This window comes from Bacillus infantis (assembly GCF_020171945.1).
Taxonomy (GTDB): domain Bacteria; phylum Bacillota; class Bacilli; order Bacillales; family Cytobacillaceae; genus Bacillus_AB; species Bacillus_AB infantis_A.
Window position 1 is genome coordinate 1 of sequence record NZ_JAIVAP010000010.1, and the last position, 57,671, is coordinate 57,671.

Below are 57,671 nucleotides of genomic sequence, written 5' to 3' on the forward strand. Positions count from 1 at the left end.
GATTATGTTAAAAACCCAGGACTGCACAGGTCGATTCTCGGAGACGGTATGGCCACCATCATATCCGCGCTGATCGGCGGACCTCCTAAGACGACTTACGGTGAAAATATCGGCGTCCTTGCGATCACCAGAGTGTACAGTGTATATGTGCTGGCAGGTGCCGCTGTAGTTGCAACTGTGTTCGGCTTCATCGGAAAAATCACTGCGCTGATCGCTTCCATCCCGACACCGGTGATGGGAGGGGTTTCCATCCTGCTGTTCGGCATCATCGCATCATCAGGTCTGAGAATGCTGGTTGACAGCAAGGTGGACTTTGGGGACAAACGCAATCTGGTCATCTCATCTGTCATCCTGGTCATTGGGATTGGCGGAGCCCATGTAACGCTTGGCGGATTAAATCTGGAAGGCATGGCGCTGGCAGCAATCTGCGGCGTAGTGCTCAACCTGATCCTGCCGGGCAAACCGCAAATTGAAGAAGATATGTTTGAAGCGGAAACCGAAAAAAAAAGTAATGTTGCATAGATAAGACACTTTTTAAAAAAGTCCAGAGAGGCTTGCAAGGGTGTTGATGTGCTGCGGGAGGAAGCTCGGCTGCTTTTTCCCGTGCAGTATGGCATGTTGACTTTTCAGCACCCTGAACCTTGTTCAGGGTGCTTTTTTTACAGCCTTGCCCGCCTCCGTTAAGGGGGAAGCAAAGATGAAAGATCTGCTTACGATGAATGAGCTGAGCATAACGGAAATCGGGGAGATTCTGAAACAGGCCCAGGAGTTTGCTGAAGGAGCAGTCTGGAGGCCTACTTCACAGTCCTTCGTTGCCAATCTCTTCTTTGAGGCAAGCACAAGGACCAAGTGCAGCTTCGAAGTTGCCGAGAGGAAGCTTGGCCTTGATGTGATCCCTTTTGAAGCAGGGACTTCAAGCGTCCAGAAGGGCGAATCGCTTTATGACACGGTGAGGACACTTGAATCCATCGGTGTCGATGCGGTGGTCATCCGCCATCAGGAGGAAGATTATTTCAGCGCACTTTCCGGCAGGATAGGCATCCCGGTCCTGAATGCAGGTGACGGCTGCGGCCACCATCCAACCCAGTCACTGCTGGATCTGCTGACGATCCGGCAGGAGTTCGGCCGCTTTGAAGGCTTGAAGGTGGCCATCATCGGAGACATCCTTCACAGCAGGGTGGCAAGGTCCAATGCTGAAGCACTGGCAAGGCTGGGGGCAGAAGTTGTATTTTCGGGGCCCGAGGAATGGTTTGATCCTTCCTTCAGCCATTCTGGAAGCTTTGAAGAAATCGATGAAGCGGCTGCAACTGCGGATGTGGTCATGCTGCTAAGGATACAGCATGAGCGGCATCAGGAAGGCACCGTGCAGTCAGCTGCAGAGTACCACGAAAACTACGGTCTCACAGAAGACCGGGAAAAGCGGATGAAGCAGGGAAGCATCATCATGCATCCCGCCCCGGTCAATAGAGGGGTCGAGATAGCAGACAGCCTGGTGGAATGCAGCAGGTCAAGGATTTTTAAACAGATGGAAAATGGTGTATTTGTCCGCATGGCAGTTCTGAAAAGGGCACTTGAACATAAAGAGGGGAGCGGTAAACATGAAGAAGCTGATCAAAAATGGCAGATTGCTTACTGAAAACGGAGAGCTGGTACAAAAGGATATCCTGATCGAGGAAGGAAAAATCGCAAAGGTCGGAGCTGGAATCTCCAGTCCGGATGCTGAAGTGATAGATGCAGGCGGGCTGCTGGCAGTCCCGGGCTTCGTTGACCTCCATGTACACCTGAGGGAACCGGGGGGAGAAAAAAAAGAAACGATCGAAACGGGTACCAGGGCTGCAGCACGCGGAGGCTTTACAACCATCGCCCCAATGCCGAATACAAGGCCGGTGCCTGACACGGTGGAGCAGATGGAATGGCTGAACAACAGGATTGCGGAAACGGCTCATGTAAGAGTCCTTCCTTATGCCTCGATCACGGTCAGGCAGCTTGGCAGTGAGCTGACCGATTTTGAAGGTCTGAAGCAGGCCGGCGCCTTTGCTTTTACTGATGACGGCGTGGGAGTGCAGTCTGCCGGGATGATGCTTTCTGCAATGAAAGAGGCTGCGGCCGTTGGCATGCCTGTTGTTGCGCACTGCGAAGAAAATACACTAATCAATAAAGGCTCTGTCCATGAAGGGGAGTTTTCAAGAAAGCATGCAATCAATGGGATCCCATCTGTATGCGAATCTGTACATATTGCAAGAGATGTGCTGCTGGCTGAAGCGGCTGGCTGCCACTATCATGTATGCCACATCTCTACTAAAGAATCTGTCAGGGTTGTCAGGGACAGCAAAAGGGCAGGGATTAAGGTAACTGCTGAGGTAACTCCTCACCATCTACTATTATGCGAAGACGATATCCCTGGACTTGATCCAAACTTTAAGATGAACCCGCCGCTGAGGAGCGCCAGTGACCGTGATGCACTGATAGCGGGACTTTTGGACGGTACGATCGATTTTATAGCAACCGATCACGCCCCGCATACTGCGGAAGAAAAAGGCGAAGGAATGGAGCTGGCCCCATTTGGGATCACCGGGCTTGAAACTGCCTTTCCTCTTCTCTACACACACCTGGTGCTGAAAGGAATCCTCACTTTAAAACAGCTGGCCGATTTTATGACAATCAAGCCTTCGGAAGCTTTCGGCCTGCCATACGGAAAACTGGAAGAAGGTTCTTTTGCCGACCTGGTGCTGGTTAATCTGGATCTTGAGCAGAACATCGATCCGCAGGAATTTTTATCAAAAGGAAAAAATACCCCGTTTTCAGGCTGGAGCTGCAAAGGATGGCCGGTTCTGACAATAGCCGGCGGAAGAACGGTATGGGCGAAGGAGAGTGTCAACGCATGAAGAAACAGCTGATCTTGGAAGATGGAACCATTTTTATCGGAGATGGATTCGGGAGCGATTCAGCCGCTTTTGGCGAGGTGGTATTCAATACAGGTATGACAGGATATCAGGAAATCCTCTCTGACCCTTCATACTGCAGCCAGATCGTGGTGCTGACTTACCCCTTGATCGGGAATTATGGCATCAACAGGGATGATTTTGAAAGCATTCTGCCGGCGATTCACGGATTCATAGTCAAAGAAGCCGCTGAATTTCCTTCTAACTGGAGGAACGAGCACTCTTTAGGAGATTATCTTGAAGCGAAAGGCATTCCTGGAATAGCAGGGATCGACACAAGGAAACTGACAAGAATCATCCGGAAGCACGGGACTTTAAAAGGGAGCATATGCCCGATTGAACAGGATCCTTCCGAAGTGATTGAAAAGCTGAGATATGCTGTCCTTCCCCGCGACCAGGTGAAAAGGGTATCAACGAAGACAGCCTACCCTTCCCCGGGCCGCGGCCGCAGGGTCGTGCTTGTGGATTATGGGATGAAGCATGGAATTCTCAGGGAGCTGAACAGGCGCGGCTGTGATGTGATCGTTGTGCCATACCACACAACAAGCGAGGAGATCCTCAGCCTGAGCCCTGACGGGGTTATGCTCTCAAATGGGCCTGGGGACCCGAAAGATGTAAAGGAAGCCATCCCGATGATCCAGGGGCTGCTCGGGAAGGTCCCATTGTTTGGAATCTGCCTCGGCCACCAGCTGTTTGCCCTTGCTTGCGGCGCTGATACAGAGAAACTGAAGTTCGGCCACAGAGGGTCCAATCATCCTGTAAAAGAACTTAAAACCGGGAAAGTGGCGCTGACTTCACAAAACCACGGATACTCAGTCAATGAAGAGTCCATTGCGGGAACACCACTTGAAGTGACGCATATCGCGCTTAATGACGGAACAGTTGAAGGGCTGAAGCATAAATATGTGCCGGCATTCACGGTCCAGTATCATCCTGAAGCCTCTCCAGGGCCTGAGGATGCCAATAATCTCTTTGAACAATTTCTGCAAATGATCGAATCTGAGAAACGGGAAGGTGCTGCAGCATGCCAAAGCGTACAGATATAAAAAGCATTCTAGTAATCGGGTCGGGGCCCATTGTCATCGGGCAGGCGGCGGAATTCGACTATGCCGGGACACAGGCCTGCATAGCGCTGAAAGAAGAAGGATATAGGGTCATCCTTGTCAACTCGAATCCGGCTACCATCATGACAGATACTGAGATAGCCGATGCAGTCTATATTGAACCCCTGACGCTTGAGTTTGTCAGCAGGATCATCCGCAAAGAGCGCCCTGATGCGATCGTTCCAACCCTGGGAGGGCAGACCGGCTTGAACCTGGCAGTCGAGCTGTCTAAAGCAGGCGTGCTTGAAGAGTGCGGTGTGGAAGTGCTCGGCACAAAGCTGTCAGCCATTGAAAAAGCGGAAGACCGCGATTTGTTCCGGAATTTAATGAATGAATTGGGCGAGCCGGTCCCTGAAAGTGAAATCATCCATAGCATTGATGAAGCCCTTGAATTTGCCGGGCAGATCGGCTATCCGGTGATCGTCCGCCCTGCTTTTACACTTGGCGGAACAGGCGGAGGCATCTGCCACGATGAAGAAGAGCTGCTGGAAACTACGGCGAGCGGCCTGAAAAACAGCCCTGTCACCCAGTGCCTTCTGGAGAAGAGCATTGCCGGCTTCAAGGAAATAGAATACGAGGTTATGAGAGATTCCAACGATAATGCAATCGTTGTCTGCAATATGGAAAACATCGATCCGGTAGGCGTCCATACAGGGGATTCCATCGTTGTCGCCCCGAGCCAGACCTTAAGCGACCGTGAATACCAGCTGCTCCGCAATGTATCGCTGAAAATCATCCGCGCCCTTGAAATCGAGGGAGGCTGCAATGTTCAGCTTGCACTGGATCCATACAGTTTTGACTACTATATTATTGAAGTGAATCCTCGTGTGAGCCGCTCTTCTGCGCTGGCTTCCAAGGCAACAGGCTATCCGATTGCCAAGCTGGCTGCGAAGATTGCCGTTGGCCTGACGCTTGATGAAATGATGAACCCGGTCACCGGAAAAACGTATGCGTGCTTTGAGCCTGCCCTTGATTATATTGTCACAAAGATCCCGCGCTGGCCTTTTGATAAATTTGAGTCAGCCAATCGCTCGCTCGGCACGCAGATGAAAGCAACCGGTGAAGTAATGGCCATCGGGCGGACATTTGAAGAGTCACTGCTTAAGGCCATCAGGTCGCTGGAAGCCAATGTATACCATTTTGCTTTGAATAATCCTGAGGAAATCGATGATGCTCTTATGGAAAAGCGGATCCGCAAAGCAGGCGATGAGAGGCTGTTCTATATCTCTGAAGCTCTGCGGCGGGGAGTAACGATCGAAACCATCCATGAGTGGAGCCAGATCGACTTATTCTTCCTTTATAAAATGAACAAAATCGTTTCCTTTGAACAGATTCTCTCTGACAAACGGTTTGATCTGGAGACCGCGAAAAAAGCAAAGGAAATGGGCTTTTCTGACCTGGTGATTGCCGGGCTTTGGGATGCCTCAGAGCAGGAGGTCTACAGCTGGCGGAAGGAAAATGGCATCGTACCGGTATATAAGATGGTCGATACTTGTGCAGCTGAGTTCGAATCAGAAACACCTTATTATTACGGAACCTATGAAGAAGAAAACGAGTCTATCGTTACAGACAGGAAAAGCATTGTCGTGCTCGGGTCCGGACCCATCCGCATCGGGCAGGGAATAGAGTTCGACTATGCAACCGTGCACTCTGTATGGGCAATTAAAGAAGCAGGCTATGAAGCAATCATCATCAATAATAACCCGGAAACCGTTTCTACAGACTTCAGTATCTCTGACAAACTTTATTTTGAACCCCTGACGATTGAGGATGTTATGCATATCATTGATCTGGAAAAACCAGAGGGGGCAGTTGTCCAATTCGGGGGCCAGACAGCGATCAATCTTGCAGCAGAGCTTGTGAAGCGCGGGGTGAAAATCCTCGGGACATCACTTGAAAACCTTGACCGTGCTGAGGACAGGGACAAATTTGAAATGGCGCTGACAGACCTGGGGATTCCCCAGCCGCAGGGGAAGACAGCTTTCTCTGCAGAAGATGCGGCCGTGATTGCTGCTGAAATCGGCTATCCTGTCCTAGTCCGCCCTTCGTATGTCCTGGGAGGCAGGGCGATGGAGATTGTCTATAAAGAAGAAGAACTGCTTCATTATATGAGAAATGCGGTCAGAGTGAATCCGGATCATCCTGTCCTGATCGACCGCTACCTGACAGGCAAGGAAATTGAAGTTGATGCGATCTCTGACGGGGAAAGAGTCGTCATCCCGGGCATCATGGAGCATATCGAGCGGGCAGGCGTCCACTCGGGCGACAGCATCGCCGTATACCCGCCTCAAAATCTGACAGATGAAGTGAAAGCCAAACTGGCCGAATATACAGAAAAGCTGGCAAAGGGCCTCGGCATCATCGGTCTCCTGAATATCCAGTATGTGGTGGCAAAGGGAGAGGTGTTTGTCCTGGAAGTGAATCCGCGGTCCAGCCGGACAGTTCCATTCCTGTCTAAAATCACCAATGTCCCGATGGCTAATATAGCAACAAAGGTAATCCTTGGCCAGTCGCTTGAAAGCCAGGGGTATGAGTCAGGTCTTGTACCGGAAAAGCAGGGCGTATATGTAAAGGTGCCGGTGTTCTCCTTTGCAAAGCTGAGGCGGGTAGACATCACGCTCGGCCCTGAGATGAAGTCGACAGGCGAAGTTATGGGGAAAGATCATACCCTTGAAAAAGCTTTATATAAAGGTCTTGTCGCATCAGGGATGAAAATCAGCGGGTACGGAAATGTCCTGATGACAGTGGCCGATAAAGATAAAGAAGAAGCGCTGGCACTTGCCAGGAGGTTTGCCGAAATCGGCTATCAGGTAATGGCGACAAGCGGTACAGCAGGGTATTTCTCTGCTGCAGGCATTCCAGTGAAAGTTGTCGACAAAATCGGGGCAGAAGGCCCTGACCTGCTGGATGTCATCCGCAATGGAGAGGCACAGCTGGTCATCAATACGCTGACAAAAGGAAAGCAGCCGGCGCGCGACGGCTTCCGGATCCGCAGGGAATCAGTAGAAAACGGCATCGCATGCCTGACATCCCTGGATACGGCTGAAGCGATTCTCCAGGTAATTGAATCAATGAACTTCTCAGCAGAGGCGATGATGCCAGGCAGCCATGAGAAGAAGGCGGTCCTTCTATGATCAGAAAGGAACTCTGCACGATTGTTTCACATAAAGAAATCAGCAAAGATATTTATGAGCTCACCTTAAAAGGTGAGCTTGTCAATGAGATGGAGACTGCTGGCCAGTTCGTCCATCTAAAGGTATCAAACGGATATGATCCGCTTTTAAGAAGGCCGATTTCAATTGCAGAAATCAATAAAAGCAGCCAGACCTTTACAATGATATACAGGGCAGAAGGCAGGGGCACTATTCTGCTGGCTTCAAAGCAGACAGGCGAAAAGGTCGATGTCCTTGGTCCGCTGGGCAATGGCTTTCCTGATGAGGAAGCCCGCACTGGCCAGACAGCCCTCCTTGCAGGCGGGGGGATTGGTGTGCCGCCCTTATATGAGTTGTCGCAAAGGCTGAAGGCGCGGGGCGTCAAGGCGGTACATGTGCTTGGATTTCAATCGGCTGAACAAGTGTTTTATGAAAAGGAATTTTCAGTGCTGGGACAAACGTTTATTGCAACCGCGGATGGAACATACGGATCAAGGGGATTTGTGACCGACGTCATTGTTCGGGAAGAATTGGAATTTGATGTGCTGTATGCCTGCGGGCCGACACCAATGCTGAAGGCGCTGGAACATGCCTATCAGGACAAAAAGGTCTTTTTATCGCTGGAAGAGCGGATGGGCTGCGGCCTTGGGGCATGCTTTGCCTGTGTCTGCCATACGGCTGACGATCCCGAAGGCTGCAGCTATAAAAAAGTCTGCACAGACGGGCCTGTATTCAGGGCAGGGGAGGTTGTGCTATGAGTATGCTGAATGTTGACTTGCCGGGATTAACCCTTAAGAATCCGGTAATGCCCGCTTCCGGCTGCTTTGGATTCGGTAAGGAATACAGCGGGTTGTATGATTTAAGCCTGCTGGGAGCCATTATGATCAAAGCAACCACTCTTGAGCCGAGATTCGGGAATCCGACTCCGAGGGTCGCGGAAACACCTGCCGGGATGCTGAATGCAATCGGCCTTCAAAACCCGGGGCTTGATAATGTGCTTATGGAGGAGCTTCCAAGACTGGAGCAATATGATGTTCCGATTATCGCCAATATAGCAGGCAGCACGGAAGAAGATTATATAGAAGTGGCCAGTGAGCTGTCAAAAGCGTCAAACGTTAAGGCTTTGGAGCTTAATATCTCGTGTCCGAATGTCAAGACGGGGGGCATTGCTTTCGGGACCATCCCGGAAGTTGCAAAGAACCTGACAAAGAAAGTGAAAGCTGTTTCTTCTGTACCTGTGTATGTAAAACTGTCCCCTAATGTCACAAATATTACAGAGATGGCTAAAGCCGTTGAAGAAGGCGGTGCAGATGGTCTTACCATGATCAATACGCTTCTTGGCATGAGGATGGATCTGAACACTGGCCGCCCTATCCTTGCCAACCGGACGGGAGGCCTTTCTGGGCCATCAATAAAGCCTGTGGCGTTAAGGATGATCTATGAAGTGAGCCAGCAGGTGGATCTGCCCATCATCGGAATGGGCGGAGTGGAAACAGCGGAGGATGTGATCGAGTTCTTTTATGCAGGAGCTTCAGCTGTTGCGGTCGGAACGGCCAATTTCGTCGATCCTTTTGTCTGTCCAAACATTATAGATGAGCTTCCAGGACTGCTGGAGAAGCTTGGTTTCGAGCATATTAGCGAATGTACGGGAAGGAGCTGGGGCAAGCATGAAAAATCCGCTTATCATCGCGCTTGATTTTGCCGGAAAGGAAGAAGTTCGATCGTTCATCGGTAAATTTCCGGAAGAAAAATTATATGTAAAAGTGGGCATGGAGCTTTTTTACCAGGAGGGACCTGATATGGTCCGGGAACTGAAGGCGGAAGGGCATGAAGTGTTCCTGGATTTGAAGCTCCATGATATTCCTAATACAGTCGGCAGCGCCATGCGCAGGATTGCCGGCCTTGGCTGCGACCTGGTCAATGTTCATGCAGCCGGCGGCAGCGAAATGATGAAAGCCGCTCTTGAAGGGCTTGAAGAAGGGACAGCAGCCGGCAAAAAAAGGCCGCTTTGCATAGCGGTGACACAGCTAACCAGCACTTCAGAGAAACAGATGCGGGCAGAGCAGCTGATCCCGGTTCCCCTCAATGATTCTGTTATTCATTATGCTGGGCTTGCCAGACAGTCCGGGCTTGATGGCGTCGTCTGCTCCCCGCATGAAGCAAAGCTCCTGAACAGCCGTTTTGGAGAAGAGTTCCTGACAGTGACGCCCGGCATCCGTCTGGCAGAAGAGTCGGCAGGGGATCAAAAGAGGATCAGCACACCGGTATTTGCAAGGCAGGAAGGAGTCTCGGCCATTGTGGTAGGCCGTTCCATCACAAGAGCAGCTGATCCGTATGAAGCTTATCTGTCATTTAAAAATCAATGGGAGGGCGTTTTGTCATGAAAAAAACAATTGCTGAAAGACTGCTGGAAATAGGAGCGGTTGCTCTGCAGCCTTCCGAGCCTTTTACCTGGTCATCGGGCCTGCTTTCGCCCATCTACTGCGATAACCGCCTGACGATGTCATATCCTGAGGTGCGCAGGGAGATTGCTGAAGGGCTCAAAGTGCTTATAGAAAAGCATTTTCCGGAAGCTGAGATTATAGCCGGAACCGCGACAGCAGGCATCCCTCATGCTGCCTGGGCAAGCGATTTGCTGGAGCTGCCGATGTGCTATGTGCGTTCAAAAGCGAAGGAGCATGGAAAAGGAAAGCAAATTGAAGGAAAGGCGGAAAAAGGGCAGAAAGTGGTTGTTGTTGAAGATCTTATTTCAACTGGAGGCAGCGTCATCACAGCTGTTGAAGCTCTTCGTGAAGCAGGCTGTGAAGTGCTTGGGGCTGTATCTATCTTTACATATGAACTGAAGCAGGGTGATCAGAAGCTTGCTGAAGCAGGGATAAAGTCGTATTCCCTGGCAACTTTTACAGAGCTTGCGGAGACAGCAAGGGAGAAAGGCTATATCACATCCGGCGAAATCTCTGCCCTTTCGGAATGGAGAGAGAATCCAGCCGAATGGGGTGCGGTCAGGAAATAATAAAAAGGAAGCAGAATCTTAGGACTCTGCTTCCTTTTCATTTTGCCAGCTTTACTGCATTTTCTTTAGAGCCAAAACAGTTTCCTCGTCAGGTGTTACATATACTGTCTGCTGATTGTCGTAGATGACAAATCCGGGCTTTGCACCGCTTGGCTTTTTGACATGGCGCACCTGGGTATAGTCAACCGGCACCGAGCCAGAGCTGCGGGCCTTGCTGAAATAGGCAGCCAGCTTTGCGGCTTCAAGTATCGTTTCATCGGAAGGAGTTTTATCCCTGATGACGACATGGGAGCCTGGAATATCCTTTGTATGAAGCCAGATTTCATCTCTGGCAGCAAGCTTATTGGTCAGATAGTCATTTTGCTTGTTATTCTTTCCGACATAAATTTCTGTGCCGTCCGTTGCGGTATATCTGTCCAGGACAGGCTTTGCATTGGCTGTTTTTTTGTTCTGTTTTTTCTGGCGGATGCGTATATATCCGCCCTCTGCCAGCTCTTCTCGTATTTCTTCGATATCCTTAGTGGATGCTGCTTCAACCTGCTGCATGAGCGATTCGAAGTATGCGGCCTCTTCCTTCGCTTTATCGATCTGCTCTTTTACGATGCCTGCGGCTGTTTTAGCTTTCTGATATCTTGTGAAAAATTTCTGCGCATTCTCTGAAGGGGTTTTTTGCGGATTGAGCGGGATGACAATCGTCGCGCCGTTTTCATCATAATAGTTGATGACCTCGATTTCCTTCATGCCTTTTTCAGCTGCATACAGATTGGCTGTGAGCAGTTCCCCGGACAGCTGGTACTGATCGGCGTTCCTGGCTTCCTCCAGCGTTTTTTCAAGCTTCTCAATCTTTTTCTCGTTTTTCTCTTTTTCATTAATAATGAAGCGCTCAAGGTCATTTCCCTGCTGCTTGACGCGGTCCCTTTCGGCTTTACCGAAATAAAACCGGTCCAGCATCCCGCTCAAGGTCTCGAAAGTCCTGCTCTCGCCGCCTGTGTGCTCCAGGGGGAACAGATAGAAGTTTTCTTTTTGCCCTGCCGTAATGGCTGGTGTATATTCATGATCTTTGATTGGGCCGAGCAATTCCATAAATGCCTTTGGGATTGTATTCCGGTTGCTCATCCCTGCACGCTTGACAGCTTCTTTCGCAAAAAGAGGAGAAATACCCGCAAATTGTTCAACAAGCTGCTTATCCATTTTCCCGGCATTAAAATCAAGCCTTCTGAGTATATCTTCTTCCCCGAGCTCCAGCGGATTGATTTTATTCTGCTCCGGCGGGCTTACATACTCCTGGCCCGGCAGTATGGCCCTGTGGCTGTTCAGTGCATATGAAACATGCTTGATGCTGTCAAGGATCATATTGCGGCCTTTATCTACAAGTACGATATTGCTGTGGCGCCCCATGATTTCCACAATCAGCTGTTTGTATGAGATATCGCCGATCTCATTCCGCCCTTTTACATCAAGGATGAGAATTCTGTCCAGGCCTGCCTGGCGGATATCCTCGAGTATGTAGCCTTCCAGATGCTTGCGGAGCAGCATGCAGAACATAGGGGGCTCACTCGGGTTGTCGTAAGCCTCATTTGTAAGCTGGGCCCGCGCATAGCTTGGATGGGCGGAGAGCAGCAGCTTATGGTTTTTTCCATTCGCCCTGATGACGAGTACAATTTCGTTTTTGAACGGCTGGTGGATTTTATTGATCCGCCCGCCCTGCAATGTATCTGAGAGCTCATGTGCCATGGCTCTTGTAAACAATCCATCAAATGACATAAGGAACATCCTTTTCTTTTGTCCGGCTGGGAATGGTCCCAATCCGGGTAAGTATTTTCAGCGCCAGTTTGATGCAGCGCTTTTTTGTTTCTAATATCTTATTTTATCAAAAATCCCGCAAGATTGCTCATTCTTCCCCTGGCTTCTGGCATTTTTTTGGACAGGTCTGAATAAGATTTCTTAGAGCGGAGTGGGACAGCTTTGCGCCAGTAACTGCCGCAGGGCTGGAAGACGGGGGAATTCATTCAGATCGAGCAGGATTTCTGTCATGGCCTGCTTCAAGGAGGCAGGCTCCCATAGAATTTTAAAGGAGGAAGAGTGATGGCCGGATGAAGTTCCATGAGATGAATGAAAGAGAAGTGGAAGAAGCATTAAATACGAATTTTTCGGCTGGGCTGACCGATGAAGATGTGAAAAAACGGAGGAATCAGCATGGCTTCAATGAACTGGCAGAAGGGGAAAAGCAGTCGGCCCTGCTGCTGTTTTTCAGCCAGTTCAAAGATTTCATGGTGCTGGTCCTGCTTGCGGCCACTCTTGTTTCAGGGCTGTTGGGAGAATATATTGATGCGATTGCCATTATTGCAATTGTCATCATTAATGGTTTGCTGGGCTTTTTCCAGGAAAGGAAAGCAGAGAAATCACTTTCTGCTTTAAAGGAATTGTCCGCACCGCAGGTACAGGTTCTCCGCGGCGGCAAGTGGGTCAGGGTACCCTCCAAGGAGGTAGTGCCAGGTGACCTGCTGAAGTTTTCGAGCGGCGACCGGATTGGTGCAGACATCAGGCTGATTGAATCCAAAAGCCTTGAAATTGAAGAGTCGGCTTTGACGGGTGAGTCGGTTCCTGTCCAAAAGACAACTGCCTCTTTAAAGGCCGATAACCCGGGGCTTGGCGATATGGAAAATATGGCTTTTATGGGCACGATGATTACCAGGGGCAGCGGTGTTGGAGTGGTCGTCGCTACTGGCATGAAGACAGCGATGGGCCAGATAGCCGATTTGCTTCAGAATGCCGAAACGATGGAAACGCCCCTTCAGCGCAGGCTGGAGCAGCTTGGTAAAATTCTGATTACTGCCGCTCTCCTACTGACAGTCCTGGTCGTCCTGGTCGGCGTCATACAGGGCCACGAACTGTACACGATGTTCCTCGCAGGCGTTTCACTTGCGGTCGCAGCCATTCCTGAGGGACTGCCTGCCATTGTAACGGTTGCCTTATCGCTTGGCGTCCAGCGGATGATCAAGAAAAATGCCATTGTGAGGAAACTTCCTGCTGTAGAAACGCTGGGATGCGCTTCTGTCATCTGCTCCGATAAAACTGGAACGATGACGCAGAACCAAATGACGGTCACCCATCTTTGGAGCGGAGGGAAACAGTGGACGGTGGACGGAATCGGCTATGAGCCTTCAGGAAACTTTTATTGTGATGATAAGCGGGTGGATGTGAAGGCCCAGAAGTCGCTCCAGCAGATGCTGATGTTCGGGCTGCTTTGCAATCATGCGGAGCTTGCAGAGAAAAAAGGGGAATACAGCATCGATGGAGACCCTACAGAAGGAGCTCTCCTCGTAGCTGCTATGAAGGCTGGCTACAGGAGGGAAAGCCTGATGGACCAGTACCAGGTCCTCAATGAGTTTCCTTTTGATTCGGCCAGGAAAATGATGAGCATCATCGTTAAAGACAGGAACGGCAGGCAGTTCATTGTGACAAAGGGTGCCCCGGATGTTCTGGCCGGCATCAGCGATTCTATCCTCTGGAATGATAAGCGCCAGCTGATGACAGGCGAAATGAAAAAAGTGGTGCAGGAGGCGATCGACGGACTGGCTTCCCAGGCGCTGAGGACTATTGCCATCGGATTTAAGGAGCTTCCGGCAAACCAGGTGGTCCTGGATGAAAAAGAAGCAGAAAAAAACCTGACACTGATCGGCCTCCAGGGCATGATCGATCCTCCCCGCCCCGAAGTGAGGACAGCGGTGAAGGAGTGCAGGGAAGCAGGCATTAAAACGGTGATGATTACGGGCGACCATGTGATCACTGCCAAGGCGATTGCCAAACAGCTGGGCATCCTGACAGGCAGCAGCAAGGTTCTGGACGGCAAGGCGCTCTCTGAAATGTCCGTAGGGCAGCTCGAGGATGTGGTTGATGAGGTTTCCGTTTTTGCAAGGGTGTCGCCAGAGCATAAGCTTAAAATAGTCAAAGCCCTGCAAAATAAAGGTCATATCGTTGCAATGACAGGCGATGGGGTCAATGATGCGCCTGCCATCAAAGCGGCAGATATCGGAGTGGCCATGGGCATTACAGGAACAGATGTGGCGAAGGAAGCCTCGGCCCTTGTCCTCCTGGACGATAACTTCGCCACGATTAAGGCAGCAATCAAGGAAGGGCGGAATATCTATGAAAATATCCGCAAGTTCATCAGATATCTCCTTGCCTCTAACGTGGGTGAAATACTGGTGATGCTCTTTGCAATGCTTCTTGCCTTGCCGCTGCCGCTTGTTCCTATCCAGATTCTCTGGGTCAATCTTGTTACAGACGGGCTCCCGGCAATGGCCCTCGGACTTGACCAGCCGGAGGATGATGTGATGAAAAGGAAGCCGCGCAGCCCGAAGGAAGGCGTTTTTGCAAGGGGGCTCGGCTGGAAGGTGGTCTCCAGGGGCTTCCTGATAGGGATTGTAACACTTGCAGCATTCATGCTCGCATATAAGAACAATCCGGATCAGCTCGGATATGCCCAGACAGTGGCATTTGCCACCCTCGTCCTTGCACAGCTCATCCATGTTTTCGACTGCCGGAGCGAGAAATCAGTTCTGGCCAGGAATCCGTTCGGCAATAAATATCTGGTTTGGGCCGTAATTTCTTCGCTTCTGCTGATGATTATCGTTATCTACTACCCGCCGCTGCAGCCGATTTTCCACACGATGGCTATACAGCCTGGAGACTGGATTATGATCACAGCGCTTGCTTCCGTTCCAACTTTTTTGCTTGCCGGAACGTTTTTATTAAGAAAAACAAAATAAATTATGGTATAATCCTAAAGGTAGTAGAGAAGCCTCTATTACCTTTTCTTTTGTCTTGAAACGCCGGCAAGCTTAGCTTGCTGCTCAGCATACATAAATTTTGAGCAAGATCTGAAAGCCTCATAGCAGCTCCAGCTTTTGGGGACAGGGAAGAAAGTTGCTGTCTGCCGGGGGTGGCCCCGAAAAAAGAATGGATGTGATTTTGTGGTTTCAAGTATGACCGGCTACGGCCGGAGCAATAAAAGCACAGATGGCCTTTCGGTCACTATCGAACTGAAAACAGTGAACCACCGGTTTTCCGAGCACCAGCTCCGGATACCGAGGCAAATGATCAGACTTGAGGATAAAATCAAGAAGGTTCTAGCCTCAAGGATTAAGCGGGGCAGAGTCGAATTATTTGCCGGCATTGAAGGAGAAGGGGCCGTCAGCAGGAAAGTTAATGTTGACTGGGACCTCCTGGATGAATATTATCAATACATAATGCAGATTAAAGAAAGATATCATCTGAGCGATGGTCCGTCCATCACAGATCTGGCCAGCCGGGAGGATATGCTATCCATCCAGGAAGAGGATGCCGCGGATGGAAAGCTTGAAGCTATGGTCATCGAAGCGGTCGAGGAAGCTGCAGAGCGGCTGACTTCCATGCGGAAAGCTGAAGGAGCAGAGCTGGAAAAAGATATCCGGATCCAGCTGGATAAGCTGCAGGCCTGCCTTGCGCAGCTTAAGAACCTTGCGCCGCTGGTTATCAAGCAATATGGCGACCGGCTTGAGAAGAAAATGACTGAGTTCCTTGGCGAGCAGATTGATCAAAACCGCATCTTGGCCGAAGTGGCTGTGTTCTCTGATAAAGCCGATATCAATGAGGAAATAACGAGGCTCGAAAGCCATATCGGCCAGTTTGGAAGCACTCTTTTGCTGGATGAGCCTGTCGGCAGGAAGCTGGACTTCCTTCTCCAGGAAATGAACAGGGAAGCCAATACTATTGGATCTAAGGCCAATGATTCCTCGATTGCCAGAGAAGTGGTTGAGATAAAAAGCCTTCTGGAAAAGATGAAAGAGCAGGTCCAGAATATAGAATAAACGTTTAAAAGACTTCAATAACGGCCAAAATAAGTAACTGACGATTGGAGGACCACCATGCCGATTAAACTGATTAATATCGGGTTTGGCAATATCGTGTCAGCAAACCGGATTATTTCGATCGTAAGCCCTGAATCAGCACCGATCAAGAGAATTATCCAGGATGCCCGTGACCGGGGCTCTCTCATAGATGCGACATATGGCAGGCGGACAAGGGCTGTCATTGTGATGGACAGCGACCATGTTATTTTGTCGGCTGTCCAGCCGGAGACGGTCGCCCACCGATTAAATGACCGTGATGAAATTATTGATGAAGGGTAGGATCTGATAAATGCAGGAAAAGGGTTTACTAATCGTTCTTTCTGGTCCTTCAGGGGTAGGTAAAGGAACTGTACGAAAACAGATTTTTTCACAGCCGGATACTTCTTTTGAGTATTCGATTTCTATGACTACCAGGCTTCCGCGTGATGGCGAAGTCCATGGAGTCGATTACTTTTTTTCAAAAAGGGAAGAGTTTGAAGAGCTGATCAAACAGGAGAAGCTCCTGGAATATGCCGAGTTCGTCGGCAACTATTACGGAACTCCTGTTGATTATGTAAGGGAAACGCTGGATAAAGGAAGAGATGTGTTCCTTGAGATCGAAGTCCAGGGCGCACGGCAGGTCCGTGAAAAATTCCCTGACGGCCTGTTCATTTTCCTTATGCCGCCAAGCCTTACAGAGCTGAAAAACCGGATAACAACAAGGGGAACTGAGACAGAGGATGTTATCAAAAATCGTCTGACAGCAGCCAAAGAAGAAATTGAAATGATGAACCTGTATGATTATGTAGTTGAGAATGACCAGGTGGAACTGGCAAGCGAAAGGATCAAATCCATTGTTGTGGCTGAACATTGCCGCAGGGAACGGGTCGAGCCGCGCTATAAAAAAATGCTGGAGGTTGAATGAACATATGCTATATCCTTCTATTGACTCTTTAATGACTAAAATTGACTCTAAATATTCCCTTGTATCTGTGGCGGCAAAACGTGCCCGCAAGCTTCAGATTGATGCGAAGCCTCAGCTTGACAAATATGTGTCACATAAAAATGTCGGCAAGGCGCTTGAAGAAATTCATGCCGACGAGCTTCACTACAGACTAGGAGAAGTTCCACAGGGTGAAGAGCTGGAATAAACGTTAAAATAACAACCTGGCATGCGGGGTTGTTATTTTTTTTGCTGCTTGGACACTGGTCATGCAGGCGTTGCCACTGGACGCGGCGTTCTTAGCCTGCGCCTTTATTGGGCAAGCCGCTTCCGCATTTCGATTTGTCCAGCTCCAGCGGCTAGAGCCTCGAGTCATAAGCCACGGCAGAATTAAAGGCAAAGAACGCCTTTTATTCTGCCGCGTCTTATGCTTGTCGGCTCTGAGCAAGCCGCTTCCACATTTCGATTTGTCCAGCTCTAGGCGCTAGCCCCTCGAGTCATAAGCCAATCAGGCCAGAAGGTCAAAGAACGACCTTCCGTCCTGCTCGTCTTATGCTTGTCGGGGCTGAACAAGCGCCTTCCGCATTTCGATTTGTCCAGCTCCAGCGGCTAGAGCCTCGAGTCATAAGCCACGGCAGAATTAAAGGCAAAGGACGCCTTTTATTCTGCCGCGTCTTACTTGTCGGCTCTGAGCAAGCCGCTTCCGCATTTCAGGATAAAATAGATGAAATATATGTTCGTTTGAAGCATAATGGAGTTTAGAATATTGGGTTTGGATGGGGGTTTGGTTTATGCTGAATGGAAAAAGAATTCTCTTGTGTGTTACAGGCGGGATTGCTGTATACAAGGCGGCAGCACTGACGAGCAAGCTGACTCAGGCCGGTGCGGAGGTTAAGGTCATGATGAGTGAGTCTGCAGTGAAATTTGTGGCGCCGCTGACCTTTCAGGCGCTTTCCCGCCATGACGTATATATAGATACTTTTGATGAAAAAGACTCCAGGGTGATTGCCCATATTGACCTGGCTGATTGGGCTGACCTAATTCTGGTTGCACCGGCGACTGCCAATGTAATCGGCAAGCTGGCTAATGGGATTGCGGATAATATGATCACAACAACGCTCCTGGCTGCGACTGCGCCTGTTTGGATCGCCCCGGCAATGAATGTGCATATGTATGATCATCCGGCAGTACAGAAAAATATCAAGCTGCTTTATGAATACGGCTGCCGGTTCATTGAACCGGGTGAAGGCTATCTGGCTTGCGGATATGTCGGGAAAGGCCGCCTTGAAGAGCCGGAAAAGATCGTCAGCAATATAGAAGGATTTTTCAGGAACAGCAGAAGCCTTTCAGGAAAAAAAGTCGTGGTGACAGCAGGGCCGACAAGGGAAAAAATCGATCCTGTCCGCTATATCACCAACCATTCTTCTGGAAAGATGGGCTATGCATTGGCAGAAGAAGCCTTGAAGGCCGGTGCTGAGGTTACGCTGATTACAGGGCCGACTTCGCTGGCGAAGCCTGCCGGAGCCGCTGTCATTGATGTGGAAAGTGCAGAAGAAATGTATCAGGCTGTTGATCGTGTATTTGATGGAGCCGATATTGTCATTAAAACGGCGGCAGTTTCTGACTACCGCCCTAAAGTGGTGCGTGAAAGCAAGGTGAAGAAGCAGGATGGCGACCAGGTTCTTGAGCTTGAGAGGACTAAGGACATCCTGCTGGACCTTGGCCGCAGAAAAAAACAGCAGATTCTCATTGGATTTGCTGCTGAAACGGACCATGTTGAAGAATATGCCAGAAAAAAACTGGCCAAAAAGAATGCTGATATGATCGTTGCCAATAACGTAAAATCTGAAGGCGCAGGATTCGGCACAGATACGAATATTGTCACCATATTTAAAAAAGATGGCGGGGAAATAGCGCTGCCCCTCATGAGCAAGCACGAAGCGGCTGCAAAAATTCTGGAAGAAGCCTCAGCTCTCCTAAAGGATGAGGACCGATGAATGTTGCGAGTGTTATAGTCGATGTGCCGGCCAAGCAGACGGACAGGGCCTTTGATTATAAAATTCCTGACAGCCTTATCGGGGCGATTAAGCCGGGGATGCGTGTGATAGTACCTTTTGGACCGAGAAAAATACAGGGATTTGTCATTGGCTTAAAGGACAGCTCTGATTTCGGCAAGCTGAAGGAGCTCATTGAGCCGATGGACCTGACGCCTGTTCTGAATGCAGAGCTTCTTTCTCTTGGCAATTGGCTGACCACCCATACACTCAGCTATAAAATATCCGCCTTCCAGGCGATGCTTCCTGCAGCACTTAAGGCGAAATATACGAAAAAGATAAGGCCAGCAGGCGGCTTGGAAATAGGTTCTTTGCCGGAGACTGTGCAGCAGGCTTTTGGGAGCCGGGAAGAGGTGCCCTGGGAAGATGCTTCCAAAGAGGGGCTCCTGCCGCTTTTGCAGAAGGAAGCGGATAAGGGGAACCTGGAGGTCATCTATGAAGTGAAGGCAAAGGTAAGGAAGAAGAAGCTGAAGCATATCATACCGGCTGCTCCGGAAAAGCTGATCAGCTTCAAAGAGGATCTGCCAGTCCAGGCTTCCAGGCAGAAAGAGGTTATCGATTATTTTATAGATAACAATGGACCTGTTGAATTGCGCGGGCTCCTCCCCGCTCTGGGTGTTTCCGCCTCTACCATCAAAGGGCTTGTACAAAAGGGCATACTTGCTGAAAAAGAAATGGAAGTCTACCGGGATCCATATGAAGACCGGAGCTTTGAGGCAACATCTCCCCTTACACTGACCGCTGAGCAGGATGCGGCCATCAGGCCGATCCTTTCGTCCATCAATGAAAATGAGCACCATGTCTTTCTGCTGTACGGAGTAACAGGCAGCGGGAAAACCGAGGTTTACCTTCAGTCCATTCAGCGCGTACTTGAGCAGGGACGGGAAGCGATTGTGCTGGTACCTGAAATTTCCCTGACACCGCAAATGGTGACCAGGTTTAAGGGCAGGTTCGGGAATCAGGTTGCCGTACTCCACAGCGGGCTTTCTGCAGGCGAAAAATATGATGAGTGGAGAAAAATTCAGCGCAAGGAAGTAAAGGTCGTTGTCGGTGCCAGGTCAGCCGTTTTTGCCCCCTTTGAGAACCTTGGGATCATCATCATTGATGAAGAGCATGAAAACAGCTATAAACAGGAAGAGAACCCCAGATACCATGCAAGGGACGCTGCGATTGAAAGGGCAAAATACCACAGCTGCCCTGTCGTCCTCGGAAGCGCGACCCCTTCGCTTGAAACCTTTGCAAGGGCACAGAAGGGTGTCTATGAAAAGCTGGAGCTCACCAAAAGAATGAACAGCCAGCCTCTTCCAAAGGTTGAAATCGTAGATATGCGTGAGGAATTAAGGGAAGGAAACCGCTCCATGTTCTCCCGCCAGCTTCTTGATAAATTAAAGGACAGGCTGGAAAAGAAAGAGCAGACGGTACTTTTCCTCAATAAAAGGGGACATTCCTCTTTTGTCATGTGCAGGGACTGCGGATATGTCGTCAATTGCCCCAATTGCGATATCTCCCTCACCTACCACCAATACAGCCAGCAGATGAAATGCCATTACTGCGGCCATGAAGACCATGTTCCCCCTGTATGTCCGGAATGCGGAAGCGAACATATCCGCTATTTTGGGACAGGGACGCAGAAAGTGGAAGAAGAGCTTGGGAAAATCCTGCCTGAAGCCAGGGTCGTCAGGATGGATGTAGATACAACGAGCCGAAAAGGCTCACATGAAAGGCTCCTGAACGAATTCCAGGAGGGGCATGCAGATATCCTCCTTGGAACCCAGATGATCGCCAAGGGCCTGGACTTTCCGAATATCACGCTTGTAGGTGTGCTGTCAGCAGACACAATGCTGCATCTCCCCGATTTCCGGGCGTCTGAAAAAACGTTCCAGCTTCTGACACAGGTCAGCGGAAGGGCAGGGCGCCATGAATTGGAGGGAGAAGTGGTCATACAGACCTACACCCCTGAGCATTACAGCATCGAGCTTGCCGGTGAGCAGGATTTTGAAAGCTTCTACCGGACGGAAATGATGGTCAGGAAGATGCATCAATATCCTCCCTTCTATTATATATCGCTCATCACTGTCAGCCATGAAGATTTAATGAAGGCAGTTTCGGTGACAGAGAAAATAACGCAGTTTGCTGCGGCAAGGCTGAGCCCGGAAGCTAACATCCTCGGCCCCGTTGCATCGCCGATTCCACGGATCAATAATAGATATCGCTATCAATGTCTGATAAAATACAAACGGGAACCAGGATTGGAAAAAGTGTTAAAATCGGTTCTCGACCATTATCAGCAGGAGATATCCGCAGGCCTGCAGATATCGGTTGATCTGAATCCCTATATCATGATGTAGCGGTGGAATAATGGTTATGAGTTTAGGGAATTTGGTTGAAAATAGAGAAAAAGACATTGGAGGCAAGAAATTGGCCGTTAGAAAAATAGTTACTTATCCAGCAGAAATACTTGAAGAGCCGTGCGAGACGGTTTCAGAATTCGATAAGAAGCTTGTGAAGCTTTTGAATGATATGTATGATACGATGATAGAGTTTGACGGTGTCGGCCTTGCAGCACCTCAGATAGGCATCAAGAAAAGAATCGCTGTCGTCGACATTGATGACGAAAATGGCACGATTGAGCTCATCAATCCGGAGATTATTGAAACGGGCGGAGAACAAACAGGCCCGGAAGGATGTCTGAGCTTCCCCGGACTGTATGGAGAAGTGACAAGACCATTCACTGTTAAAATAAAAGCCCAGGACAGAAAAGGAAAAAGCTTCACGCTGGAGGCAGATGATTTTCTGGCAAGGGCGATCCAGCATGAAATCGATCATCTGGACGGTGTCCTGTTTACATCAAAGGTTAACAGATACCTGGAAGAAGAAGAGTTGGAAGGGTTGGAAAGCGAATGACAAAAATCGTATTTATGGGAACGCCGGATTTCTCGGTTCCTATCTTAAAGCAATTAATATCGGAAGGCTATAATGTGATTGCAGCAGTGACGCAGCCGGACAGGCCGGTCGGCAGGAAAAGAATCCTGACCCCTACTCCTGTCAAGGCAGAGGCTGTAAAGCAGGGGATCCCTGTCTACCAGCCGGAAAAGATCCGGGTGAAGGAAGAGCTGGACAAGATCCTGGCCCTTGAGCCTGACCTGATCGTTACAGCGGCATTTGGCCAGATTTTGCCGAAGGAGCTGCTGGAGTACCCTAAATACGGCTGCATCAATGTCCATGCTTCCCTGCTCCCTGAGCTTCGGGGCGGCGCACCGATCCATTATTCAATTATCCAGGGAAAAGAAAAGACGGGCATCACCATTATGTATATGGCTGAAAAGCTGGATGCAGGCGATATTTTGACACAGGCAGAGGTTGTCATCGAGGAGAACGATACGGCAGGCTCTCTCTTTGATAAGCTGAGCGAAGCAGGGGCAGCCCTTCTGTCAGAAACGCTTCCAAAGCTGCTCAAGGGCGAGCTTGAACCGATTCCTCAAAATGATGAAGAGGCGACATTTGCTTATAATATAAAAAGAGAGCAGGAACAGGTTGACTGGACCAGGACAGGTGAAGAAATATATAACCATATCCGCGGCATGAATCCCTGGCCTGTAGCTTTTACCACCCTTGGCGGGTCAGTGCTGAAACTGTGGAGCTCTGAAAAAGTCAGCCTTAAGGAAAAAGCCCTTCCCGGAACGGTTGTCGGGATTGAAAAAGACGGCTTTATCGCGGCAGCCGGGAATATGACCGGCATTAAGATTACCGAGCTGCAGCCGGCTGGAAAGAAAAAAATGTCCGGAGAACAATTTCTCCGCGGTGCGGGCTCTTCCATGAGCATCGGCACTGTGCTGGGAGAACAGCATGGCGAATAAAAATGTGCGCGAGGCAGCGGTAGAGCTGCTGGAAGCTATTGAAAAAAACCAGTCATACAGCAATCTCCTTCTGAACAGCAGCATCAAAAAAAATGATATCAGCAGCAAAGATACCGGGCTCCTGACTGAGCTTGTCTACGGTACGCTGCAAAGGAAAATGACCCTTGATTATCAGATGGAGCCATTCCTTAAGAATCCGAAGAAACTTGAAAGCTGGGTAAGGCAGCTGCTCAGGATCACTTTTTACCAGATGATCTATCTGGATAAAATCCCTGACCGGGCAGCCATCTATGAGGCGGTGGAGATCGCCAAGCGCAAAGGGCATAAAGGAATTTCCGGCATGGTCAATGGCGTGCTGCGGAGCCTGCAAAGGCAGGGCGCCCGCAGCCTTGAAGGCATAAAGGACAGGGCGGAAAGGCTGGCCGTGGAAACGAGCCACCCGCTCTGGCTTGTCAAAAGGTGGGTCGATCAGCTTGGATTTGATCGTGCAAAAGAAATGTGCGAGCTGAATCTGACAGCTCCCCTGCAGACAGGAAGGGTCAATCTGATGAAGGTGAGCATGGATGAATGCCTTGCAATGCTGGAAGAAGAAGGCTACCAGGTTGAAGCCAGCCCTGTCATCCCTGAGGCGGTCAAAAGCAGAAAAGGAAATCTTGCCCATTCACGCGCTTTCAAGGAAGGCTATCTGAGCATCCAGGATGAAAGTTCTATGCTTGCAGCATATGCCCTGGGAGCAGAAAAGGACAATAATATCCTTGATGCCTGTGCCGCTCCGGGCGGGAAAACAACCCATATTGCCGAAAAACTTGAAAATACAGGACAAGTCATTTCACTTGATTTGCATGAACATAAGGTTAAGCTTATTGCTGACAATGCCAGAAGATTGGGGCTGTCAAATATTGAAACAAAGGCGATGGACAGCAGGACTGTACAGGAGCACTTCGATGCGGGTTCTTTCGACCGCATCCTGCTTGACGCCCCATGTTCAGGGCTTGGTGTTATGAGGCGCAAGCCTGATATGAAATACACTAAAAAAGAAGAAGATATCATGCACCTGCAGAAGGTGCAGCTCAAATTGCTGGAAGCAGTCGCCCCTTTGCTGAAAGACGGGGGAACCCTTGTCTACAGCACATGTACAGTGGATCGGGAGGAAAACGAAAACACTGTGAGTCAATTCCTTGATTCACACCCAGAATTCTCCGGCGACCATTCCTTAGCGGAGAGGCTGCCTGAAGCAGTGAGAGCATTGGCAAAAGACTTTGAACTACAAATATTGCCCCAGGACCTGGGGTCGGACGGCTTTTATATAGCCAGCCTGAGAAAGAAGGTGCAATAGTGGAAAACGTTAAAACAGCAGAGAAGAAGCAGACAGCCGAGCAAAAACCATCCATCTATTCATTGCAGCTCGATGAGCTGAAGGATTGGCTCAAGGATAATAACGAGAAGGCATTCCGTGCCGCGCAGATATTCGAATGGCTTTACCAGAAAAGGGTGGCCTCATTCGACGATATGACAAACCTTTCAAAAGCTTTGAGAGATAAACTGAATGAAACTTTTACCTTGACGACATTAAAAACACTCATCCAGCAGACCTCTTCGGATGGAACAATCAAGTTTCTGTTCGAGCTTCATGACGGCTATTCCATCGAAACCGTCTTGATGCGCCATGAATACGGAAATTCCGTCTGTGTGACAACCCAGGTGGGCTGCCGGATAGGCTGTACATTCTGCGCCTCCACACTCGGGGGATTAAAACGCAATTTAGAAGCAGGAGAAATCGTTGCCCAGGTCGTAAAAGTACAACAGGCACTTGATGAAACTGATGAAAGGGTCAGCTCTGTTGTCATCATGGGCATCGGCGAGCCATTTGACAATTATGATCATATGATGTCTTTCCTTAGAATTATCAACCATGATGACGGGCTCAATATCGGGGCGCGCCATATTACGGTTTCAACAAGCGGGATCATTCCGAAAATCTACAAATTTGCAGATGAAAACATGCAGATTAACTTCGCAGTTTCCCTGCATGCGCCAAATACGGAAATCCGCAGCAGGCTGATGCCGATTAACAGGGCATATAAACTGCCGGACCTGATGGAAGCCATCCGCTATTATGTTGATAAAACGGGCAGGCGGGTAAGCTTTGAATATGGCTTGTTCGGAAGCGTGAATGACCAGGTGGAGCATGCTGAGGAGCTTGCATCATTGATAAAAGGGCTGAAATGCCACGTGAACCTGATCCCTGTCAATTATGTGCCTGAAAGGGATTATGTAAGAACACCTAAGGATCAGATCTTTGCTTTTGAAAAAGCGCTGAAGAACAGAGGTGTGAACGTGACCATCCGCCGAGAGCAGGGCCATGATATCGATGCAGCATGCGGCCAGCTCCGCGCGAAGGAGCGCAAAGAAGAGACGAGGTGACAGAATGAAAGCTGTCTTTATGACGGACAGGGGAAAAATCCGTCAGCATAATGAAGATAACGGCGGAATTTTTGTCAACCGCAGCGGTCAGCGCCTTGCCATCGTAGCCGATGGCATGGGCGGCCACCGTGCGGGTGACGTTGCCAGTGAGATGACCCTCCTGAAGCTGAAGGAGCTTTGGGAAGACAATGCAGGTGTTGAGACGCCGGAGCAGGCTGAGGAATGGCTGAGGGCCAATATTGGAGAAGTGAATGCCCTGTTGTTCGAACATTCAAAGAATAACAGTGAATGCGAAGGCATGGGGACGACCATCGTTGCCGCCATTGCGACCGGCCTGTTTGCCACCATTGCCAATATTGGCGACAGCAGGGGTTACATATTGAACGAATCAGGATTCAAGCAGCTGACAGAAGACCATTCCCTTGTGAATGAGCTCCTCCGCTCAGGCCAGATTTCAAAAGAAGATGCAGAGCATCACCCCCGGAAGAATGTTTTGCTGAGGGCGCTTGGAACAGAAGAAAAGGTACAGATGGACACCAGGACCATCGTATTTGAGGAGGAGGATCTGCTGCTTCTCAGTTCGGATGGACTGACAAATAAGGTTTCAGAGCAGGAGATGCATGAAATCCTGGCCGGGGAAAAAGAGCTCGGTGATAAGGCAGCGGATCTGATCCAGCTTGCCAATGACAACGGCGGTGAGGACAATATCACCCTTGTGATTGTCGAGTTTATGGATGCGGGCAGTTCTGGTGATACAGAATGCTGATTGGTAAAAGAATAAGCGGCCGCTATAAGATTTTGGATATGATAGGCGGCGGCGGGATGGCGAATGTTTATCTGGCGCATGATATGATCCTGGACCGTGATGTGGCCGTAAAGATTCTGCGCCTGGATTTTGCTGAAAATGACGAATTCATCAGGAGATTCCACCGTGAAGCGCAATCGGCTACAAGCCTCGCACATCCGAATATAGTGAGCATCTATGATGTTGGCGAAGAAGATTCAATCTATTATATTGTCATGGAATATGTGGAAGGGCAAACCCTCAAACAGTATATCCAGCAGCATTCACCAGTACCCATTGACACGGCACTGGATATTATGAAGCAGCTTCTGTCTGCCATTTCCCATGCCCATCAGCATCATATCGTCCACAGGGACATCAAGCCGCATAATATCCTGGTTGACCGGCTCGGGAATGTGAAAATCACAGATTTCGGGATCGCCATGGCCCTGAGTTCAACGAGCATCACCCAAACAAACTCTGTGCTTGGCTCCGTACATTATCTTTCCCCTGAACAGGCAAGGGGAGGGATGGCCAATAAGAAATCTGATATATACTCCCTCGGAATTGTGATGTTCGAGCTGCTGACCGGCAGGCTGCCTTTTTCAGGTGAGTCTGCAGTTTCCATCGCGCTTAAGCATCTTCAGTCCGAAACCCCTTCATTAAGAAGGTGGAATCCATCTATTCCCCAAAGTGTAGAGAATATCGTATTGAAGGCAACTGCCAAGGATCCTTTCCATCGGTATGAACATGTTGAGGACATGGAGGAAGATATCAGGACTGCCCTCGAACCGGACCGTATAAATGAAGAGAAGTTTTCGGTGCCGGAAGATGATGATGCAACAAAAGCAATTCCGGTCATCACCAGCGACCGTCCTTACCAGAATATGGACGAAACACGCGTACACGAAAAAGATGATAAAGGTTATGCCGCCAATTCGGCTCCAGCTGCCAAGAAGCAAAAGAAAGATAAGAAAAACAAAAAGAAGAAGTGGCCGATTGTCCTTGTTTCTTTTTTCCTTTTCTTTGTTGTACTGGGTGTACTAGCCTTGACGGTTCTTCCTGAGCTGTTCCTGCCAAAGGAACTTGAAGTTCCTGATGTGTCCGGGGAAACGATTGAGGATGCAACCTCCATTTTGACAAAGTCAGGCTTTGAAGTGGGAGACCCCGTCGAGATAAATGATGAAGAAATAGAAGAGGGCCTTGTAATCAGAACCGATCCGAAGGCGGGCAGGATGGCGAAGGAAGAATCCAGTGTAACCATTTATTTGAGCACGGGTAAAGAGAAGTTTGAAATGTCCGACTATACCGGAAGGTCGTTCGAAGAGGTAGAAAGTCTTCTCGGAGAAGAGGGCTTTAAACAAATCAGCCGGGATGACGTGAATAACGAGGAAGAGCCTGAGGGGACAATCCTTGAGCAGTCCATCGATGCAGGAGACGAAGTGATCCCTGAGGAAACTGAAATTGTGTTCACCGTAAGCAAAGGGCCTGCGCCGATTGTGCTGAAGGATCTTACCGGCCTGAACCTGAAGGGTGTCCAGGATTACGCAGAGTCAACGGGCCTGAAAATTGATACCTCGAAAGAAGAATTTCATGACACAGTTGAAAAAGGTCTTGTTATCAGTCAGTCCCAGCCGGCAGGAACAGAGCTTGGCAAGAATTCCAGCCTCTCAGTCACCTTCTCAAAAGGCAAGGAGGAAATTCCGCCAGAAACGGTAACTGAGGAAATCACTATTCCTTATGAGCCTGAGGTAGAAGGGGAGCCGCAGGAAATTCAAATTCTTGTAGAGGATTTAAATAATAGTATGACTGTGCCTTTTGATACATTCTATATTACCGAAGAACGGAAGTATGAGCTGGAGCTGATGATTCTAAAAGGCAGCAAAGCGTATTATAAAGTCCTGAGAAATAATAATCTGATCATTGAAGAAGAAGTCGATTATCCCGGGAACTAAAAAGAATTAGGAGTGTTTGTATGCCTGAAGGCAAAATCATTAAGGCATTAAGCGGATTCTATTATGTGCTTAGCGGCGAAAGAACTGTTCAATGCAGGGGCAGGGGAGTATTCAGGAAAAACAAGATCACTCCCCTTGTCGGAGACAATGTCGTATATCAGGCAGATAACGACAGTGAAGGATATATCCTTGAAGTGAAAGAAAGAAAGAATGAACTGGTCAGGCCTCCGATTGCCAATGTGGACCAGGCAATCCTCGTCTTTTCAGCTTCTGAGCCGGATTTCAGTACAGCTTTGCTGGACCGTTTTCTTGTGCTGGTTGAATTTAACCATATCCAGCCGATTATCTGCATCTCAAAAATGGATCTGGTAAATGAAGAAGAGAGAATGAAGATAGAGGACTATGCAGCTTCTTACAGGCAGGCAGGCTACGATGTGCTGCTGACTTCCTCGGAAAACGGGATCGGGATTGATGAGCTTCTTCCTTTCCTTGAAAGAGGGATTTCAGTCTTTGCCGGGCAGTCGGGAGTAGGGAAATCTTCTCTCCTCAATGCTCTCAGGCCAGAGCTGGAACTAAAAACGGACAACATTTCCTCACATCTGGGAAGAGGGAAGCATACAACCCGGCATGTAGAGCTGATTGAAATCGGACAGGGATTTGTTGCTGATACGCCAGGTTTCAGCTCCCTTGAGTTCACCGATATTGAAGCAGAAGAATTGAATTTCTGCTTCCCGGATATCAGGGAAAAAAGCGAGGCCTGCAAATTCCGTGCCTGCCTGCATATTTCTGAGCCGAAATGTGCGGTGAAAGCAGCCGTCGACAACGGAGAAATTCCGCAATACAGATATGAGCATTACAAAGATTTCCTCCAGGAAATAAAAGATAGAAAGCCGAGGTATTAATATGGTTAAGATTGCACCATCGATATTATCTGCTGATTTTTCCCGGCTGGGAGAAGAAATCAAGGGTGTAGAAAGGGGAGGGGCCGACTATATCCATGTGGATGTAATGGATGGCCATTTTGTCCCGAATATTACGATCGGCCCGCTGATTGTAGAGGCAGTCAGGCCGATTACAAAGCTGCCGCTTGATGTGCATCTGATGATTGAAAATCCAGATCAGTATATCGAAGCCTTCGCCAAGGCAGGCGCCGATTATATTACAGTCCATGCAGAAGCATCCACGCATCTGCACCGGACGATCCATCTTATCAAATCTTATGGTGTAAAAGCAGGCGTCGTCCTGAATCCAGCGACCCCGGCAGAAGCTCTTAAGCATATCATCCAGGATATCGACATGGTCCTTCTGATGACAGTGAATCCTGGTTTTGGAGGCCAGAAATTCATTTCATCGGTGCTGCCGAAAATCAGACAGGTAAAAGAAATGGCTGCAGAGCAGAAGCCGGATCTTGAAATTGAAGTGGATGGCGGTGTGAATGAAGAGACGGCAAAGCTCTGTATAGAGGCAGGCGCAAATGTCCTTGTGGCCGGTTCTGCTGTTTATAATCAGAAAGACCGCGCGAAAGCAATCGCTGCACTTAGGGGATAAAGAAAAAGAAAAGCCAGCTGAATGATTCGGCTGGCTTTTCTTTAAGCAATTACAGAAAAAGGCAGGTGTTACAGCTGATTATTCATATTTTAGCAGGAGGGCCAGTGGATCTACTTCCGGAACTTGAAGCCGGAGGAGAAGGGGAGATCTGGGCAGGAGTGGACCGGGGAGTCTTCACCCTGATTTCAAAAGGAATTGTTCCGCAGGCTGCATTCGGTGATTTTGATTCCGTATCCCTGGAAGAAATGGAGATAATTAAGAAATCAGTAAAGGAAATCAAGCTGTTCAATCCCGAGAAAGATGAAACCGATATGGAGCTTGCCATCATCTGGGCACTGAAGCAGGAACCAGAAGCCATCAAAATATATGGCGGAACCGGCGGGAGGCTCGACCACTTCTTTGCCAATGTACAGCTCCTGATCGGGCCGCACCTGAAAGGGGAAAGCACCCATATCGAGCTGATAGACAGCAGGAATATTATTTATGTCAAAGGCCCTGGGGCTTATTCTGTCCTGCCAATGGAGAATATGAAATATGTTTCCTTTGTCCCTGTGACGAGTCATATAAAGGATCTGACGCTCAAAGGCTTTAAATATCCGCTGAAAGATAAATTTGTACCGCTCGGCTCCACCCTGTGCATTAGTAATGAACTTAATGATGATTATGGTACTTTTTCATTTACCGAAGGCATAATAATGGTGATAAGGAGTCATGATTAAAAGTCATAAAACAAAGTGTACTCATCTTAATCTTTTGAATATGATGTTAAGGGCGCAAAAGAGGACAGAGAGATTTGCGGTTAGATGGCGAGGAGGGACATATCCATGAAGTTTTATACGATTAAATTGCCGAAGTTTTTAGGCGGACTTGTCCGCGCGATGCTAGGAACCTTTAAAAAGGAATAAAAGTGATAGATCCATAGCAGAACGTACAAAAAACAGTACACCTTCATCAGCATCCGGACGCCGGGTGCTGTTTCTTTTTTCAAAAACAAAGCTTGTTAAACACTGATGTTGATTTCAGGCAGAATAAGGCCGAAAAAAACATCATGGAATACTAACAAGAAAAGATGAGCTGGATATCTGGATGCAGTGGCAGTTATATCCCTGTAAATATAAAAAAGGACATCCGCGGGATGTCCTTTTCGAGCTGTTACACTCGTTCTACTTTACCTGATTTAAGCGCTCTTGCAGAAACCCAAACACGTTTAGGCTTACCGTCTACAAGGATGCGAACTTTTTGAAGGTTAGCTCCCCAAGTACGCTTGTTTGCATTCATAGCGTGGGAACGCTTATTGCCTGAAGTTGTTTTTCTACCTGTTACGACACATTTGCGTGGCATGTATATTTCCCTCCTAACTCACAAAGCTTGAAACTATTTTTTCATGCTTTCATTTGCAATGATCATATTGCTCAATCTAAGTAATGGAAAAACAGTAACGAGTATGTTTTTCGGCATTAAAAGATACTTTAATAATTTATCATACAACCCAAATGAATGCAATAGTTGTGATGCAACCTTTCAAGAAAATTTCCTTGACATAGTATACGGGAAGCTGCCCTATAATAAGAAAGGGGAAGTATAGCTTTTAAATTTACCCTTGATATAGTAAAATGACTTTAGTCAAGGAGCAATTTCCAAAGGGGGAACGACTCATGTCCATTGAATTAAAAACGAAATTCGGGCAAATTGATATATCTAATGATGTGATCGCTACTATTGCCGGAGGCGCAGCTGTTGACTGCTACGGCATTGTAGGGATGGCTTCCAAGAATCAGATTAAAGACGGGCTTACGGATATTCTGCGCAAGGAAAACTTTACACGCGGTGTGATTGTGCGCCAGGAAAGCGAAGAAGTACATATCGATATGTATATTATTGTGAGTTATGGAACGAAAATTTCCGAGGTTGCCCACAACGTGCAATCAAAAGTAAAGTACACCCTTGATAAAACTGTTGGACTTGCCGTTGACTCGGTTAATATTTACGTTCAGGGAGTTCGTGTAACGAACCCGTAGTGAGGAGGAAAGATTTGTGTCAATTACAGTTTTAGATGGAAAGCGTTTCGCGGAAATGGTGATGCAGGGTGCAAACCACTTATCCTCTAATGCCAAATATGTAGATGCGCTAAACGTTTTCCCGGTTCCTGATGGAGATACAGGAACCAATATGAATTTATCGATGACTTCCGGAGCGAAGGAAGTCAGGAATAATGTCCAGGCGCATATTGGAAAAGTGGGCACTGCCCTTTCAAAAGGATTATTGATGGGTGCCCGCGGGAATTCGGGTGTCATCCTGTCACAGCTGTTCCGCGGCTTCTCTAAAGCAATTGAGCAAAAGTCTGAAATTACAGCAAGCGAGTTTGCAGACGCACTGAATACTGGAGTCGAAACCGCCTATAAAGCTGTCATGAAGCCGGTTGAAGGGACGATCCTGACCGTTGCGAAGGATTCTGCCCGGAGGGGCGTGCAGGCTGCGCAAAATGAGGATGATATTATTAAAGTCCTTGAGGAAGTCCTGAAGGAAGCAAAAGCTTCGCTGAACCGGACGCCTGACCTGCTGCCTGTACTGAAGGAAGTCGGTGTTGTGGACAGCGGCGGGCAAGGCCTTGTATTTGTTTACGAAGGCTTTCTTGCTGAGCTGAAGGGCGAAAAGCTCCCTGACGCACCTGCCTCTCTTCCGAGCATGGATGAAATGGTAAATGCAGAGCATCATAAATCAGTTCAGGGGCATATCAATACGGCAGATATCGAATTCGGCTATTGCACAGAATTCATGGTTAAGCTTGAAGAAGAAAAACTGAACGGAAAAAGATTTTCTGAAGATCTATTCCGTCAGGATCTTAGCCTTTTAGGTGATTCACTTCTCGTCATTGCCGATGAAGAACTGGTGAAGGTACATATTCATTCTGAGCAGCCCGGAGATGTGCTGAGCTATGGCCAGAAATATGGCAGCCTGGTGAATATGAAGATTGAAAATATGCGCCAGCAGCACACAGACATAGTGGGCGAGACACATACCCCGCTAAGGACCGGAGAACCGGCTAAAACAAATGAGAAGCTTGAGTACGGCATTGTAGCTGTGTCAATGGGCAGCGGCATTGCCGACCTCTTCAGAAGCATCGGCGCCCATGTTGTCATTGAAGGCGGCCAGACAATGAATCCGAGCACCGAGGACATTGTGAAGGCAATAAAGGATGCGAACGCCAAAAAGATCATCATCCTGCCAAACAACAAGAACATCATTATGGCTGCCCAGCAGGCTGCCGAGGTAGCGGAGGAAGACGTTATTGTCATTCCATCCAAAACTGTGCCGCAGGGTATGGCTGCACTGCTTGCTTTCAATCCGGGTGCAGGCCTTTCGGACAATGAAAGCGGCATGAGCGAGGCTTTAAGCCATGTCAAGACAGGACAGATCACTTTTGCTGTCCGTGACACAAGCATCGATGGCCTTGAAATTGAAAAAGAAGATTTCATGGGCATCGCTGATGGCAAAATCGTTGTCAAAGACAAGGATAAGAAGGAATCAGCCAAAAAGCTCCTCACCCATATGATTGATGAGGATGCTGAAATCATTACAATCCTTAAGGGCGAGGATGCATCCGAGGAAGATCTGGAAGATATTGCAGACTTCCTGGAAAAAGAGTACGAGGACATCGAAGTTGAAGTGCATGATGGCAAACAGCCATTGTACGCTTTCATCTTTTCAATTGAATAGCAGTCCAAGGAAATAGAAGGGGATGCCCCTTCTATTTCTATCTATGCAGGCAGGCAATGCCCCCGAAACCCGCCGAAGCTTCCAAAAAGAGATCCCCGGATGCATCCTCAGCCATATTCTCCTATAAAGTAAAATCGAAATCAGGTGATTAAAAATATGTTGAACGAACCAGTTACAAATATAAAAGGAATAGGTGCAGAGACCGCTGAAGCACTGGCAGATATGAATATTTCGACTGTCGGCGACCTTTTGGAGCATTTCCCGTTCCGCTATGAGGATTACCGGCTTAAAGACCTGTCTGAAGTCAAGCATGAGGAAAGGGTTACAGTGGAAGGGAAAATTCACAGCGAGCCTTTGCTGACTTATTATGGGAGAAAACGGTCGCGCCTGACGATAAGAGTCCTTGTCGGCCGTTATTTGATCCAGGCGGTATTTTTTAACCAGCCTTATTTAAAAAAGAAATTTGCCATCAATGATTCAGTCACGATAACAGGAAAGTGGGACCAGCACCGCCAGATGATCTCTGCCAGTGAGATTCATCTGGGGGAAAATGCAGCCTCCAAGGATTTTGAACCTGTATACGCTGTGAAAGGGAGCATTACTGTCAAAGGCATACGCAGGTTTATTGGACTGGCGTTCGGCCAGTATGCTGACAGCATTGTGGAGACGCTGCCTGAGCGGCTTCTTGAGCAGTATAAGCTCTTGAACAGGAAAGATGCCCTCAGGGCGATGCATTTTCCGGGCGGGCCCGAGGATTTGAAGCAGGCAAGGCGCAGATTTGTTTATGAAGAATTCTTATATTTCCAGCTCAAAATGCAGGCTCTCAGAAAATTTGAGCGTGAACAGTCAAAAGGGATTGTCCAGACGTATGATTTGAAAAAGCTGAAAGAATTCATCGGCTCGCTTCCATTTCCTTTGACTGGAGCCCAAAAAAGAGTAGTGAACGAAATCCTGTCTGATATGAAATCCCCGCACCGTATGAACAGGCTCCTTCAAGGGGATGTAGGCTCCGGCAAGACGGTCGTAGCCGCAATAGGTTTATATGCAGCCGCAACAGCAGGCTATCAGGGGGCGCTGATGGTCCCTACAGAGATACTGGCAGAGCAGCATGAGAAATCGCTCAAAGAGCTGCTTGAGCCGCATGGCCTGTCGTGTGAGCTGCTGACAAGCTCTGTGAAGGGGAAAAAGAGAAAAGAAATCCTCGCCAGGCTGGCGGAAGGGGAAATCGATGTCCTGGTCGGGACACACGCCCTTATCCAGCAGGAGGTCGAGTTCAAACGGCTCGGATTTGTCATAACAGATGAACAGCACCGGTTTGGCGTAGAGCAGCGCCGGGTGCTCCGTGAAAAGGGTGAAAGCCCTGATGTACTGTTCATGACAGCAACTCCGATCCCAAGAACGCTTGCCATAACGGTGTTCGGGGAAATGGATGTATCTATTATTGATGAAATGCCCGCAGGCAGGAAGACAATCGAAACTTACTGGGCGAAGCAGGAAATGCTCGACCGGATTCTTCAATTCATGGAGAAGGAGCTTTCGAAAGGCAGGCAGGCGTACGTTATTTGCCCGCTGATTGAGGAATCGGACAAGCTTGATGTCCAGAATGCCATCGATGTCCACAGCAATCTGACATTCTATTATCAGGACCGGTATAAGGTAGGGCTGATGCATGGCAGGCTCCATCCGGAGGAAAAGGATGAAGTGATGAAAAGCTTCAGCCGCAATGAGATCCAGGTTCTCGTATCTACAACTGTCGTTGAAGTTGGGGTCAATGTGCCTAATGCTACCATTATGGTAATCTATGATGCTGAGAGATTCGGGCTATCCCAGCTGCACCAGCTGAGGGGAAGGGTCGGAAGGGGGAGCGAACAGTCTTATTGCATCCTCCTTGCCGATCCAAAATCAGAGGTCGGGAAAGAACGGATGAAAATCATGTCTGAGACGAACGATGGCTTTGTTCTCAGTGAAAAGGATTTGGAACTGAGGGGGCCGGGAGACTTTTTCGGCCGCAAGCAAAGCGGTATGCCTGAGTTCAAGGTAGCTGATATGGTCCATGACTACCGTGCTCTTGAAACGGCCCGAAATGATGCTTCGAAGCTGATACAGTCCAGCATCTTCTGGGAAGGGCCGGAATATATGATGCTGAGGGAATATCTTAAAAATACAGGCGTGTTCCAAGGAGAAAAGCTTGATTGAAGTGAGAAGCAGACGGAGACAGAACGGGAAAGTTCTGCCTTGCGCTCTGCTTTTTTTTTATATATACTACTATTAGTACCTAGTCTTAATATCTCGGCGGTGGAGGATATGAGAAAAAACAAAAAAGAACGCCAGCAGCTGCTGGTTGAAACGATAAAGGATAATCCCTTCATAACAGACGAGGATTTGGCCGACCGTTTTTCAGTCAGCGTCCAGACCATCCGGCTCGACCGTCTCGAGCTTTCCATTCCCGAACTGAGGGAAAGGATCAAAAATGTTGCGGAGAAATCCTTCGAGGATGAAGTTAAATCACTTCCCATTGATGAAGTCATTGGAGAAATCATTGACATAGAACTTGATAATACAGCGATTTCCATATTTGACGTAAAAGAAGAGCATGTATTCAAAAGGAACCGGATTGCCCGCGGCCACCACCTTTTTGCACAGGCCAATTCACTGGCTGTCGCTGTCATAAATGACGAGCTGGCACTAACGGCTAAAGCAAGCATACAGTTTACCCGCTCAGTACACCAGAATGAAAGGGTAATCGCAAAAGCAAAAGTCGTTAAGATCGACAACAGCTCTGGCAGGACACTTGTAGAGGTTTCAAGCTTTGCGAACAATGAACTGGTATTCAAAGGCGAGTTCGACATGTTCCGATCCCATAGAGAAGCATGAAAATAATCCGTTAACAAGCAGGGGATGATGCAGAATGATTAAGATTGCGATAGATGCAATGGGCGGGGACAACGCTCCAAAGGAAATTGTACTCGGGGCCATGAAGGCTGCAGCAGAATTCAAGGACATACATATTACACTCGTCGGTGACGAAAAGAGAATCAGGGAGCATCTGGCAGAGAGTGAGAGAATTGAGATCATCCATACAGAAGAGATGATCCTTGGCACCGATGAACCAGTCAGGGCTGTGCGGAGAAAGAAGGATGCTTCAATGGTCCTTGCCGCAAGGCAGGTCGCTGATGGCAATGCGGATGCCTGCATTTCAGCCGGCAATACAGGCGCGCTGATGGCAGCAGGATTATTCGTTGTAGGAAGGATCGAGGGCATTGAAAGGCCGGCATTATCGCCGACTCTGCCGACAATAGATGGCAAAGGTTTTCTGCTCCTTGATGTTGGTGCAAATGTCGATGCGAAACCAGAGCACCTTCTGCAATATGCCGTCATGGGGTCGATATATTGTGAAAAAGTCAGGGGCGTCTCTAACCCCCGCGTAGGCCTTTTAAATATCGGCACAGAAGAGAAAAAAGGAAATGAACTGGCCAAGAATGCATTTGGATTGATCAAGGATGCCGGGCTTAATTTTGTCGGGAATGTAGAAGCAAGAGACCTTCTGGAGGGTGCGGCAGATGTAGTCGTTACTGACGGCTTTACAGGGAATATGGTTCTGAAGACGATAGAAGGCACTGCCTTATCCGTCTTTAAAATGATGAAGGAAGCCATGACAAGCAGCCTGAAGAGCAAGCTGGCAGCAGCAGTGCTGAAGCCTGATCTTGTCCAGCTGAAATCAAAGATGGACTATTCGGAGTACGGCGGGGCAGGGCTGTTCGGACTGAACGCTCCTGTCATCAAGGCCCATGGGTCCTCTGACAGTAATGCGCTCTACAGCGCAGTCAGGCAGACACGTGAAATGGTGCAGAATAATGTGGCGGAAACAATAAAAGCAGCTGCGGAAAAGCTGCCTGGAGCAGGCAGGGAATAACCTGCAGATTTCTTTGAAAAGGAGAAGGGAAAATGGGGAAAATTGCATTTTTATTTCCTGGCCAGGGTTCACAGACTGTTGGCATGGGGAAATCTTTGGCAGAATCAGATGATAAAGTAAAAGCTGTCTTTGACCAGGCAGACCAAAGGCTGAATGATAAGCTTTCAAGCCTGATATTTGAAGGGCCGCAGGAGACACTGACATTAACGGTCAATGCCCAGCCGGCGCTTTTGACGACAAGCATTGCCATTCTTGCGAAGTTCCGTGAATCTGGAATCAAGGCTGATTATACAGCCGGACACAGCCTTGGTGAATACACTGCCCTTGTCGCTGCAGGCAGCATCTCTTTTGAAGATGCGGTACATGCGGTAAGAAAAAGAGGCGAATTCATGGAAGCAGCAGTTCCAAACGGTGAAGGCACGATGGCAGCAGTCCTCGGCCTCGGCAGGGATGAACTGCGTGCGGTAACAGAGAAAATTTCAGAGGAAGGGCATCCGGTACAGCTGGCAAACCTTAATTGCCCCGGGCAGATCGTAATATCCGGCTCCAGACAGGGCGTAGAGCAAGCTTCAGCAAAAGCCAAAGAAGCAGGCGCCAAGAGGGTTCTTCCGCTAGATGTCAGCGGACCGTTCCACTCATCTCTCATGAAGCCGGCGGCAGAGAATCTGAGGGATGTCCTGGACAGCATCACGGTTTCTGATGCACAAATCCCAGTCATCTCCAATGTCAGTGCCGCGGAAATGACCGAATCAGGGGATATTAAAGAAAAGCTTGTCCAGCAGCTCTATTCGCCGGTGCTGTGGGAGGATTCCATCGAAAGGATGATCGGCCTCGGAGTCGATACATTCATTGAAATTGGCCCGGGAAAAGTCTTATCAGGGCTTGTGAAAAAAATTAACCGCGCAGCCAAAACATATGCTGTTTCAGATGAAGCAAGCTGTGCGGCTGCAATTGAGGCGTTAAAGGGGGAACAGCAATGAAGCTGGATGGCAAGTCAGCGATCGTAACAGGCGCTTCCAGGGGGATTGGCCGCGAAATTGCATTGGAGCTTGCGAGGCAGGGTGCCAATGTGGCAGTCAACTTTTCCGGGAGCGAGGCAAAAGCGAACGAGACTGTTGAAGAAATCAAGGCGCTCGGACGTGATGCTTTTGCTGTAAAGGCAGATGTATCTGACAGTGAGGCTGTAACGGCTATGATGAAAGAGACGCTTGAAAAATTCGGAAGCATTGATATTCTTGTCAATAATGCCGGCATCACCCGTGATAATCTTCTTATGAGAATGAAAGAGGAAGAATGGGATGAAGTTATCAGCATCAATCTCAAAGGTGTCTTCCTTTGCACGAAGGCGGCAAGCAGGCAGATGATGAAGCAGCGCAGCGGGAGGATCATCAATGTATCCTCGATTGTCGGTGTCAGCGGCAACCCTGGCCAGGCCAACTATGTTGCCGCTAAAGCAGGCGTCATCGGCTTGACAAAAACTTCTGCAAAAGAGCTGGCTTCAAGGGGAATCACCGTCAATGCCATTGCCCCCGGCTTCATCTCGACTGATATGACGGACAAGCTCAATGAAGAAGTGAAAGAGCAGATGCTGTCAGGGATCCCGCTCGGACGGCTTGGCGAACCTTCAGACATTGCAAAGGTGGCTTTGTTCCTGGCTTCGGAGGACAGCCGATATATGACAGGGCAGACCCTCCATGTTGACGGCGGAATGGTGATGTAGAGCCTTTTCTGCTGATAAAAGTAAAAATAGTTCTGCTGAACATTTATTAATCTGCAAAAATGCTCTATAATGTCTTGAGGGGAGGTGACAAGCATGGCAGATGTGTTAGAACGTGTAACAAAGATCATCGTAGATCGTCTTGGTGTTGAAGAGTCTGAAGTAACATTGGAAGCTTCTTTCAAAGAAAATCTTGGCGCAGATTCCCTGGATGTAGTTGAACTGGTTATGGAACTGGAAGATGAATTCGATATGGAAATCTCTGACGATGATGCAGAAAAGATCGCAACAGTCGGCGACGCTGTGAATTACATAAAAGCTAATGTGTAATCGTTAGATTGAGCAAAGCTCCGTTTTGAACGGGGCTTTCTTCTATAAAGGCGGATACAGGGAACATTAAATTGCCGGCAGAGCCCGGGTATTCTAATGAAAAGGCCCATGGATCCATAAGGCTGGAAGCCGTCTGGAATATTCAGGGTGCTTTCAGGTTTTTTTGCGTTTTTAAGATTTATTACGTAAACTGATAATGTATGTAAACTATTAGCAAGGTGGAGGCAATATGCGCAAGAACAATAAAGACCAAGAGAAAAAAGCATACCGCGCGGCAGAAATGCAATTCAGGGAGTTCCAGAAGAAAATCGGGATTTCCTTTGAGAATGAAAAGCTGCTGAAGCAGGCTTTTACACATTCATCGTATGTGAATGAGCATCGGAGAAAGCCGTATGAAGATAATGAACGGCTGGAATTTTTAGGGGACGCCGTACTTGAACTGACTGTATCCCAATTTTTATATAAGAAATATCCCATGATGAGCGAAGGAGAGCTGACAAAGCTGAGAGCGGCAGTTGTATGCGAGCCATCCTTGGTCGCATTCGCCAATGAGCTTGAGTTCGGGAAGCTCGTCCTTCTTGGCAAAGGGGAGGAAATGACAGGCGGAAGAGAGCGTCCGGCTTTGCTTGCAGATGTGTTTGAAGCATTCATCGGCGCATTATACCTGGAAAAAGGGATAGATACAGTCATCGGATTTTTAGAACAAACGGTCTTTCCAAAAATCAATTCGGGTGCTTTTTCTCATGTGATGGATTTCAAGAGCCAGCTTCAGGAGCTCGTCCAGCGTGATGGAGCGGGTTCAATTGAGTATAAAATTCTTCAGGAAAAAGGCCCTGCACACAGCAGGGAGTTTGTCTCACGTGTTTCCTTGTCCGGGAATGAACTCGGGACCGGGACAGGCAGATCGAAAAAAGAAGCAGAACAGCACGCGGCCCAGATGGCGCTGGAGATTTTAAAATCCCATTTGCAGAATGACCCAACATCCCAAGAAAACCAACCGAGAAGCTAGGAGGGATATCAGTGTTTCTGAAACGGCTAGATATTGCAGGCTTTAAATCGTTCGCCGAGAAATCCTCTGTCGATTTTGTCCCTGGTGTAACAGCAGTTGTCGGCCCGAATGGGAGCGGCAAAAGCAATATTACTGACTCCATCCGCTGGGTGCTTGGCGAGCAGTCCGCAAAGTCCCTGAGGGGATCTAAAATGGAGGACATCATCTTTGCCGGGAGCGACAGCAGGAAATCGCTGAACTTTGCAGAGGTGACACTGACCCTTGATAACGAAGACCAGTTCCTCCCGCTTGATTATAATGAAGTGAGTGTAACGAGGAGAGTCTACCGCTCAGGGGACAGTGAATTTTATATTAACAGTCAATCGTGCCGCCTGAAGGATATTATCGATCTGTTCATGGATTCCGGCCTTGGGCGGGAGGCATTCTCCATTATAAGCCAGGGGAAGGTCGAAGAGATCTTAAACAGCAAGGCTGAAGACCGGAGGAGCATCTTTGAAGAAGCGGCAGGTGTCCTGAAATATAAAACTAGAAAGAAAAAGGCAGAGGCCAAGCTTCTTGAAACTCAGGAAAACCTGAACAGGGTGAATGATATCGTCTATGAGCTCGAAAGCCAGGTAGAGCCGCTGAAGATCCAGTCTTCTATCGCAAAGGACTTTCTGCAGCAAAAAGAAGAGCTGGAAAAAATTGAGGTTGCCCTTACAGCCTTTGAGATTGAGGACCTTCACGGAAAATGGGAGGCTCTTTCCGCTGTGCTTGAAAAGCTGAAAAAGGAAGAAGAAGCCTTGGGCGGTGCAATCGGGGAAAAGGAAGCTGAAATCGAGGTGGCTAGGGCAGGCATTGCAGACCTTGATGAGTCCATCAATGATCTGCAGGGTGTGCTGCTTAACGCCAGCGAGGAGCTGGAAAAGCTCGAGGGCAGGAAAGAGGTCCTCAAAGAGCGAAAGAAAAATGCTTCCCATAATAAAGAGCAGCTGAAGAGAAATATAGAAGAGCTTGGGGCAAAGGAAGCTTCTCTTAAAGAAAGAAAAGCAATGCAGCAGGAGATTGCCGATGTCCTTCAGAAAGAGGCAGCTGAGCTTCAGAAAAATCTGAGAGAAAAGCAGGCTGAGCTGAAGCTTTATAGTGAAAACACAGAAGAAAAAATCGACTCTCTCAAGAGTGATTATATTGAACTGCTGAACAGGCAGGCTGCTTTTAAAAATGAATTTCAATATATCGGCCAGCAGCTGGCCCAGCAGGGAGCAAGATCAACCCGGCTTGAGTCGGACAATGAAAAGTTTCTCGCAGAACGAAAGCAGATAGAAGATCAAAAGAAAGAAATCATCGGCAGGCTTGCACAGATACAAGGCGAGCTTGAGGAACAGGTCCGCCTTTTCAAGAATGAGCAGGCCAAGACTGAATCGCTGAAAACGAATTATCAGAAGCAGGAAACCACTCTTTACCAGGCTTATCAGTATCTTCAGCAGGCCAAGTCCCGCAAAGATATGCTGGAAGAGCTGGAGGAAGACTATTCAGGCTTCTTCCAGGGAGTCAAAGAAGTGCTGAAGGCAAGGGGCGGTGCGCTAAAAGGCATTGAAGGTGCGATTGCTGAGCTGATTGCGGTTCCGAAGCAGTATGAGACCGCGATTGAAACCGCGCTTGGCGGAGCAATGCAGCATGTTGTGGTAGCGAACGAAGAGAATGGCCGGAGCGCCATCCAGTTCCTGAAGAAGCATTCATACGGCCGGGCGACCTTCCTGCCGCTGAATGTCATTAAAGGGAAGTCGCTGTCACAGAGCCAGCTTCAATCCCTTAAACAGCATCCATCCTTCATCGGTGCTGCCGCTGACCTGGTCTCTTTTGATTCAAAATATGAAGAGGTCATTAAAAACCTCCTCGGCAATGTTATAGTTTCAAAGGATCTAAAGGGAGCCAATGAAATGGCAAAGATCCTCAATTACAGAAGCCGGTTTGTCACAATGGAAGGCGATGTCGTAAACCCGGGCGGCAGCATGACGGGCGGCGCCGTCAAGCAGAAATCCTCTTCTTTGCTCAGCAGGAAGACAGAGCTTGAAGAGCTGAAAGAACGTTTGGCTGAAATGGATTCCAAGACACAGCTGCTGGAAGAACAGGTTAAAAGGGTTAAGGGAGACATAAATAAGCAGGAAGAACTGATCGAAAACCTGCGCAGATCCGGGGAAGAACTGAGACTGAAGGAAAACTCCCTGAAGGGCGATCTCCGGGAAGTGGAAATGGCTGAGAAAAACATAAATGAACGACTATCCTTGTATGATATGGACAAGTCACAATCTGCCGAAGAGTCCCAGAAGCTTTCAGCCAGGAAAGCAGAACTCGAGCTTGAGCTTGAGAAGATGCAAAATAGCATTTCAGGCCTGGAGGAAGAAATCGAGGTGCTGACACAGCAGAAAAACACTCAGATGACCTCCAAGGAAACGCTCATGGACATGATCGGCGAGCTTAAGATTACGCTTGCGTCCAAAAACGAACAGCTGAACTTTGCTAAAGATACTTTCGCATCCATTGAGGGAGAGCTGGCGGAGACATCCGAAAAGCTCCAGACCTTTAGGGAAGATTTATCGCTGCTGTCATCAGAGCTGACCAGCAGCTCTTCAGGCGAAGAAGTGCTTGAGGAGGCCGCAAGGAAAAAGCTGAAGGACAAGCAGGAAGCCATCGACTTTATCTCTTCCAGGAAAGAGGAGCGCCTTAAGCTTCAGGAAACACTTGAAGACCTGGAGCTCTCAGCCAAAGAGCTTCGCCGCCTTCATAAAGGCATGACTGAAAGCATGAAGGATGAGGAAGTGCGGCTGAACAGGCTGGATGTAGAACTGGATAACCGCCTGGCCCATCTAAGGGAGGAATATCTGCTTACCTTCGAAGCCGCAAGGGAAGAGTATCCGCTCCATATCCCTGCGGAGGAGGCGCGGAAAAAGGTTAAGCTCATTAAATTGTCGATCGAGGAGCTTGGGACAGTGAACCTTGGATCCATCGAAGAATATGAACGCGTATCAGAGCGCTATGAATTCCTTTTGGCACAGAAGGATGATTTGCAGGAAGCGAAGGACACTCTCTTCCAGGTGATTGATGAAATGGATGAAGAAATGAAAAAAAGATTCCGGCAGACATTCGAAGGAATCAGATTCCATTTTGAATCTGTCTTTCAGGCACTGTTTGGCGGAGGCAGGGCGGATCTAAAGCTGACCCAGCCTGACGATCTCCTTAATACAGGAGTTGACATCGTCGCCCAGCCGCCAGGCAAAAAGCTGCAGAATCTGGGGCTCTTATCAGGCGGGGAGAGGGCGCTTACGGCAATTGCGCTGCTATTCTCAATCCTGAAGGTGCGCCCCGTTCCGTTCTGCATCCTTGATGAAGTGGAGGCTGCGCTCGATGAAGCCAATGTCCAGCGCTTTAGCCAATATTTGAAGAGATATAGTGAGGAAACACAGTTTATCGTCATTACCCACCGCAAAGGGACGATGGAAGAAGCAGACGTCCTGTATGGTGTAACGATGCAGGAATCAGGTGTTTCAAAGCTTGTCTCAGTCAGACTTGAAGAAACCCGCGAGCTTGTTGCGCAATAGACAGGCAGGAGGCTGCCGGAAAAGGGGTGTTCGCTCTTTTTCCGGCGAACATACTGATGAATGAGAAGGAAGTGAACAGATGAGTTTCTTTAAAAAATTGAAAGATAAAATTACGAAGCAAACTGATACAGTGACTGAAAAATTCAAGGATGGCCTGACAAAAACGAGGGATAATTTTTCCGGCAAGGTCAATGATCTTGTTGCAAGGTACAGAAAGGTCGATGAGGACTTCTTCGAAGAGCTCGAAGAAATACTCATCCAGGCCGACGTGGGCTTCGACACGGTCATGGAGCTTGTTGAAGAGCTGAGAATGGAAGTGAAGCGCAAAAACATCCAGGATCCGCAAGGCGTGCAAAGCATCATTTCCGAGAAGCTGGTTGAAATATATGAGGGAAGCGGGGAAGCATCTTCCGCTTTGAATATTCAGGAAGGCGACCTGACAGTCATCCTGTTCGTCGGTGTCAATGGGGTCGGCAAGACAACCTCCATCGGCAAGCTGGCGCATAAGTTCAAGCAGGAAGGAAAAACCGTTCTCATGGCTGCAGGGGATACCTTCCGGGCCGGGGCAATCGAGCAGCTTGAAGTATGGGGAGACCGTGTCGGCGTCGACGTCATCAAGCAGGCAGAAGGATCTGATCCGGCAGCTGTTATGTTTGATGCCGTCAGGGCGGCAAAGTCAAGGAATGCAGATATCCTTCTTTGTGACACAGCAGGGCGCCTGCAGAACAAGGTCAACCTGATGAAGGAACTCGAAAAAGTCAAGCGGGTAATCGAAAGGGAAATCCCCGGCGCCCCGCATGAAGTATTGCTCGCCCTTGATGCAACAACAGGGCAGAATGCCATGATCCAGGCAAAAACCTTCAAGGAAGCAACAGATGTGAGCGGAATCGTCCTCACAAAGCTTGATGGAACCGCAAAAGGCGGCATCGTGCTGGCCATCCGCAAAGAACTGGACATCCCCGTCAAATTCGTCGGTCTCGGAGAAAAAATGGACGACCTGCAGGAATTCGACGCAGAACGCTATGTCTACGGCCTATTCGCTGACATGGTCGAGAATGCGGAAGAATAAATGATAAGAGATCAGCAGCTGCAAATGCAGCTGCTTTTATTTTGGAGAAAAAGGGTACGGTTTGAGTTAGTATCCTATTGTAGTATCAAAAGTCTTTAGTCTGTCATTCGCCTTTTATTTGTAAGACGATGTTGCTGCAAAAAAATTTAAAACCCGTTGATTGGAGTGGAAGGCACGTAGACTCCTGCGGGAGATAGCGGAAATGTTGAGACCCCACAGCGCGTTAGCGCGAGGAGGCTCAACTTCGCCCCGCGGAAAGCGAAGTGCCTGGAACGGAAATCAACATACTTCGTTTGCGAGCAAAACTCTTTTTAATATGAATTTGACAGTCTGCAAAACGCAGGCTGTTTTTTTATGCTTAAAATTGGTTTTTTTTTCTCATTCCTTGTAGGGAAATCCTGATTTATTTCGTCTATTATACATGAGCCGGCAACACTCGCCGGAAAGGCAAGGCCAGCAATAGATTTATATTTTACAAGAATTGCAAACTTTTGCCGGCCCCTGTTCGTCTATTGTAGTGGAATAATAATCTGGGGGGAGTTTTTTTGCGTAAACATACAAAAGCAATCATCGCTGTGATTGCAGCACTGCTGCTGTTTCTTATCTTAAACCAGCCTACATATGCAGCACCGGCAGCCATCAGCATTTCAGCAGAAGCAGGCCTGGACGGAAAAGTAAAAAGGGGAAAAGGCTTTCCCTTGACTATCAAAGCTGAAAATACAGGGGAGGCGTTCAGCGGGGATCTGCTGATCGATTTCCACCCTTCCTATAATTCCGGAGGAGCCATGAGCATCAAGGCAAATCTGCCGGAAAATTCTTCGAAAACCTTTCACATAACAATACCTGGCAATTCGGAGGACCACCCATCATCTTATCAAAACCTCCCTGCCATCCACCTTTATAAAGGGAGCTGGAAGGACGGAAAAAACGTCAAGTTCTCCGGCGACACCAAGCTGAAGGCGAAATACATAGAAGGCGGAGAAATGACGATGGGCATCCTGAGCGAGGACTATGACAGGCTCAAGGAGCTGAGGATCCTTCCCTCTGCAGCGGTAGAGACACTGGAGCTGAAAAAAGAACAGCTGCCTGAAGAAGGGCTCGGGCTTGAAATGCTCGACTATCTCCTGATCGACGAATTTGCCGTCTCAGACCTTACAGAGGCCCAGCAAAATGCCATCAAGGAATGGATCGGGAACGGTGGAATCCTGATTGCCGGCGCTGCTCCTGATGCCGGCCAGTCTTTAGGTGTCCTCTATCCGCTCCTGCCGATGAAGGCGGATACAGAAGGAAAGTCTTCTGCATCCTTCCTTATGGAAAAAGGGGAGAAAGAGCTTCCGTTCAAGGAGCTGCCTATGTTTTACGGCCCTGTGAAAAATCAGGCGGAGATCGTCTCTATAAGCGGGGATGTCCCTGCAGCAGTGAAAGCGGACTATGGCAGCGGCACAATCCTGCAGACTGCTTTTTCACTCGGTGATGAGCCGCTGTCTTCCTGGAATGGCTACAGCAGGTGGTTTGGCGGGATTCTGCAGTCAATTCCTGCCCCATCTATGGCATCAAGCCAGTATGGACCGGATATTTATGATCCGCTGACCTATGAATTCGCTGAAGCCAATGAATATTTCCCTTCTTCCAGCTTTTCAATCGGCCAGCTTTTGCTGCTGCTCATCGGCTATATAATCGTCATTGTCCCAATCCTTTATTTTATTTTGAAAAAGCGGGACAAACGCGAGCATGCTTGGTGGATCATCCCTTCTTTAGCCGTGCTGATGTCAGGGGCCATTTTTGGCATTGGTGCAAAAGACAGGCTTGGCCAGCCTCAGGTCAATCAACTGGGCGTCTATAAAGCGGAGAACGGCCAGCTTATCGGTATTCAGGCGGCAACCCTGCTTTCAAACACAAGCGGTGAATATGCATTTTCGGTTCCGCGCGGGGAATTCAATGCGATTCCCAGCACCTTGAATAGACCGGGGTCCGATCATTCGGGCGGCGGTGTAATTGAACAGGGACGCAAGGAGACTAGGATTATTTTTAATGAAGTAGAATACTGGTCATCCAGGACCATATTCGGCAAATCCCAAAAAGAAAAGGACGGCGGACTGAAGGCTGATCTGACGCTTGAAGGCAAACGGCTGTCAGGCACTGTGACAAATACCTTTCCATATGATTTTGAAGAGCTGTATATATGGACCGGCTCTAATAAGATCAAGGTCGGCAGCCTGAAAAAAGGTGAAACACTGAAGGTCGACGAAAAAGTAAAGACTGACTTTCTTACTGCTCCGTATATGTCCGGCACCGGCTATGCCCATCCGGGGCCAGGCCAGGATCTTGACCGAATGAAAAAAGAAAGGCTTGAATATGCTGCATCAGCATTCCTTTTTTCAGGAAGCGGGACCGCTGAAGGCCCTATGCTGGCCGGACTCACGAGGGACAGTGTCATTGAGGCGGATCTTCTGTCCAAAAAAGAAAAAGTTTCGGGCCTGAATCTCATCTTTGAACCATTTGAAGCGAAGGTTGATTTTACAGGCGAGTTCTCCCTGTCCAATGAGGTGCTTGATACCGAGCTTGAGGCGGTGCAGGGCATGGTCTACGAAAAGAACGTCAATGGCAGCAAAGATCAAATGATGGCTGATGATGGGGAATACCAGTTCATTGCATCTCTGCCTGCACAAGTGAAAGGAAAATCCCTGGCATTCAGTGAACTGTCCGTAACGACGAAGGCCAAATTTGCTGAATATGCAGTACTGAACCACGAATCCGGCGAAATGGAGCCGTTTGAATCAAAGCTCACTATCCAGGAAAATATCGGCCGCTATCTTGGTAAAGATGGAAAAGTGGTTGTCCGCATTATCAAGACATCGAAGGACCCTCAGATCACGATGCCGAAAATTACGATTAAAGGAGAGGCGTCCTCATGATAGAGATTATTGATTTAACGAAGAGATATGGTAAATTTACTGCCCTGAACAGCTTGAATCTCCAAATTGAGAAAGGTTCAGTCTTCGGGTTTGTCGGCCAGAACGGCGCCGGCAAATCGACCACCTTCTCTATCCTGGCGACGCTATTGGCGCCTACATCAGGCACCGCCTATGTAAATGGCTATAATGTCGCCAAGGAGCCGAAGATGGTGCGCCGGCAAATCGGCTATATGCCAGACTTTTTTGGGGTCTATGACCAGCTGAAGGCAGAAGAATATCTGCATTTTTACGGAGCCAGCTATGGGCTTGATTTTAAGGAAAGGGAAAAGCTGATTCCCCAGCTCCTGGATCTGGTAAACCTTGAGCATAAACGCGATTCTTACGTTGACCTCCTTTCAAGGGGAATGAAGCAGAGGCTTTGCCTGGCAAGGAGCCTTATCCATGACCCGGAAGTCCTGATTCTCGATGAACCGGCTTCAGGATTAGATCCGCGGGCGCGCGTGGAAATGAGGGAGATCTTGAAGGAACTGAAGAATATGGGGAAGACCATCCTCATCTCCTCACATATTCTCCCTGAGCTTGCAGAAATGTGCGATACGATCGGGATCATAGATCAAGGGAAGCTGGTAGCCGAAGGGTCAGTCACAGAAATACAGGCAAAGCTGCGCGGGGAGAAGCTGATTATGGTGAAAGTCCTTAAGGATGTACATAAAGCCTTTTCATTCTTTGAGGACAATCCCGGGGTGAGCGGGCTGAAGCCCGGAGAAGGGGAAAATTTACTCCAGTTTGTCTACAAAGGTGATGATGCCGGCCAGATTGCTCTCCTGAAAAACGCGATAGAAGCCGGTCTTTCGATTGCAAGCTTTGCAGAAGCAGAAACCGACCTTGAGGATGTATTCATGGAAATTACGAAAGGAGTGGAACTTTCATGAAAAATTTTGCCGTCAATCCTGTGCTGAATAAAGAAATTAAACTTCGGTTCCGCTCGTTCAAGAGCTTTCTCGGTGTATTATTTTACCTGCTGGCTTTAGGCATCATTATTTTGGGCTTCATTTTTATTAATATGCTTTCGAACAGCCAGGGGTATTTTAAGCCCGACCAGAGCAGGGAGATGTTCATTGTCCTGTCCTTCCTGCAGCTTGCCCTGATATTGTTCATTACACCCGGGCTGACAGCAGGGGTCATCAGCAGTGAAAGGGAGAGGCAGACCCTTAATATCATGCTGACGACAACACAGAGCTCCGCGAGCATCATCATCAGCAAGCTCGTATCAGCCATTTCCTTCCTGCTTCTGCTTATCATTGCCAGCCTTCCGCTGTACAGCATCGTATTCCTTTTTGGGGGGGTATCTCCCGGACAGGTGGCCCTGACACTCGGATTCTATATCTATACGATCATGGTTTACGGCAGCCTTGGGGTATTGTTTTCAACGCTGATCCGGAAAACAGTCGTTTCCATGGTTACAACTTATGGGGCCACGCTTTTTCTGGCCGGGGGAACGGCATTTCTGACGATGATTTTGATGCAGCTAGGACATATGAATCCAAATGTGCAGACAGACAGCCCGTTTGCTTATTTTACAGCCATGCTCAATCCGGCCATGGTCCTTCTCGGAATCTTTAATCCTGAATTCCTGCGGGAGATTGCAAATGAGACGGGCATCCAATTTCCGCTCTGGATCGCCCATCTGATCGCAAGCTCGGTGATCTTCCTGCTGGCGCTGCTGATCAGCATCAGAAAGCTAAGGCCAAATATGAAAAAGGGATAGGAGTTGTCAGCTTATGGCCAAACAAAAACGGGAGCAGTTCTTAAATCTGCTGAAGCCTGTCCGGCGCCAGCTTCTCCTTGCAGCTGCGCTGAAGGAGCTCCAGCTTCTCCTTTTTTACGGAGGTGCCGCAATACTCATTGTCCTGCTTTTGGCCCGGACGGTAGTCATACCGGATCTGCCTGTATATCTTTCAGCAGCTGCTCTTGTGTCCCTATCTTTATCCTTCTGGAGGTTCTGGATCAGGAAGCCAGGCTTTCGGGAGGCAGCAGCCGTTTACAACCGCTTTGTACCTGATGACAGGGTGCTTACGGCATACTCGCTATTGGACAGCGAGGGGCTTGTGGAGCGGCTGCAGCTGGAAGAAGCTTTATCTTATATGAAGAGGGACCATGAGTCTGTACTGAAAAGGAAAAAGCAATTCTTATACCCTAAATGGGTCCTTGGAGCGCTGGCTGTCCTTCTGGCAGTTTCAGCCGCTGCTTATCTTCCCAGCACGACAATGGAAAGAGCAAGCCAGCTTGAAGAAGAAAAGGAAATGGTAGAATCCGCTGAAGATGAGCTCAAGGAAAAAGCAAAGAAAGAGAAGGATCCGGAAACACGGAAGCTGATTGATGAGACGGCAAAGGAAATCAGCAAGCTTGACTCTGCCGCAGAGGCTTTGAAAGAGCTTGAAAAACAGAACAAGTCGCTGGAGCTGCAGAAAATGAAGGAACTGGAAAGGCAAAGGAAGCTTGAAGAAACCCAAAGCCGTCTTAATAATGCCGGTTTAAGCTCGCTGGCAGCTGCACTCGATAACAAAGAACTGAATAAAGCCATGGAGGAGCTGAAGGAATTGCAGAAAAATCCTGCAGAGCTTTCAGAAGGCCAAAAAGAGGCTCTCCAGGAGCTGGCTCAAAAGGACGGGCCTTTGACAGATGAAGAGATTGCCAGGCTGGCAGAACAGCTGGAGCAGGCATTGAACTCCTCCGATGCATTGTCCAGGCTCGCTGCCGCACAGCAGGCTGTCGGCCAGGCAGGGACAAAACTCCACAATCAAATGTCTGCTAATGGAATGAACCCGGGACAGCTGGCTCTCTCAGGATCCTCCGGACAGCCCGCCTCCGGGCAGAATCCCGGGCCGAACGCCGGCAGCGGCGGCCAGAAGCCTGGCAAAGCAAACTCAGGGAATGGATCCGGAAGCGGATCAGGTTCTGGATCAGGATCAGGTTCTGGATCAGGATCTGGTTCAGGATCAGGCTCTGGAGGAGCAGGATCAGGCACCGGATCCGGCAGCGGCTCAGGGGCAGGGGCCGGGCTTGGCCAGGGATCAAGGGAGCTTCTGACTGTGCCGGAAAGGATTGCGGGCCAGGTTAATACGGAAACTGATTCAGGCCAATTAGGCGAAGGAGGGCCGGCTGAACAGAGCGAAGGAGCCGGGCCCATCCTGCGGGGGAGTGCCAGGCCGTACAGCGAAGTCTATGAATCTTATGAAAGATCTTACCGGGAAAGCTCGGAGCGCTACAATATGCCTGATGAACTGGCAGAAATCGTAAAGAATTATTTTACAAGCATAGATCCTGATGGGGAGTGAGGAATATGGCATCAATAGAAGAGAAAGCAAACCAATTCAAAGAAGCGGCCGCTATCCTGGATAAAGTGAAGGAAGAAATCAGGTCGTTTATCGTCGGGCAGGAGGACGTGATCGACCAGGTCCTGTGGAGCATCGTAGCCGGCGGCCATGTGCTTCTTGAGGGCCTTCCCGGCATGGGGAAGACCATGCTGGTCAAGACAATATCGGAAAGCATGGATCTGAAATTTTCGCGGATCCAGTTCACTCCGGACCTCATGCCGTCAGATATAACAGGAACCATGCTTCTGCAGCCTGACGGGAGCGGGAAGCAGGCTTTTGTTTTTCATGAAGGACCTTTATTTGGAAATATCATCCTCGCAGATGAGATCAACCGTGCGACACCGAAAACACAAAGCTCGCTGCTGGAAGCGATGGGGGAAAAAACAGTAACAATCATGGGTGAGACAAAAATGCTGGACCATCCATTCTTTGTTCTGGCCACCCAGAACCCGATAGATATGGAAGGGACCTACCCGCTGCCGGAAGCACAGCTCGACAGGTTCATATGTAAAATTCAGGTCCCATACCCGACAAAGGAAGAGTTGAAAGAGATTGTATTAAGGACGACAGGGATCCGGCCTGCCGCTGTCCAAAAAGCGGCGGCAAAAAAAGATGTATTGGAGATCCAGGCTTTGGCAAAGGAGATCCTGGTCAGTGAAGAAATGATTGATGAGGCTGTATCGATCATTTCAGCCACGCATCCAGAGTCGCCTGATGCAACGGGGATGGTGAGGCAGTACATCCAGTTCGGGAGCGGCCCAAGGGGACTGCAAAGCCTGATCATGATGGCAAAAGCAAGGGCGATGTCACAGGGAAGATACCATGTTTCCATGGGAGATTTAAGAAAGACAGCTCTCCCGGTGCTCCGCCACCGCATTATAGTCAACTTTGAAGCTGACAGCAGCGGCATTACGGCAGACGAAATCATCCGGGATCTGGCCGAATCCAGGAATCCTGTCCGGGAAGGCCGTCAGCATGCATAATGGAGGCGGGCTTCTTTCAAGGCTGCAGAAAAAACGCCTGCGGGTGAAAACGAAAAAGCGCGGCGCCCATAAAGGGACAAGGCAGTCCAGCAGCTTTGGTTCCTCTCTTGAATTCTCCGACTTCAGGCTCTATCAGCCGGGAGACGATGTCAGGCAAATCGACTGGAATGTTTACGGGCGCACCCAAAAGCATTATATAAAGCGTTTCCTCGATGAACAGGAGATTTCAGCTGCTGTTTATCTGGACACATCTTCTTCCATGCAAAGCATCGATCAAAAATGGAAGCTGGCAAAAGAATTGGCCGCTTCACTCTGCTATATCGCCCTTTCAGGAGGAGACAGGCTCTATTTCGCCTCTTTGCCCTCTGGTATTACAGCCCCTCTCAGAAGAAAAGGAGCCAATTACAGCAGGCAGGTATATGCAGAAATCCTTCAGCTGGAAGGTGCGGCAATCAATAAGGGTTTTTCAGAGCATTTAAGCCGCGTCCTGCAAAAAAACCAGCAGCTGTCCATCATCATAACCGACACTATGGAGCCGCTCAGCGGGCTTGAGTCTGCAATGAAGAGGATAGGGGGGATGAAGCAGGATTTCTGGCTGCTGCAGATTCTGGCAAGGGAGGAAGCCGAGCCATCTTATAGCGGGGATATCAGGCTGATAGACAGCGAAAGCAGAGCTTCTGTAAATGTCAGTATGAATCCCGTGATTGTTGATGGATATAAGAAGAGGCTGGAGGAGCATGGCAGGCTGCTTGAGGCGATTTGCAGGAAATATGGGGGGCAGTTTGTATCGATCACTGCTGACACAGACATCCAGACTATTTTATTGCGCATCCTGCCTGGTAAAGGCATGTTGAATTGAGGTGAAACACGATGCTTTTTTTTAGCCCGCTCTATTTTTTATTGGGCCTTTTTATTATCGCCTTTATATTATTCTACTTTTTCCGAAAGCAATTTGATGAGAAAATCATTCCTTCCAATATGCTTTGGATGGAGGCAGTGAATGAATGGCAGGCATCGCCATGGCTGCAGAAGCTTCAGCAGAATCTGTTATTCTGGCTGCAGCTTCTCGCCCTGCTGCTGCTGATGTTTGCGCTGGTCCGGCCATTTTGGTTCGGGGAAGAATTAAAAGGGAGCCGCCTGATATTTGTTGTTGACCCCTCTGCATCCATGCTTGCCGAAAGAGATGGCGAACCGATCTTTGAGAAGGCAAGGGAGAAGATGCTTTCGCTTGCCGGCAGCCTGGCCGGCCAGGAGGTTACTCTGATAAGAGCCGGAGAGAATCCGGAAATCCTCCTTTCAGGGGAAAAGGAGAAAGCGGCGGTTAAAAAGTCAATCAGTGCTCTTGAAATTACTTATGAGCATGAAAACATGACTAAAGCGCTGCAGCTGGCCAATTCTTTGGCAGATGCAGAGAATTCAGCTATATACATATTTTCTGATGGACTTGAAAAAGAAGAAGCCGCGGCCCTGGATGAAGGAAATTACACAGAAGTCCATAATTTCGGCAAAAAAGGGCAGAATCTTGCTCTTTTATCTTTTGGTGTTGTCCGGGAAGGAGAGGGCATTGCCGGTGGGGCTGCCGTTGAAAATCAGTCAGCGGAGGAAGCCGCTTTTTCCTTCCGGGTTGTATATGAGGGCCAGGTGCTTTATGAGCAGGAAGTGGAGATTGAAGGAAACGGGCAATCTGTGATCCAGATTCCCGGCCTCCCCAAGCATCCTTACTATAAGGCAGAAATAAAGGCGGATGATCCTTATCAAGCCGACAATGAGCTGACAGCGATCTTTAATGAACCGAGCCGAAAGGTGGTTGCCGTAGGGAGCATCAGTCCCTTTGTGCTGAAAGGCTTTGAAACATGGGGGGCTGAACTGGTTCAGGCCGAACCTTCATCGGCTGCAGCCGGGGGAGAAGGGATATACCTGACAGATGCCGGCAGCCTTGAGGCAGCAGAGGGAAGGCCAGCAATCATCTTCAATGCGGAAACTGGCAAGAAGAAGCTGGAAGAACCGCCGGAGGCCGCCAATGATCCGATTCTTGAACATGTGGGAGCAGAAAATATCTTCATTGATTCCTCCTACGATCCGCTTAAAGGTGATTGGGAAACCCTCCTGCAGTCAGGGGGACGGCCTCTGATCCAAAAGGGAACACAGAATGGGAATCCGGCTTTGCTGATCAATTTTGCTTTGGGCGACTCTGATTGGCCATTGCAGCCGGGTTTTCCGGTCTTCTTGTATAATGCCTATCAATGGCTGGCCGCCCAGTCTGATTTCCTTGGCTATTTTTCACCAGGGGAAGAAAAGTGGCTTAATGCTGGAGCGGGCTCTTCTTCGTTAGAGATATACGATGATGAAAACAAAAATTTGTATTCACTGGATCTGGCGAAGGAAAACTTTGCTGCCCCCTATAAGCCGGGAGTTTACCAGGCTGCCGCAGGGGAAGAACATTATTTTTTCTCTGTCCTGCTCGATGACCGGGAAAAAGCTGCCAGGCATGCCTCTTCCTTTACGATGAATGAAAAAAGTGCTTCAAATGGCTACAGGGAAATAGAGCAGAACGGACTTTGGTTTTGGCTCGCATTACTCGCTTTCATCCTGATAGCAGCAGAATGGGAGGTGTTCAGGCGTGGGAATAGAATTTAAATACCCTTTTATGCTTTTGCTCATCATTCCTTCTCTGCTCCTTGTATTCTTGTTTATCAGGACAGCGAAGGGCAGCAGGGAAAATAGGAAGGGAGCAGCTGTTATGAGGGCTGTCGTTTTCATTTTGCTTGCCTTTGCGCTGGCTGTCCCTTCAATCAGGCTGCCGGCTCCGGGAAAGCCCGTGGTCTTCATCGCCGACCGCTCTGCCAGTGTACAGGGCAGGGAAGGAGAGCTGCTGGATTTTATCGATGCAGGAATCCAGTCCAAAGAAAAGGAAGATTCATATGCCGTGATATCGGCTGGCGAAACAGCAGCTGCTGAAAGCTCGCTGGCAGGCATGAAGGGAGAGTTCCGGGAATTCAGTACAGACACCGGGAAGGGTGAAACAAATCTCGAGGCAGGCATACAGCTGGCTTCGACTCTCATGCCGCAGGAAACCCCCGGGCGGATTGTCCTTTTATCAGACGGGAGGGAAACGGCCGGCAGCAGCCGGGAAGCGGCAAAGCTTTTGAAGAACCGGGGGATAGAGCTTGATTATGTCCTGCTGGACAGCAGCCGGAAAGAGGATATGTCCATTTCCAGCCTAAATGTCCCCCCAGCCTTGTATGAAGGTGAAGAAGCATCCATTACCATTGCGATTGACAGCAATTCTGCAAAAGAAGCTGATTTAAGGCTTTCTGTAAACAGCAGGGAAGTCTTAAAAGAGAGAATTACGGTCAAAGAAGGAAAGAATGTCTACACCTTCAAGCACAAAATGGACGAAACCGGCTTATCGGCAATCAAGGCTGAAATTTCCGCTGAAGGAGATGGATTCATAGAAAACAATGCATTGCAGTCTGCCGTCAATATTAAAGGAACCCCCAGGGTTTTGATCGTAGAGCAGGAAAAAAGCCAGCTTGAAACCATACTGGACGGGTCCGGCCTTCTGGCGGATTCCATCGTGCCGGAAAAGCTGCCTAACTCACTTTCCGGGTTTCTTCCATATCAGTCCATCATTTTCAATAATGTACCGGCAACTGTGGTTTCCGAGAATCAGATGATCCTTATAGAAAAGGCTGTAAAGGAGTTTGGCTCTGGATTCATTATGGCAGGTGGAGAGAACAGCTTCGGTCTTGGCGGCTATTTCAAAACGCCGATTGAAAAGCTGCTGCCTGTCAGCATGGATATTAAAGGGAAGAAGGAAATGCCCTCCCTCGGCCTTATGATTGTTATGGATCGTTCAGGAAGCATGGCAGGGAACAAGCTGGAACTGGCAAAAGAGGCGGCGGCAAGATCAGTTGAACTCTTGCGCGAGAAAGATACTTTGGGATTCATAGCATTTGATGACCGCCCGTGGGTTATCGTGGAAACAGGACCGCTTGACAATAAAAAGGACGCCGTGGACAAAATCGCCTCAGTCACTCCCGGGGGAGGCACTGAGATCTTTACTTCCCTTGAAAAAGCGTACGAGGAGCTGGAGGACCTTAAGCTCCAGCGGAAGCATATCATCCTCCTTACAGACGGGCAGTCTGCCAGAAGCGCTGATTATGAAAGCATGATAGAAACGGGGAAAGAAAAGAATATTACTCTTTCGGCGGTGGCGCTTGGGAGCGACGCAGACCGGAATCTGCTGGAAGAGCTGGCAGAGCTCGGTGCCGGGCGCTTCTACGATGTTACGGACTCCTCTGTGATTCCAAGCATTTTATCAAGGGAAACCGTCATGGCGACTAGAACTTATATCGAAGACAAACCTTTTTATCCATCTTTGCAGCCGTATCCGGAATGGGGCGATTTTTTTGCAGGCGGCATTCCGCAGATGAATGCCTATATTGCTTCTGAAGCCAAACAGGGTGCAAAGGTTCCCCTTCTCAGTGAGAAAGAGGATCCGGTCCTGGCTGAATGGCAGTATGGCATCGGCCATACGATTGCCTTTACTTCGGATATAAGCGGAAAATGGTCTGGAGACTGGGCTCGGTGGGAAAAGTGGCCGCAGTTTATGAATAAACTCGCCAGCATCTCGCTTCCGAAATATGAGAGCGAAGCTTACAGCATTTCAGTCCGGAGGGAAAACGAAGAAACGGTTGTCTTGCTTGAAGGAAACAGCAAAGCTGCCCTTCCTGCAGATATAGCAGTTGTTTCAGATAAAGGGGAAAAAGTGGATGCCAGCACTAAACTGGCCGCACCTGGCAAGTACGAGATTAAAATGCCTTCAGAGCCCGGCATGTTTTATGTCAATATCAGCCAGCAAACCCTGACAGGAGAAACAAGGACCTATAAAACCGGCTTTACTCTCCCATATTCAGAAGAATATTTATTGCAAAAACAAAATGAAGGACTCCTTAAGGAAATATCTGCCTTGACGGGAGGGAAGCGGCTGGAAGAAGGCAAGGAGGCATTCCGCCCGCTGAAGGCAGGGAATTTTGAAAAGGCCTCAATCAGCGAATGGCTCCTTCTTGCAGCATTCCTCCTCTTCTTTGCCGAGATAGCGGCCAGGAGGTTCGGGCTCAAGCTGATTCCGGAGAGACAAAAGGCTAAAAAGGCTGCAGGATCCGATAAAAGCAGGCTATTGGAGAAAACAGCCTCCGCCAGGCGGAGGGCGGCTGACAGGGAGAAAGGTGTCCAGGTACCGGAGTCCCGCGTGGAGAAAGCAGAATCTGCCGGGCGGCAGGCTGAGGCCCGTAAACCAAAAGGACGCTCCGGAGCACCAAGCGTCAGCCCGGATGAGCGGGAAGAGAGAATGAAGCGCCTTCTGGAAGCCAAAAAGAGGAAAAGCTGACAAATGCCGAAGGAGCGGCGCCG

General features: G+C 48.9%; 47 protein-coding genes. 45 read left to right on the top strand and 2 right to left on the bottom strand.

Annotated elements, in window-relative coordinates; genetic code table 11:
• From LCM00_RS14390 to pyrE, 9 genes are all read left to right on the top strand, one after another.
• On the top strand, positions 1-522 hold a 522-nt coding region (locus tag LCM00_RS14390), incomplete at its 5' end, for a solute carrier family 23 protein (protein WP_318247617.1).
• 175 nt (positions 523-697) lie between these two features.
• Positions 698-1,636 (top strand): aspartate carbamoyltransferase catalytic subunit, encoded by a 939-nt coding sequence (locus tag LCM00_RS14395; protein ID WP_224903287.1) that lies wholly within the window; start codon positions 698-700, stop codon positions 1,634-1,636.
• Positions 1,599-2,885 (top strand): dihydroorotase, encoded by a 1,287-nt coding sequence (locus LCM00_RS14400; RefSeq protein WP_224903290.1) that lies wholly within the window; start codon positions 1,599-1,601, stop codon positions 2,883-2,885. The genes LCM00_RS14395 and LCM00_RS14400 overlap by 38 nt, the downstream gene beginning before the upstream one ends.
• Positions 2,882-3,988, top strand: a complete 1,107-nt coding sequence (locus tag LCM00_RS14405; protein ID WP_224903295.1) for a carbamoyl phosphate synthase small subunit — start codon at positions 2,882-2,884, stop codon at positions 3,986-3,988. Before LCM00_RS14400 ends, LCM00_RS14405 begins: the two co-directional genes overlap by 4 nt.
• Positions 3,967-7,179, top strand: coding sequence for a carbamoyl-phosphate synthase large subunit (carB, locus tag LCM00_RS14410; protein ID WP_224903298.1), 3,213 nt, complete (start codon positions 3,967-3,969; stop codon positions 7,177-7,179). Before LCM00_RS14405 ends, carB begins: the two co-directional genes overlap by 22 nt.
• Complete coding sequence (locus LCM00_RS14415) at positions 7,176-7,955, top strand: dihydroorotate dehydrogenase electron transfer subunit (protein ID WP_224903301.1); 780 nt, start codon at positions 7,176-7,178, stop codon at positions 7,953-7,955. Before carB ends, LCM00_RS14415 begins: the two co-directional genes overlap by 4 nt.
• On the top strand, positions 7,952-8,893 hold the full coding sequence (locus LCM00_RS14420; protein WP_224903304.1) for a dihydroorotate dehydrogenase: 942 nt from the start codon (positions 7,952-7,954) through the stop codon (positions 8,891-8,893). The genes LCM00_RS14415 and LCM00_RS14420 overlap by 4 nt, the downstream gene beginning before the upstream one ends.
• Positions 8,865-9,581, top strand: coding sequence for an orotidine-5'-phosphate decarboxylase (pyrF, locus tag LCM00_RS14425; protein WP_224903306.1), 717 nt, complete (start codon positions 8,865-8,867; stop codon positions 9,579-9,581). Before LCM00_RS14420 ends, pyrF begins: the two co-directional genes overlap by 29 nt.
• Complete coding sequence (gene pyrE / locus LCM00_RS14430; protein ID WP_224903308.1) at positions 9,578-10,210, top strand: orotate phosphoribosyltransferase; 633 nt, start codon at positions 9,578-9,580, stop codon at positions 10,208-10,210. The genes pyrF and pyrE overlap by 4 nt, the downstream gene beginning before the upstream one ends.
• A gap of 51 nt (positions 10,211-10,261) precedes the next feature.
• On the opposite strand, the gene LCM00_RS14435 is transcribed toward pyrE, so the two are convergent.
• Positions 10,262-11,974, bottom strand: a complete 1,713-nt coding sequence (locus LCM00_RS14435; protein WP_224903310.1) for an Rqc2 family fibronectin-binding protein — start codon at positions 11,972-11,974, stop codon at positions 10,262-10,264.
• 329 nt (positions 11,975-12,303) lie between these two features.
• On the opposite strand from LCM00_RS14435, the gene LCM00_RS14440 reads away from it, so the two are divergent.
• The 17 genes from LCM00_RS14440 to spoVM all read left to right on the top strand — a co-directional run bounded on the left by LCM00_RS14440 (position 12,304) and on the right by spoVM (position 30,553).
• Positions 12,304-14,982: a cation-translocating P-type ATPase gene (locus LCM00_RS14440; protein WP_224903313.1), complete on the top strand. Its 2,679-nt coding sequence runs from the start codon at positions 12,304-12,306 to the stop codon at positions 14,980-14,982.
• Between the two features lie 204 nt (positions 14,983-15,186).
• Positions 15,187-16,062 carry a YicC/YloC family endoribonuclease gene (locus LCM00_RS14445; RefSeq protein ID WP_224903316.1) on the top strand — a complete coding sequence of 292 codons (876 nt, stop codon included), beginning with the start codon at positions 15,187-15,189 and terminating at the stop codon, positions 16,060-16,062.
• Between the two features lie 57 nt (positions 16,063-16,119).
• A complete protein-coding gene (gene remA, locus LCM00_RS14450; protein WP_009795972.1) occupies positions 16,120-16,383 on the top strand; it encodes an extracellular matrix/biofilm regulator RemA in 264 nt (87 codons plus the stop codon).
• Positions 16,384-16,393: 10 nt separating this feature from the next.
• On the top strand, positions 16,394-17,008 hold the full coding sequence (gene gmk / locus LCM00_RS14455) for a guanylate kinase (RefSeq protein WP_009795971.1): 615 nt from the start codon (positions 16,394-16,396) through the stop codon (positions 17,006-17,008).
• Between the two features lie 4 nt (positions 17,009-17,012).
• On the top strand, positions 17,013-17,234 hold the full coding sequence (gene rpoZ / locus LCM00_RS14460; protein ID WP_022543704.1) for a DNA-directed RNA polymerase subunit omega: 222 nt from the start codon (positions 17,013-17,015) through the stop codon (positions 17,232-17,234).
• A 583-nt stretch (positions 17,235-17,817) separates the two neighbouring features.
• On the top strand, positions 17,818-19,023 hold the full coding sequence (coaBC, locus tag LCM00_RS14465; protein WP_224903319.1) for a bifunctional phosphopantothenoylcysteine decarboxylase/phosphopantothenate--cysteine ligase CoaBC: 1,206 nt from the start codon (positions 17,818-17,820) through the stop codon (positions 19,021-19,023).
• A complete protein-coding gene (gene priA, locus LCM00_RS14470; RefSeq protein WP_224903322.1) occupies positions 19,020-21,428 on the top strand; it encodes a primosomal protein N' in 2,409 nt (802 codons plus the stop codon). Before coaBC ends, priA begins: the two co-directional genes overlap by 4 nt.
• Before the next feature lie 70 nt (positions 21,429-21,498).
• Positions 21,499-21,984 (top strand): peptide deformylase, encoded by a 486-nt coding sequence (def, locus tag LCM00_RS14475; RefSeq protein ID WP_224903324.1) that lies wholly within the window; start codon positions 21,499-21,501, stop codon positions 21,982-21,984.
• Positions 21,981-22,937, top strand: a complete 957-nt coding sequence (gene fmt, locus LCM00_RS14480; RefSeq protein WP_224903327.1) for a methionyl-tRNA formyltransferase — start codon at positions 21,981-21,983, stop codon at positions 22,935-22,937. Before def ends, fmt begins: the two co-directional genes overlap by 4 nt.
• Positions 22,927-24,273, top strand: a complete 1,347-nt coding sequence (gene rsmB / locus LCM00_RS14485; RefSeq protein WP_224903330.1) for a 16S rRNA (cytosine(967)-C(5))-methyltransferase RsmB — start codon at positions 22,927-22,929, stop codon at positions 24,271-24,273. Before fmt ends, rsmB begins: the two co-directional genes overlap by 11 nt.
• Entirely contained in the window at positions 24,270-25,361 is a 1,092-nt protein-coding gene (gene rlmN / locus LCM00_RS14490) for a 23S rRNA (adenine(2503)-C(2))-methyltransferase RlmN (protein ID WP_224903611.1), read from the top strand. Before rsmB ends, rlmN begins: the two co-directional genes overlap by 4 nt.
• Before the next feature lie 4 nt (positions 25,362-25,365).
• Positions 25,366-26,127, top strand: a complete 762-nt coding sequence (locus tag LCM00_RS14495; RefSeq protein WP_224903333.1) for a Stp1/IreP family PP2C-type Ser/Thr phosphatase — start codon at positions 25,366-25,368, stop codon at positions 26,125-26,127.
• A complete protein-coding gene (gene pknB / locus LCM00_RS14500) occupies positions 26,121-28,100 on the top strand; it encodes a Stk1 family PASTA domain-containing Ser/Thr kinase (RefSeq protein ID WP_224903336.1) in 1,980 nt (659 codons plus the stop codon). Before LCM00_RS14495 ends, pknB begins: the two co-directional genes overlap by 7 nt.
• Positions 28,101-28,120: 20 nt before the next feature.
• Positions 28,121-29,002, top strand: coding sequence for a ribosome small subunit-dependent GTPase A (gene rsgA, locus LCM00_RS14505; protein WP_224903339.1), 882 nt, complete (start codon positions 28,121-28,123; stop codon positions 29,000-29,002).
• A gap of 1 nt (position 29,003) precedes the next feature.
• Positions 29,004-29,648 (top strand): ribulose-phosphate 3-epimerase, encoded by a 645-nt coding sequence (gene rpe / locus LCM00_RS14510; protein WP_224903342.1) that lies wholly within the window; start codon positions 29,004-29,006, stop codon positions 29,646-29,648.
• Positions 29,649-29,722: 74 nt separating this feature from the next.
• A complete protein-coding gene (locus LCM00_RS14515; protein ID WP_224903613.1) occupies positions 29,723-30,367 on the top strand; it encodes a thiamine diphosphokinase in 645 nt (214 codons plus the stop codon).
• Between the two features lie 105 nt (positions 30,368-30,472).
• A complete protein-coding gene (gene spoVM, locus LCM00_RS14520; protein ID WP_022543708.1) occupies positions 30,473-30,553 on the top strand; it encodes a stage V sporulation protein SpoVM in 81 nt (26 codons plus the stop codon).
• Positions 30,554-30,800: 247 nt separating this feature from the next.
• Here the strand turns inward: spoVM and rpmB are convergent, their stop codons facing one another.
• A complete protein-coding gene (gene rpmB / locus LCM00_RS14525) occupies positions 30,801-30,989 on the bottom strand; it encodes a 50S ribosomal protein L28 (RefSeq protein ID WP_009795956.1) in 189 nt (62 codons plus the stop codon).
• Positions 30,990-31,303: 314 nt separating this feature from the next.
• Between rpmB and LCM00_RS14530 the strand changes: the two genes are divergently transcribed.
• The 19 genes from LCM00_RS14530 to LCM00_RS14620 all read left to right on the top strand — a co-directional run bounded on the left by LCM00_RS14530 (position 31,304) and on the right by LCM00_RS14620 (position 57,648).
• Positions 31,304-31,666: an Asp23/Gls24 family envelope stress response protein gene (locus tag LCM00_RS14530; protein WP_009795954.1), complete on the top strand. Its 363-nt coding sequence runs from the start codon at positions 31,304-31,306 to the stop codon at positions 31,664-31,666.
• Between the two features lie 16 nt (positions 31,667-31,682).
• On the top strand, positions 31,683-33,365 hold the full coding sequence (locus LCM00_RS14535; RefSeq protein ID WP_224903345.1) for a DAK2 domain-containing protein: 1,683 nt from the start codon (positions 31,683-31,685) through the stop codon (positions 33,363-33,365).
• Between the two features lie 156 nt (positions 33,366-33,521).
• On the top strand, positions 33,522-35,561 hold the full coding sequence (gene recG / locus LCM00_RS14540; protein ID WP_263623366.1) for an ATP-dependent DNA helicase RecG: 2,040 nt from the start codon (positions 33,522-33,524) through the stop codon (positions 35,559-35,561).
• A gap of 108 nt (positions 35,562-35,669) precedes the next feature.
• Complete coding sequence (gene fapR, locus LCM00_RS14545; protein ID WP_009795951.1) at positions 35,670-36,239, top strand: transcription factor FapR; 570 nt, start codon at positions 35,670-35,672, stop codon at positions 36,237-36,239.
• 37 nt (positions 36,240-36,276) lie between these two features.
• Complete coding sequence (gene plsX, locus LCM00_RS14550) at positions 36,277-37,278, top strand: phosphate acyltransferase PlsX (RefSeq protein ID WP_224903615.1); 1,002 nt, start codon at positions 36,277-36,279, stop codon at positions 37,276-37,278.
• Between the two features lie 32 nt (positions 37,279-37,310).
• Positions 37,311-38,258: an ACP S-malonyltransferase gene (gene fabD, locus LCM00_RS14555; RefSeq protein ID WP_224903348.1), complete on the top strand. Its 948-nt coding sequence runs from the start codon at positions 37,311-37,313 to the stop codon at positions 38,256-38,258.
• Positions 38,255-38,998: a 3-oxoacyl-[acyl-carrier-protein] reductase gene (gene fabG, locus LCM00_RS14560; RefSeq protein WP_224903351.1), complete on the top strand. Its 744-nt coding sequence runs from the start codon at positions 38,255-38,257 to the stop codon at positions 38,996-38,998. The genes fabD and fabG overlap by 4 nt, the downstream gene beginning before the upstream one ends.
• A 93-nt stretch (positions 38,999-39,091) precedes the next feature.
• Positions 39,092-39,325 carry an acyl carrier protein gene (locus LCM00_RS14565; protein WP_009795947.1) on the top strand — a complete coding sequence of 78 codons (234 nt, stop codon included), beginning with the start codon at positions 39,092-39,094 and terminating at the stop codon, positions 39,323-39,325.
• A 229-nt stretch (positions 39,326-39,554) separates the two neighbouring features.
• Positions 39,555-40,334: a ribonuclease III gene (gene rnc / locus LCM00_RS14570; protein ID WP_224903354.1), complete on the top strand. Its 780-nt coding sequence runs from the start codon at positions 39,555-39,557 to the stop codon at positions 40,332-40,334.
• 11 nt (positions 40,335-40,345) lie between these two features.
• Positions 40,346-43,912 carry a chromosome segregation protein SMC gene (gene smc / locus LCM00_RS14575; protein ID WP_224903356.1) on the top strand — a complete coding sequence of 1,189 codons (3,567 nt, stop codon included), beginning with the start codon at positions 40,346-40,348 and terminating at the stop codon, positions 43,910-43,912.
• Between the two features lie 79 nt (positions 43,913-43,991).
• Positions 43,992-44,981 carry a signal recognition particle-docking protein FtsY gene (ftsY, locus tag LCM00_RS14580; protein ID WP_148973882.1) on the top strand — a complete coding sequence of 330 codons (990 nt, stop codon included), beginning with the start codon at positions 43,992-43,994 and terminating at the stop codon, positions 44,979-44,981.
• A 545-nt stretch (positions 44,982-45,526) separates the two neighbouring features.
• On the top strand, positions 45,527-47,896 hold the full coding sequence (locus LCM00_RS14585; protein ID WP_224903359.1) for a hypothetical protein: 2,370 nt from the start codon (positions 45,527-45,529) through the stop codon (positions 47,894-47,896).
• Positions 47,893-48,828: an ABC transporter ATP-binding protein gene (locus LCM00_RS14590; protein ID WP_224903362.1), complete on the top strand. Its 936-nt coding sequence runs from the start codon at positions 47,893-47,895 to the stop codon at positions 48,826-48,828. The genes LCM00_RS14585 and LCM00_RS14590 overlap by 4 nt, the downstream gene beginning before the upstream one ends.
• Positions 48,825-49,664 (top strand): ABC transporter permease, encoded by an 840-nt coding sequence (locus LCM00_RS14595; RefSeq protein WP_224903365.1) that lies wholly within the window; start codon positions 48,825-48,827, stop codon positions 49,662-49,664. Before LCM00_RS14590 ends, LCM00_RS14595 begins: the two co-directional genes overlap by 4 nt.
• Before the next feature lie 13 nt (positions 49,665-49,677).
• Positions 49,678-51,234: a hypothetical protein gene (locus LCM00_RS14600; protein WP_224903368.1), complete on the top strand. Its 1,557-nt coding sequence runs from the start codon at positions 49,678-49,680 to the stop codon at positions 51,232-51,234.
• A gap of 5 nt (positions 51,235-51,239) precedes the next feature.
• Positions 51,240-52,256 (top strand): AAA family ATPase, encoded by a 1,017-nt coding sequence (locus LCM00_RS14605; protein WP_224903371.1) that lies wholly within the window; start codon positions 51,240-51,242, stop codon positions 52,254-52,256.
• The gene (locus LCM00_RS14610) at positions 52,249-53,115 is read left to right on the top strand and encodes a DUF58 domain-containing protein (RefSeq protein WP_224903374.1); all 867 of its coding nucleotides are present in this window, start codon (positions 52,249-52,251) and stop codon (positions 53,113-53,115) included. Before LCM00_RS14605 ends, LCM00_RS14610 begins: the two co-directional genes overlap by 8 nt.
• Before the next feature lie 11 nt (positions 53,116-53,126).
• Positions 53,127-54,893, top strand: a complete 1,767-nt coding sequence (locus LCM00_RS14615; RefSeq protein WP_224903378.1) for a vWA domain-containing protein — start codon at positions 53,127-53,129, stop codon at positions 54,891-54,893.
• Positions 54,877-57,648 carry a VWA domain-containing protein gene (locus LCM00_RS14620; protein ID WP_224903381.1) on the top strand — a complete coding sequence of 924 codons (2,772 nt, stop codon included), beginning with the start codon at positions 54,877-54,879 and terminating at the stop codon, positions 57,646-57,648. The genes LCM00_RS14615 and LCM00_RS14620 overlap by 17 nt, the downstream gene beginning before the upstream one ends.
• Positions 57,649-57,671: the final 23 nt, after the last annotated feature.

Excerpts from the sequence above, each read along its gene's own strand:
- priA (WP_224903322.1), top strand. The coding sequence starts at position 19,020 with ATGAATGTTGCGAGTGTTATAGTCGATGTGCCGGCCAAGCAGACGGAC.
- LCM00_RS14440 (WP_224903313.1), top strand. The coding sequence starts at position 12,304 with ATGAAGTTCCATGAGATGAATGAAAGAGAAGTGGAAGAAGCATTAAAT.
- gmk (WP_009795971.1), top strand. The coding sequence starts at position 16,394 with ATGCAGGAAAAGGGTTTACTAATCGTTCTTTCTGGTCCTTCAGGGGTA.
- recG (WP_263623366.1), top strand. The coding sequence starts at position 33,522 with ATGTTGAACGAACCAGTTACAAATATAAAAGGAATAGGTGCAGAGACC.
- rsgA (WP_224903339.1), top strand. The coding sequence starts at position 28,121 with ATGCCTGAAGGCAAAATCATTAAGGCATTAAGCGGATTCTATTATGTG.
- LCM00_RS14530 (WP_009795954.1), top strand. The coding sequence starts at position 31,304 with ATGTCCATTGAATTAAAAACGAAATTCGGGCAAATTGATATATCTAAT.
- LCM00_RS14610 (WP_224903374.1), top strand. The coding sequence starts at position 52,249 with ATGCATAATGGAGGCGGGCTTCTTTCAAGGCTGCAGAAAAAACGCCTG.
- remA (WP_009795972.1), top strand. The coding sequence starts at position 16,120 with ATGCCGATTAAACTGATTAATATCGGGTTTGGCAATATCGTGTCAGCA.
- fabD (WP_224903348.1), top strand. The coding sequence starts at position 37,311 with ATGGGGAAAATTGCATTTTTATTTCCTGGCCAGGGTTCACAGACTGTT.
- LCM00_RS14415 (WP_224903301.1), top strand. The coding sequence starts at position 7,176 with ATGATCAGAAAGGAACTCTGCACGATTGTTTCACATAAAGAAATCAGC.
- fapR (WP_009795951.1), top strand. The coding sequence starts at position 35,670 with ATGAGAAAAAACAAAAAAGAACGCCAGCAGCTGCTGGTTGAAACGATA.
- rpmB (WP_009795956.1), bottom strand. The coding sequence starts at position 30,989 with ATGCCACGCAAATGTGTCGTAACAGGTAGAAAAACAACTTCAGGCAAT.
- LCM00_RS14405 (WP_224903295.1), top strand. The coding sequence starts at position 2,882 with ATGAAGAAACAGCTGATCTTGGAAGATGGAACCATTTTTATCGGAGAT.
- pknB (WP_224903336.1), top strand. The coding sequence starts at position 26,121 with ATGCTGATTGGTAAAAGAATAAGCGGCCGCTATAAGATTTTGGATATG.
- spoVM (WP_022543708.1), top strand. The coding sequence starts at position 30,473 with ATGAAGTTTTATACGATTAAATTGCCGAAGTTTTTAGGCGGACTTGTC.
- fabG (WP_224903351.1), top strand. The coding sequence starts at position 38,255 with ATGAAGCTGGATGGCAAGTCAGCGATCGTAACAGGCGCTTCCAGGGGG.
- LCM00_RS14395 (WP_224903287.1), top strand. The coding sequence starts at position 698 with ATGAAAGATCTGCTTACGATGAATGAGCTGAGCATAACGGAAATCGGG.
- LCM00_RS14565 (WP_009795947.1), top strand. The coding sequence starts at position 39,092 with ATGGCAGATGTGTTAGAACGTGTAACAAAGATCATCGTAGATCGTCTT.
- LCM00_RS14420 (WP_224903304.1), top strand. The coding sequence starts at position 7,952 with ATGAGTATGCTGAATGTTGACTTGCCGGGATTAACCCTTAAGAATCCG.
- LCM00_RS14600 (WP_224903368.1), top strand. The coding sequence starts at position 49,678 with ATGGCCAAACAAAAACGGGAGCAGTTCTTAAATCTGCTGAAGCCTGTC.
- LCM00_RS14495 (WP_224903333.1), top strand. The coding sequence starts at position 25,366 with ATGAAAGCTGTCTTTATGACGGACAGGGGAAAAATCCGTCAGCATAAT.
- LCM00_RS14605 (WP_224903371.1), top strand. The coding sequence starts at position 51,240 with ATGGCATCAATAGAAGAGAAAGCAAACCAATTCAAAGAAGCGGCCGCT.
- rpe (WP_224903342.1), top strand. The coding sequence starts at position 29,004 with ATGGTTAAGATTGCACCATCGATATTATCTGCTGATTTTTCCCGGCTG.
- pyrE (WP_224903308.1), top strand. The coding sequence starts at position 9,578 with ATGAAAAAAACAATTGCTGAAAGACTGCTGGAAATAGGAGCGGTTGCT.
- ftsY (WP_148973882.1), top strand. The coding sequence starts at position 43,992 with ATGAGTTTCTTTAAAAAATTGAAAGATAAAATTACGAAGCAAACTGAT.
- pyrF (WP_224903306.1), top strand. The coding sequence starts at position 8,865 with ATGAAAAATCCGCTTATCATCGCGCTTGATTTTGCCGGAAAGGAAGAA.
- fmt (WP_224903327.1), top strand. The coding sequence starts at position 21,981 with ATGACAAAAATCGTATTTATGGGAACGCCGGATTTCTCGGTTCCTATC.
- rpoZ (WP_022543704.1), top strand. The coding sequence starts at position 17,013 with ATGCTATATCCTTCTATTGACTCTTTAATGACTAAAATTGACTCTAAA.
- LCM00_RS14590 (WP_224903362.1), top strand. The coding sequence starts at position 47,893 with ATGATAGAGATTATTGATTTAACGAAGAGATATGGTAAATTTACTGCC.
- rsmB (WP_224903330.1), top strand. The coding sequence starts at position 22,927 with ATGGCGAATAAAAATGTGCGCGAGGCAGCGGTAGAGCTGCTGGAAGCT.
- rnc (WP_224903354.1), top strand. The coding sequence starts at position 39,555 with ATGCGCAAGAACAATAAAGACCAAGAGAAAAAAGCATACCGCGCGGCA.
- carB (WP_224903298.1), top strand. The coding sequence starts at position 3,967 with ATGCCAAAGCGTACAGATATAAAAAGCATTCTAGTAATCGGGTCGGGG.
- coaBC (WP_224903319.1), top strand. The coding sequence starts at position 17,818 with ATGCTGAATGGAAAAAGAATTCTCTTGTGTGTTACAGGCGGGATTGCT.
- LCM00_RS14435 (WP_224903310.1), bottom strand. The coding sequence starts at position 11,974 with ATGTCATTTGATGGATTGTTTACAAGAGCCATGGCACATGAGCTCTCA.
- LCM00_RS14595 (WP_224903365.1), top strand. The coding sequence starts at position 48,825 with ATGAAAAATTTTGCCGTCAATCCTGTGCTGAATAAAGAAATTAAACTT.
- LCM00_RS14615 (WP_224903378.1), top strand. The coding sequence starts at position 53,127 with ATGCTTTTTTTTAGCCCGCTCTATTTTTTATTGGGCCTTTTTATTATC.
- LCM00_RS14400 (WP_224903290.1), top strand. The coding sequence starts at position 1,599 with ATGAAGAAGCTGATCAAAAATGGCAGATTGCTTACTGAAAACGGAGAG.